The organism is Rhodanobacter sp. Root561 (genome assembly GCF_001427365.1).
Classification (GTDB): Bacteria; Pseudomonadota; Gammaproteobacteria; order Xanthomonadales; family Rhodanobacteraceae; genus Rhodanobacter.
This window is the reverse complement of the sequence record NZ_LMGH01000014.1, coordinates 1-56,226: the sequence shown is the minus strand read 5'-3', so window position 1 is coordinate 56,226 and position 56,226 is coordinate 1. Positions and strand designations below refer to the sequence as shown.

The following is a 56,226-nucleotide window of genomic DNA, read 5'->3' as shown; positions in this document are numbered from 1 at the left end:
TGATGTAGTCGGTCAGCTTCAGGTAGTAGCCCGACAGCGCGAAGTAGCCGCCACCGGCGCTGCGGCACAGGTCCGAGTTCTTCGCGTCACCGGCCTTGCATTCATAGCCGCCTTCGTTCGAGAAGTAGTGCTCGTAGCTGACGTTGTAGTTGTCGGCCATGGTCGGCTTGAGCTTGGCATTGCCGCCGGAAGCGCTGAAGTAGGACAGGTTCGGGTCGGTGTTGGTCAGGCGAGTGAAATTGCCGCTCACCCCGAGGCTGGCGTTCATCTGGTCCATGCGCGGGCGGGCCAGGGTACGGGCGGCGCTGACACGCAGGTCATCACTGTCGCTGAAGCCGAAGATCAGGTTCGCGCTGGGCAGGACCTTGGTGTAGCTGGTGTTGCCCACCACCGGGATCAGCGTGATCGCGTTGCCGGTGATCGCGCTGCCCGGCGCCACGCGCTCGCCTTCCGCACGCTGCGAGGTGTGCTGCGCCTGCACGCCGAAGTTGCCACGCAGGCTGACGCCGCCCATGTAGGTGTCGAGGTTGAACTGGAAGTAAGGGGTCAGCGTCTTCTCGCGCACCTTCCAGTTCGGCGGCATCGACAGCGACGAGCCGAAGGTGGGCACGCTGACCAGGGTGCCGTCGCGGATCAGGTCGAACGGGTTGTAGCAGGTCTGCGAACCCACGCCCATCCACGCCAGCGGGCTGCAGCTGCTGCCGCTGAATGGCGCGGTCTCGACCGCGGATCCGCCGCTGATCGTGCCGCCGCCCAGGGTCAGGAAGCTCTGGTCGATGTTGTAGGTCTTGTCGCGGGTGCTGTGCGCCACGCCGAACTCCATGCTGGAGAACGGGCCGCTGGAGAAGCTGCGCTCCACCGCCAGGTGCAGGTTGGCCAGGTAGTCCACCGTGTGCGGCGCGTTGATGAAGCCGGCCTGCACCACGTCGTTGCCGCCGCCCCAGCCCTGCGGGTCGGTCAGCACCATGCCGCTGCCGTAATCCAGCGAGGGGTTGACGTAGAACAAGCCGTTGTTGCGCTCGATGAAGCCGAGGCTGTCGCGGGCGCCGTTGTTCGCGCCGAAGTCGGTGCCGGAATAGCTTTCGAGGTTGATGTCGCGGCGGGTGGCGCGCGAGTAGTTCGCGTCGAGGTCGGCCGTCCAGTCCTCGTTGATGGTGAACTTGTTGTCCCAGTTGAAGTTGTAGACCCGGGCGCTGGTGCTGTTGTAGTCGTTGCGGATGACCGCCTTGACGCCGTCGTAGGTGCCGCTCTGGATGAAGCCGTTCTGCACGTTGCCATTCGGCTGCAGCGTGGCGTTGCCCCAGAACAGCGGGAACTCCATGCCCTTGGCCTGCTGCACTTCCTTGAAGTTGTCGTAGGTGACGTCGACGGTGCCGGTGTAGTGCTCGTTCGGCTGCCACTGCACGGTGGCCAGCACGCCGCGGCGCTTCATCGTGTCGGAGATGCCGTAGTTCTTCGAGCCGCCGATCACGGCATTGCCGTTGGCGTCGGTGGGATAGCCCCACGGCGCCTGGTGCTGGATCTGCGCCGGATTGGATTCGAGATCCACACCGAGGGTGACGCCGAGGGTGTGGTCGGCGAACTGGTGCACCCACACGCCGTTGAGGTTGTAGCCCCGGTCACTGACGCCGGGACCGTCGGCCTGCTGCGACATGCCGTCCCAGATGTAGTGGGCGTTCACCGCCGCTTCGGGGCCGCTCTTTTCCAGCGGGCGGATGGTGTGCATGTCCACCGTGCCGGTGAGGCCCTGGCCGATCAGGTTGGCCTGCGGGGTCAGGTGCACGACCACGTTGTCGAACCAGCTCGACGGGTACTGGTCGAACTGCACGTCGCGGTTGTTGGAGGTGGAAACCTGCTGGCCGCCGTTGATCAGCGCGGTGGAGAAGTCCGGGCCCAGGCCGTGGATGGTCAGCACCTGCGGACGACCGCTGACGGTCTGCACGGCCAGGCCGGGCAGGCGACCGAGCGTGTCGGCGATGCTGACGCCGGGCAGCTTGCCGATCTGTTCGGCCGACACGGCCTCGACGATGCTGCTGGCGTTGCGCTTCAGCGCGGTGGAGTTCTCGATGCTGCTGATGAAGCCGTTGACCTCGACGGACTGCAGCTTCTGCGTCTTGCGCTTGGCGTCGGCCTTGTTCTGGTCGCTGTTGTTGTCGGCCGATGGCGCCTGTGTCTGATCTTGCGTGCTCTGCGGTTGATCGGACCGCGACGCGGAGCCCGCGTAAGCCGTGGCGCTTGCGCCAAGGCACACCGATGCGATCGCCAGCGCCAGCAACTTGTGTTTCAGAACCATGTAATCCCCTCCCGCAATGTGTCGCCGTCGATCTCGGTTGTTGGAGTCCCCGCGCTTCCGTCGGCGACGACCGTCGGCAGGTGCGCTACCGAGGTTTTCGGCGGCGTGGTCGCATAGTAGGCCGACGATTCTGCGGTGAAGCATTTTCTGCATACGTATTCATGGGGGGCGGGAAACCCGGCATGTTGCAATGCGGTGCCGCGTGCCCGGAGCGTGGGTGACGACGGGACGAACCCGGATGCCGCTTGGGCTTGGCCCGTCGCGACCGGATGGCGGACAACGCCGTCGCGCGCATCGCATGTCGCAACTGCAGCAAGAATGAATACGTATGCAGACCCGTGCCGGTTGCAGCGGTGCCGCCGCTAAGCTGATCGCATCCGAAGACGGGTGGCCGAACGCTCCCGCCTCATGTCCCAGGGACACGTCCAAATGACCGATGCACCATGGTGGCGCGGCGCCGTCACCTATCAGATTTACCCGCGCAGTTTCCTGGACACCGATGGCGACGGCGTGGGCGATCTGCCGGGCATCATCGCGCGTCTCGACTACGTGGCCAGCCTTGGCGTGGACGCGATCTGGGTGGCGCCGTTCTTCAAGTCGCCGATGGCCGACTTCGGCTACGACATCGCCGACTATCGCGACGTCGATCCGCTGTTCGGCACGCTGGCCGACTTCGATGCGCTGCTGGAAAAGGCGCACGGGCTGGGCCTGAAGGTGATGATCGACCAGGTGCTCAGCCACACCTCGGCCGAGCACGCGTGGTTCCGCGAGAGCCGGCAAAGCCGCGACAACCCGAAGGCCGACTGGTACGTGTGGGCCGACGCGAAGGACGACGGCAGTGCGCCGAACAACTGGCTGTCGCTGTTCGGCGGTTCGGCGTGGCAGTGGGAGCCGCGCCGCGGCCAGTATTACCTGCACAACTTCCTGACCTCGCAGCCGGACCTGAATTTCCACCACGCGGAAGTGCGCGCGGCGATCCTGGACAGCGTGCGCTTCTGGCTGGACAAGGGCGTCGACGGCTTCCGCCTGGATGCGATCAACTTCTGCTTCCACGACCGCCAGCTGCGCGACAACCCGCCCAAGCCCAAGGACAAGCGCGTGGGCCGCGGCTTCAGCCCGGACAACCCGTACGCGTTCCAGTACCACTACTTCAACAACACGCAGCCGGAAAACCTGGCCTTCCTGGGCGAGCTGCGCGCGCTGGTGGACGGCTATCCGGGCGCCACCACGCTGGGCGAAATCTCCTCGGAGGATTCGCTGGCGACGATGGCCGAATACACCCGTCCCGGCCGGCTGCACATGGGCTACAGCTTCGAGCTGCTCACCGACGACTTCAGCGCCGCGCACATCCGCGGCACGGTGCAGACGCTGGAAGCGCAGATGACCGAAGGCTGGCCATGCTGGGCGATCTCCAACCACGATGTCGAACGCGTGCTGACGCGCTGGGGCAAGGGGCGGTCATCCGCGTCCCTGGCCAACCTGCTCACCGCGATGGTCTGCTCGCTGCGCGGCTCGGTCTGCGTCTACCAGGGCGAGGAGCTGGGCCTGACCGAGGCGGAGCTGCCGTTCGAGGCGCTACAGGACCCTTACGGCATCGCGTTCTGGCCACAGTTCAAGGGTCGTGACGGTTGCCGCACGCCGATGCCGTGGAGCGATGCCGCGGCGCATGCGGGCTTCAGCCACGGCACGCCGTGGTTGCCGGTGCCGGACGAACATCGCGAACTGGCGGTGAGCCGCCAGGACGGTGATCCGCATTCGGTGTTGAACGGTTTCCGCACCTTCATGCACTGGCGCCAGGCGCGACCGGCGATGCGCTGGGGCGACATCGCCTTCATCGATACCGTCGAACCGGTGCTGGCCTTCACCCGCCACTGGGCCGAACGAACCGTGCTGGTGGTGTTCAACCTCGGCGACGCGCCGGTCGGCATCGATCTTCCCGGGGAGCTTGCGCGACTGCGTCCGCTGGAAGGGCACGGCCTGTTGTCGGGCAGCCTCGAAGGAAGCCGCCTGCAGCTTCCCGGCTACGGCGCATGGTTTGCCGGCGTGGCGTGATGGTGTTGCTGCGGCTTTTGCGTTGACCCCACCCCAGCCCTCCCCTGCAAAGCAGGGGAGGGAACACTGTGCTATTTCCGCTCGGCGCTGCTGGCGTCGCGGATGCTGCGGAATTCGGAGTCCTTGCTCCAGTCCGGCCACTGGTCGGAATTGGCCAGGTCGCTGCCCACGTCGTGGAGCACCTGCAGGTCGCGCGCCATGCCGGTGAACGACCAGTCCGCTTCCCATTGGTCGGCGGGCTGGTGGTAGCGCTTGGCGGTGTACTCGTCCTCGGCGGCCTTGCCGGCTGCCAGGCCGCCATCGATCCAGTCATTGCCCGAGCCGAACGAGACCGCCGGCACGCCGCGCTTGGCGAACGAGAAGTGATCGGACCGGAAGAAGTAGCCCGCCTCGGGTTTCGGGTCGGCGGTGTAGCTCATGTCGTGCTTCTTCGCCTCGGCGATCAGGTCGTCGAGCAGGCCCAGCTTCGCGCTGCCGGAGATGGTGAAGTTGCGCGCGGGGCCGTGCGGATCGAGTGCGTCCATGTTGAGCACGCCGACCGTGGTGGCCAGCGGGTAGAGCGGATTGGCCGCGTAATACTCGGAGCCGAGCAGGCCCTTTTCCTCGGCGGTGACGTTGAGGAACACCACCGTGCGTTCGGGCCGAGGCCCTTGGGCGAAGGCGCGCCCCATCTCGATCAGCGCCGCGGTGCCGGTGGCGTTGTCGACGGCGCCGTTGTAGATGCGGTCGCCGCTGGCGTCCGGCGCGCCGACGCCGAGATGATCCCAGTGCGCGCTGTAGATCACCGTCTGGTCCGGGCGCTTGCTGCCTTCCACGCGGCCGACGATGTTGTGCGAGGTGATCACCTGCGAATCGACTTTGAAGTGGGCCGAGAGACTTTCGTCCTTCAGGGTGACCGGCTTGAAGTCGCGCGTCTGCGCCTGCTTCTTCAGCGCATCGAAATCCAGCCCGGCGTGACTGAACATCCGCACGGCCAGATCGCGCTGAATCCAGCCTTCCAGTTCCGGGTGCACGGCGGCGGGCTTGTCGCGCACGATGTCGAACATCGCGTTGGTGTTGGAGTTCTTCACCGTGGCCCAGCCGTACGAAGCAGGCGCGGTCTCGTGGATCACCAGCAGGCCGAGCGCGCCCTGCCGCGCGGCTTCCTCGAACTTGTAGGTCCAGCGGCCGTAGTAGGTCATCGCCTTGCCGCCGAAGTCGCCGTGGCCGGTCTCGAAATCCGGATCGTTGATCAGCACCACGGCGATCTTGCCGTGCAGGTCGACGCCCTTGAAATCATCCCAGTGGCGCTCCGGCGCCTTCACGCCGTAGCCGACGAACACCAGCGGCGCGTTGCGGATCGCCACCTCGGTCGAACCGTTCATCGGGGCGCGGATCGCGATCTGCTCGCCCTGGGTCAGCTTTTCATGCTGGTCGCCAAGCGCCAGCCGCAACACCGGCGTGCCGACGATCGCGCTGCGTCGCAAAGGCACTGCCTGGGTCCAGCCGCGTTTGCCGTCCTTGAGGTCGCCGCCCGGTTGCAGGCCGGCGGCCTTCATCTGCGCCACCACGTAGTCGATGGTCTTGGTCTCGGCCGGCGTGGCCGGCCCGCGGCCTTCGAATGCATCCGAGGAAAGCGTCTTCACCGCGGCCGAAAGCCGCTCGGTGCTGAAGCCGGGCTGGTCGGTGGCCTGGGCGGTCGAGAACGCGGCCATGATCACGGCGCTGAGGAGTAGTCGCTTCACGGGCTTCACCTGTCGTAAGGGCAGAGTGCTCCGATACTAGTCAGCAACTTCCTGCGGGTCTACGCCGGCGGCGGTGCGGACTCAGGCCTTGCGGCTGCGCCGCGGTTTCGCCTGCGCGGCGGCGATCAGTTCCTGCAGGTAGGCGATGCCTTCCTCCTCCGGAAAGAACGCCACCACGTCGGCCACGGTCAGTTCGTGCCGTTTGCGCAGGGCCAGGAATTCCTCGCGGGCCATCGCCATCCGCTGGGCGGCCAGCGCCTTCTTGCCGAGCGGTTTCCCGCCGGGCGGTTTGGCGGCCTGCTGCTTCTCCACCTTCTGTTCAAGCCTGGCGAGCTCTTCCTGGAACTGGCGGAAATCGTATTTCTGGGAAGTCATGAACTTGGAAACGTCGTCATTGGGTGGGGCGATTTTCGCACGTCCGCTTCCCCTGGCGCCCGCGAGCCGCCTTCGGCGAGCCGGCAGCCGGCGCAGCATGACGACGAGGTCGCCCTGGCGACTCAGGCGGCGGCGTGCCTACGGCGGCGATCGAGAATGGTGTTGAGGGCGTGGTCCTGTGAATCCCGCGCGGCGCTGTAAGCTTCGGAGAACAGGGTGGAAAAGCGCTGCGCAGCGGCCGCCGGCGGCCTCTCCGCGGCTGCCTGCGCCACCGCATGAGGCGGGGCCGGCGGCGCTTGTGGCGGCTGGTCGCCTCGACCGGCCAGGGATTCGCGGCAGTTGGCGTAACGACGCCGCAGCCGTTCGGCCAGGAACTGCTGGGTACGACCCGGGGCGGGGTTTTCGCTGGATTCATCCATGGCGACTTTCTCGAAAGCGGGGCAACGGAACTGCCACACAGGCAAAGCACCATTTATGCCAATTCGAGAATCTGTGATGCAATTCACGGTTTGCACGTGAGCTTTTGCGCTAGATCGCCTGATCCGCAAGGGAAATCGAGCGGCCACGATGCACCCGGGCCACGCTTCACGCAAGCGGATACCGGCGCCGCAACGACCAGGCGAAGATTCGCAGCGCGTCACGGAGTGACCCAAATGGGTTGGACGAGTGTCGCCGTCACCGTCGCGCGGGGTGGCGAAGCGGAGGCGCGCGTTTCCGGCACGCAAACAAAAGCCGCAACGAGTGCGGCTTCTGCAAGGAACTGACAAATGTGGTGGCCGGGGACGGAATCGAACCGCCGACACGGGGATTTTCAACGGTTGACACGACTAAACAAATGGCGCCAGACCGCGACGTGATTGGCTTGGCATAAGGGTTGCTGAGGCACCCTCCGGCACCAGGCGGCACAGAAAGGCACGGTTTGCCGCTTACCAAACGCTACCCAAAGATTTTTCGTAATTGATCCCGTCGAACGTTCGTCGAGCAGGGGATGAAAAATGAGGGGCGGCGGAAGGGGTTTCGACCTAGCGCTTTTGGACCCACATGTCGGGTGCCGCCGATGACCGCCAACAGGCCAGTCCCGCAGTCCTAGGGGATCGTATCTCCGGGTTTCCAGGTGCTGTCTGGACGCGCCACATGCCATAAGACGAACACCGCCGGCACCTATCACCTGGCCGGTTCGGCAGAGGACATCGACGCGCTCAAGGGCTACGCCATCGGGCGGCTGGACGTGCAACGCGTTGGATGTTACGCGGGACTTGATGGCATGGGCTAAGGAAGCACAGTCCGCGATGGCAATGGCGATGGCGGTGGCGGTGCCGACGCATGCGCCAAGCCGTGCGCCGTCAATCGGTCACGGTCTTGGCATGTGATCACGCGGCGCTGCGTGACGCCCTCACTTTTTCGGATCGGAGGGTGCCGGAGCTGGCGCTGGCGCCGGTGCCGGTGCGGGAACAGCCGCCATGCTTGCACTCGGCATACCCTTAGCCACCGTGGCCGAAACGACCGGCTGCATGAGAGCCGACGCCATGCCTTCTAACCCTAGCCCAGGCGTACCCGTGATCTGCTGCATGTTTGCCGACGGCGTGGCCTCCTTAAAGGTCGAAGGATTGCCCGGCGACGTGGTCTTGTTATCGGCCATGGTTGATGTCCCTGAATGTGGAGTTGCGCGACGATGGATCGGGCAAGCGCGACACTAACCGAGTGCGGTTATTTGGTCTGCTTGGAAGGCGTAGGGGTGGGTAGGGGTGCAGGTTGTTGTGCTGCCGATGACGACGGAACAGCCGCCATGCTTGCGCTCGGCGTGCCCTTAGTCAGAGGGACTGCTTGGATCTTTTGCATCAACGCGGATGGCATCGCATCTGTCGCGTGTGCGGTTGTGCTCGTGGTCTTTTTATCAGACATCGCGGAGTGCTCCTGAACATTGGTCCAGACAAAGGCGGTTGTGAAAATGACGCCGATGAAGAAGGCGGCGCCAGCGAAAAGGTTGAGCCAGGAGAGAGATTTTTCCGCCCAGTCTTTCTTGTTGTGGGAGGTTTCTATCTTGTCGATGTAATACTCGCGGGCGAACTCAACGCGTTTCCGGTTGGCCGTCTGCCCAATATGGAAGGACGCAAGCATCATCAGCAACGAGAGCGCCAAAAATACCCATGACGCTTTGAGGGTCCAGATGGAATGGGCCGATGCGAGTGGGACAACATCCTTGATAAAGGTCAGCGACAGAGCCAGCGCCCCCGTGGAATACGTCAGGATCGTATTGTCGTATTTGTCGGAGTTAGCCCTTTCACGGGTGAGTTGTTCGGCCGCATATGCGTCGAACATCTGCTGTCGCAGCGCCTTATCGTCAGGCTGGTCGGTGTCGTCGGTCATGGGTTCCCCTTGTCTCCGCTATCAATGCACCTTGGGATGAGGGTGAAGCATTTCAAGAGGCAGAGGTAGTTCCGGCGGCAACAGGCTCCGTTCGCACCTGTTACATGCCGCTGTAACCCGCGTTACGGGGTCGGCGGATTGTCCGGCAAGCCGGCAGGGTGCGCAGAGCTTCGGCCTATTGCCGTTTCAACAATTCGAGGCGATCGGACAGCTAGTCGATAGTCAAAACAAGCGCTGGCGTTTCAGAAAGGCCGGCAGTTTCGGAAATAGGGGGGCGGATCCCCTTTGACGACTTCGAATGGCGACATAGGGGGGAGTTTAAGGAGATTCAATCACTCGACCCATCCCATTTCAGGAGAACCCATGAAACCCACCTACCCCCCTTCGCGGCGCCTCAATCCACCCCACGCAACCCCTGACCAGGCCAGCCATGGGGACCCTGCGGCGCACCACCCAATAAAGTTGAGGTTGTCAGAGCAGCTGGATGAAGCAGGGAGTCGTCAGGTGAACTTGGTGGCTGCCGCAGTCACAAGAGACGCAGACTTTGGGAAAGTGGACGGCACACCGGGTCCGCAAACGGGCTCTCCATTTTCAAGTCGTTTGGCGACCACGGCATTGAGGGCCAGGATGCTTTCCAGAACGTTCGACTTACGCTCAATAGGGCCACGTCGATCACTCCTGGTGCTCCCGCTCGTCATGTGAGCGGAGGGTGGTAGGAGGTGGTTCAAAATTCGACGAAAATCACACCGCGAAGTGGCTCAGTTTTGGATGGAACTCAACACTTGGTGATAACTGGGTTTTTTTGTGTGGGGTTATCGCAGTTCGTCCATAAACTTCCGGATTTCACCATCACCAAAGCGCTGATCGTCGTAATCGCGGTCCATTTTCCAGGCTTGCATCCGGCGACCCAGTTCTTTCAGGGCGTCGTCAAGCTGCTCTTGCACCTTGAAACACTCATCCGCGCCGATCTTCAAGTTGTGACTCAAGGTTTCTGCTCTGTCCAAATCGGCTTTTAGGGCGTAGCGGCAGATCATTAAGTCAATGGTTCGTTCCGGATCGGGGGATTGTTCGAAACGGATCAAATCGGCTTGAATCTGTTTAGCTCCCTGCCGAACGGGCGCCAGGTATTTTTCGATGGCGTCCAGCGCTGCCTCCGAGGACGCTGCCGCAAAGGTGGCCCCGCTGGTTGCGTCGAAACCATGGTTTGGGTCGAAGTCGATGCGAACGTCACCACCGTTGGTGACCGGGTAGGCCTTGTTCGTGATGCGATGAAGCAGGGTGGAACTCGTCTTGAGATCCACCAGAGCCACAAACACCGGCAACTCCTGCGCCTTCCAGTAGTCCACTTGGTCTTTGCTCACATACACCGAGGTTTTGCTGTTAGCCAGGCTGGTTGTCTTGATCTGTATAGCCACAAATCGACCAGTGCTGGTGCGATCAGCGTCCAGGATTTCCACCTGGGCGTCTATGCCAATGTCAATATCGAACAAACGACAAGGCCAGCCCAAAACACTGGCGATTTGGTAGGCAAAAAAGAACTCGCCCGCATTGCCAATAGACGTATTGACTGGATACTTCATTGAAGATGGCCTTCATTGAGGTGGTAAGGAGCACGGTCAGGGTGTGGGCTTACGGATGAATGGTGGGGTTCGCCTGTCAGCCAAACATGAAGACGCGCACTGGCCCCCGATTGGGACTACAAGGCGCGCTAGATCAACGGCCTGCCGTTCAGTTCGCAACTGGCAGCGTAATCATCTCGGATAAATCTTTACCGCCGCCTCGGCCAGCGACTTGCCGCGTTCGGCAATGGCTTCTTCGCCCCAGGAACCTTGACCAATTAACTTCACATTGAGACTCAGGTTGGTGTTGGCGATCAGGAGCTGCTTCTTCACCAGGAAGGCTTTGTGCTGGGCTTCCCGGTTCACGCTCAAGTTGAGCAGTGTCAGGTTTCCCAGGGTCGGCACAGCCTTAACGCGCTTACGGATCGCCATCTGGCGATCATTGAGCGGCGCACCACTCACTTCCAGCAGGTAGGCGGGATAGGCTTCGCTGGCGGTGGCTTTCACGCCACCCGGCAAAGGCCAGTGCTCATACCACGACTGCGGCAGGATGTGGTCGATGTCCAGGTCCTTGGAGAGGTCGGGGATTTGTGGCTCCTCACTTTTTGGTGTCCGCAATACCGCTTCCAGTTCGGTGAGCAGCGTGCGACAGCGTGACGCGTCAAACCGGCCGGGGTAGATCGGACCATTGACGAGCGCGTTCGTAAACTCAGCATCGTCGGGCCAGCGGGAAACGTCGGAAGTCTGGCCCCCCATCAACTTCACTAGGGCTGTATTGGACAGGTCGCCACTGGACAACTGGCGCAAGGTCGATGCGAACCAATTGTTGTAGTTTTTGGTGGTCAAGCCGCACGCTGTCCGACGCACGATGTAGGAAACTAGCGTGTTGAACATTGCCGATTTCTCGGACGCCAGAATGTCTGCCGTGGAAATTTTCAATGCCAGCGGATGGGTGGTCGTGGTGTCGTAGGCCAGCAAGCGACGACCAAAGCGAGCCACGGGCAAGTCACCCTTGCCGGCAATCAGTTCCAAGTAGTGTTTGCCGTAGGTATCCAGCATGTCCAGTTGCTGGGTGGCCGTTAGCGATTTGGCGTATTCCTTGAAGTCCACATACAACCGGGCCAGGTCGCCTTCTTGACCGGTTTCGGCGCGAATGGCCGAATAGATCAGCCATTCCAAGCGTGGTCGTGTCAATCGCCCACGCCGCTCGCCGATCTTCCACACGGTCTGCTCAAACTGCTTCCACTTGGACTCGTAGAGCGCAGCCGGGTCTTCGTCCTTCATATCCACCCGCATGAAGAGGTGGTTGCGGATCAGGTCGGTGGCATGGAGTTCGGCACCGCGCCCGTTCAAGGTCTCGAAAATCACTTGGGCGTCGTCACCCTTCTCCAACTGGATCAAGACGACTTTGAGGTCTTTCAGCACCGCCATGACCAAGGTTTCCAACGACGCATTGCCGCCATTCTTCTGAGTCCAGGCTTTCGCCCACTCGGCGAAATTCCACACCGCTTCCAACGCACCAGGATGATTGATGCCGATTTTCCTGAAGTGGCCGGCCTGGGTGAAGTGATCGGGGTAATGCTGTTTCAATTGCGCCAGCGAGTCAGTTTGCATGACTGACACAAACGGCTTCTGATCGCTGAAGGTCGGCCAGACCTTGAATATTTCCACCGCCGGCAACGCCATTGTGTCCGGGTTCGGGTTGTCCAGCACGCTCGACAAGAAGGAGTCTATTTCTCCCGCGCCCAGTTCGCGCGCCGCCAGCCGCAAACCGGCCAGCACATATTGAAGTGTGGTCAGGCGTTGTTGGCCGTCGATGATGTGGAGCGTGTCCACGCCTTTCAAGGAAGCGCGATCCTGGGGCTCCACGACGATGGCGCCGAGGAAGTGAGGTGCAGGGGTCGCACCCGTCAAGCGTTCTTCGGCCTTGTCCTTGATATCGTCCCAGAGCAGTTCCCATTGCCCTTTGAGCGTCCAGACATACGCGCGTTGGTAGAACGGCACTTTGTATTGCCGACGATCCTGAAAGACCTGTTGAATCGTCCAAGTATCTGACTTCATCCTTGTCCCCCAATAGCATCCTCGATGATGCCGTAGAGCATGCTAGTCATGATTCGGTTCCCAAGGAAAGCCGGATAGCCGTGGGGGTCAGCACTTCCACGGTCATCGTGTCGTCTTGCTTCATGGTTTCCTGCACCCATTGACGCACCGGTGCGTCGGTCGTCCTAGATGTGGAAGCCTCCACAGCGTCCAGACTTCCCAGATACGGACGGCGCGCAAAAGACGTGGCCAGCAGCCCGTCAGGGTAGGATGATGAAGGGCGTCATGGTTTTCTGGCGGCAATCAGAAAGTGGCTGTCTAGATCCATCATCGACATGTGCTTGCGTCAAATTGATGACGAACACCATTCGTCGAGCAGGGGATTTGCCGTCCCGAATCCCAGGTGCTCTGGGCGCTTACCAAACGCTACCCAAAACAAAATAGGCCACTCCGGAGGATGGCCTAAGTCGTTGTTTTACATGGTGGCCGGGGACGGAATCGAACCGCCGACACGGGGATTTTCAATCCCCTGCTCTACCAACTGAGCTACCCGGCCGGGAACCTGGCGATCAAGCAGAACCGGCAAGGTCGCTGTTGATGCGTGGAGCCGCGCATTAGACCGAAAGCGCGGCGTTTCGTCAAGACTCAGTGGGCGGCGGGCTGAAGCCGGCGGCCTGGTCGACGTCGCCGCCGAACAGGAATTTCTCCATCTGTTCGCCGAGGTACTTGCGCGATTTCGGATCGAGGGGATTGAGCCGGTACTCGTTGATCAGGGTGGTCTGGTGGACCAGCCATTGTTGCCAGGCGGGCTTGGAAATCTCGGTGTAGATGCGCTGGCCGAGCGGGCCGGGCCAGGGGGCGAAGTCGAGCCCTTCGGCGTCGATGTGGAGTTTGCTGCAGTGGATGGTGCGGCTCATGGGGTCATTCCTGTTGCGGCCCTCGGGGGCTGGCGGATCAGTTGGTGCGCAAGCTTGCGGCATGCGTTCGGCCGGCGTCGCTGATCTGCAGCAAGAGACTGCGTACCGGCGCGGGCAGGCCAAGCGCATCGAGTTCGTCGACGCCGCACCAGCGCCAGTGCGGATTATCGGCGACGCCGCGTGCGGCTGTCGCGCGATCGAACAACAGCGGCTCGATCGCCAGCCGATAGTGGCTGAAGACGTGGGTGAACGGGGCGAGCGCCTGCGCGTCATCGATGTGCGCGTGTTGCCGCGCCACTCGCCAGGCTTCGTTCGGGTCGCTCGCCTCGGGCAGGCTCCACAGGCCCGACCACACGCCTTGCGGGCCCCGTCGTTCCAGCAACACGCGATGGCTTGCGTCGCGCAGGATCAGCATCACGGTGGCGCGGGTCGGGATCGATCGGGCCGGCTTGCGGCCAGGCAGGGCGGCGGTGAGATCGTCGCGGTGCGCGATGCAATCCGTGGCCAGCGGGCAGGCATCGCAGCGCGGGCGCGCACGGGTGCAGACCGTCGCGCCGAGATCCATGATCGCCTGGGTGTAGTCGGCGACGCGGGTGCCCGGGGTGTGTGCTTCGGCGTGTTGCCACAGCTGCTTTTCCACCGCGCTTTCGCCTGGGTGGCCGTGGATGCCGTGGTAGCGCGCCAGCACGCGCTTGACGTTGCCGTCGAGGATGGGAAAGCGCAGGCCGTGCGCCTGCGCCAGGATCGCCCCGGCGGTGGAGCGGCCGATGCCGGGCAGCGCGTTCAGTGCGTCGAAGTCGCGCGGCAGTTCGCCGCCGTGCCGTTCGACGCAGAGTTGCGCAGCGCGGTGCAGGAAGCGCGCGCGGCGGTAGTAGCCGAGTCCCGACCACAAGGCCAGTACGGTGTCTTCATGGGCGGCAGCCAGTGCTTCCAGCGTGGGCAGCGCGCCGACGAAACGATCGAAGTAGCCGACCACGGTGGCGACCTGGGTCTGCTGCAGCATCACTTCGGACAACCACACGCGGTAAGCGTCGCGCTGGCCGTTGTCGAGCGCCTGCTGCCACGGCAGGTCCTTGCGGCCGTGCCGGTCGAACCAGCGCAGCAACCGGTTCGCGAATGAAGCGCTCATGGTTTCTTGCCGGCTGCCGGTTTCTTGCCGGCCGCCGGTTTCGAGGCGGGTGCCGCCACCGTGCCGGCCGCTGCGGGTGCATCGATGCCGGCCTGGACGGTGAGGCCTTCGATGCTGATGCCGGCCATCTCCAGGCTGGCGATTTCGGCGTGGCCGCTGCCCGGCGGCACGCTCAATTGCGGCCCCCGGGGATCGCCAAGCCCGTTCCACCAGCGCGCCAACGCCAGCGGCGGCAGCTTCAGATCCGCATGATTGGCAGGGCCGTCCAGCTTCAGCGCCAGCAGCAGCGGGTTGCTCTGGTCGGCGGGCGTCAGTCGCAGCGAGATGTCGTACTGGCCGGCGTTGGCCTGCTCGAGCTTGCCGCTGAGGCTGGCCTCGGCATCGGCGGCGCCATGCCAGTACGCATTGCCGGTGAGGGCGAGTTTCGCCGTGCTGCCCTGGGTCAGGTGCAGGGTGATGTCCTGCAGTTGCAGCGCATTGCCTTCGATGCGCGGGGTCGCCGACAGGCGCAGTTGCACCGGCGTGCCCGCCGCCGTGACGGCCGAAAGCGCCAGCGGAAATGGCTGGCCGGTCACCAGGCTGCCCGCCTGCAGCGAGACGCTGCCCAGCAGTACTTCATTGCCGCGCACCACGCTGCCGTGGCTGATGCTGACGCCGGTATCGATGCGCGGGATGTTGGGTGGCGCGCCTTCGGGTTTGGCGGGCAGCGCGGCCAGCCAGTCCTGCAGCGCATCCAGATCGACCCGTGGCGAATCGATCTCCAGCTGCGAAATCACCGTGGGGCCGCCGAACAGGGTGTGCCATGGCAGGGCAAGCTGGCCGTGTGCAGCCAGCAGGATCGGCGCGGTGGCGCCGGCCGCATTCAGGGTGATGCCATCGAGCTGCAGGGCCGGGCGCGGAAACAGGGTCGGGCTGGCGGGGCTGGCCAGGCTCAGTTCCAGTCCGGCCGCGCGCGCCTGGGTCTGCAGCATCCGGGTGAAGCGTTCCGGCTGAAGCAACAGGTAGACGGCGATCACCGCGGCCAGCACCAGTGCCAGCGCCAAGCCGCCAAGCACCAGCAGGGTCAATCGCAGTCGGCGCGACATCCGCTCAGCCCCGTCGTCGCGGTTCAGTCATGCGTCGGCACCTCGCCGAGGCTGGCCGGAAGCAGGCCATCGACGAAGGCCTCCGCATCGAAACTGCGCAGGTCGGTAGCGGTTTCACCGAGGCCCACGTAGCGGATCGGCAGGCCGAACTCGCGCGCCAGGGCGAACACCACGCCGCCCTTGGCGGTGCCGTCGAGCTTGGTCACGACCAGGCCGGTGACGCCGACGATCTGGCGGAACTGGCGCACCTGGTTGACGGCGTTCTGTCCGGTGGTGCCGTCGATCACCATCAGCACCTCGTGCGGCGCATCGGCATCGAGCTTCTTCAGCACGCGGGCGATCTTGCCCAGTTCATCCATCAGGCCGCCCTGGGTGTGCAGGCGGCCGGCGGTGTCGGCGACCAGCACGTCGGCGCCGCGCGAACGCGCCGCCTGCAAGGCATCGAAGATCACGCTGGCCGAATCGGCATCCTGGCCCTGCGAGATCACCGGCACCTGGTTGCGTTCGCCCCAGGTCTTCAGCTGCTCGACCGCGGCGGCGCGGAAGGTGTCGCCGGCGGCCAGCATCACCGCGCGGCCCTCGTCGCGCCAGCGGCGGGCCAGCTTGCCGATGGTGGTGGTCTTGCCGGCGCCGTTGATGCCCACCACCAGCACCACGAACGGTTTGCGATGTGCCACGTCCAGCGGCTGCTCGACCGGCTTGAGCAGGGCGACCAGCGACTGGCGCAGGGCGGCCAGCAGCGCGGGGGAGTCGGCGAACTCGCGCTTGTGCATGCGCTTGCGCAGGTTCTCGACCAGGTCGGTGCTGGCCTCGATGCCGACGTCGGCGGTGATCAGGGTGGTTTCCAGCTCGTCCAGCAGGTCGTCGTCGAGCTTCGGATGGCGCACGAACAGCGAACCCAGGCTACGCGAGAACACGCTGCCGGCCAGGCGTTCGCGCCAGCTGCGCCTGGCCGGTGCGGCGGCGGGCTCATCGGCGGCGGGTGCCGGGACCTGGAAATGTTCGTGGTCGGTGGCGTTGTCGGCGGGCGAGGGTGTCTCGGCCAGCGCCTCGCGCAGGACGGGGGCGTCGCTGGCCTGCGCGACAGCGTCGACCGGCGTGATGGTGGCCGGCGCTTCCGCGTCCTTGTCGGCGGGCTTTTTCTTCCAGAACTTGAGCATTGCGGGCGTGATTCAAAGACAATGGGCGGCATGCTAACACTCCAACCTGTACTGGCCGCTGAGGGGCGGCGCGCCATCGTGGCAAGCGCATGAACGGGCCACGCAAGGCCGGCCCGGGACGGGTGCGCATCATCGGCGGCAGCCTGCGCAATTCGCGGCTGGAGGTGCCGGACGTGCCGGGGTTGCGACCCACCGCCGAGCGGGTGCGCGAGACCCTGTTCAACTGGCTGGCGCCGGTCATCGAAGGCATGGACTGCCTGGATTTGTGCGCGGGCACCGGCGCGCTGGGGATCGAGGCGCTTTCGCGGGGCGCCGCGTCGGTGCAGTTCGTCGAACGCGATGCCCGCGCGGCACAGGCGCTGCGGGCGAACCTGGTGCGGTTGAAGGCGGACCAGGCTCCGGTGAACGTCACCGACGCCGGCAGCTTCCTGCAGCAGGCCGGCCGGGCCCACGACCTGGTGTTCCTCGACCCGCCGTTCGCGCTGGACCTGTGGACGGCGCTGGCCGGGCAACTGGAGCGGGGCGGCTGGCTGGCCGCGCGGGCGTGGATCTACGTGGAATCACCCCGTGCCGTGGTGCCCGACCTGCCGCCGACCTGGCAACTGCACCGCGAAGGCCATGCCGGCGAGGTGCGTTTTGCGCTCTATCGGCTTGCGCTTCCGTTAAGCTAGTGCTCACAACCACTGCCACTTTCCCTCTCGTGAGCAAATCCATCGGCAATCCCCGCCTGGCCGTGTATCCGGGCACCTTCGATCCGATCACCAACGGTCATACCGATCTGGTGGCCCGTGCCGCGGCGCTGTTCGATCGCGTGGTGGTCGCGGTGGCCGACAGCTCCAGCAAGGGGCCGGCCTTCAGCATCGGCGAACGGATCACCCTGGCGCGGATGGCGCTGGCTGACTTGCCCAACGTGGAAGTGCGCGGGTTCGATTGCCTGCTGGCCACCTTCGTGGAGCAGATTGGCGCCGGCGTGATCATCCGCGGCCTGCGCGCGGTGTCGGATTTCGAATACGAATTCCAGCTGGCCAGCATGAACCGGCACCTGATTCCCCAGGCCGAGACGTTGTTCCTGACGCCGGCCGAGCAATACAGTTTCATTTCCTCCTCGCTGGTACGCGAAATCGGCCGCCTCGGCGGGGACATTTCCGGTTTCGTGCATCCGGCGGTACAACAGGCCATGCGGCAGCGCTGGCAGAAGAGCCGCGCCGGCTCCAACAAGCAACCCGAAACAGAAGGTGATAACCATGCGTAAGTTCGCTCTCATTGCTGCCCTCGCGCTGACCGCCAGCCTGGCCCTGAGCGCCTGCGGCAAGCACGAAGAAGCCCAGCAGGCCGACCAGCAGTCCAGCCAGCAGGCAACCAAGCCGACCGATCCGAACGACACCAAGGCGTGGAATGCCTACCTCGGCCAGATCGTGCAGAACAACATGCAGGGCATGAAGGCCGATCGTCCGTACCCGTATCTGGTCCCGGCCGGTGATACGGAAGACGACGTCGCCCGTCGTGGCCGCCAGTTGTCGAACGTGCAGGACACCGTCGCTCGCGGCGTGCTGCCGGGCAACATGCTGGTGTTCGCCGGCCCGGATTCGGCCAAGACCGCCGACCTGGTGATCGCGGCATTCAAGGATGCCAAGCCCGGTTCGTTCAAGGACGTGATCGTGCTGTTCATTGGTGACACCGCCGACCAGCAGCGCGTCGACGACGTGCTGAAGCCGACCGGCGCCACGGTCCGTTTCGTCGCGATGTAAGCACGACCGCCGCGCCGGTTTTCGGCGCGGCGGGATGAACCGTCGCCCCGCGACCTGCGCGGGCGCCGGGTGACTGCCCGCCGTGATTGCACCGGCGGCCCGGACGCTTTCCACGGCGTCGCAACCCGGCCTGTAATATCCAGCCATGTCCCTGAAAATTCTCGACACCTGCGTCAATTGCGACGTCTGCGAGCCGGCTTGCCCGAACAAGGCGATTTCGCTGGGCGAAGAGTTCTACGTGATCGATCCGGCATTGTGCACCGAGTGCGTGGGCCATCACGATGAACCGCAGTGCGTGGTGGTGTGTCCGGTCGAATGCATCATCAGCGACCCGGATCACGTCGAATCACCGCAGCAACTCGAACTGAAGTACCGGCACCTGATGGCCAGGGAGTCCGCGGCATGAGCCTGGCGATGAACTGGCGGGCGGCGGCGCTGGGCCTGCTGCTGGTCGCAGGCGGCGCGCTCGCTGCCGACGGCGCACCGGCAAAGGCCGCGAGCGGCCACGCCTCGACCCGGGCCCCGGGACACGCGGCGATCGCCAGCGCGAATTTCCACGCCACCGAGGCGGGCCTCGAAGTGCTGGCCATGGGCGGCAATGCGTTCGACGCCGCCGTGGCGGTGGCGGCCACGCTGTCGATCGTGGAACCGGAAAGCTCCGGCATCGGCGGCGGCTTCATGGCGGTGCTGCACCGGGCCAGCGATGGCCACAACGTTTTCATCGACGCGCGCGAAACCGCGCCGGCGGCGGTGGATGCGCAGGACTACCTCAACCCCGACGGCAGCCCCAATCGCGACACCGCGCTGAAGGGGCCGCTGTCGGCCGGCATCCCGGGCGAGCCGGCCGGACTGGTGCTGATCGCGAAGCGTTATGGACGGCTGCCGCTGAAGCAGTCGCTGGCGCCGGCCATCCGCATCGCGCGCGAGGGTTTCGAGCCGGACGAGCGCCTGCGCGAAGCCATCGCCGGCATGCAGAAGGACCTGCAGCGCTGGCCCGCGTCCACCGCGAAATACCTGCCGGGCGGCAAGCCGCCGGCAGCGGGCGTGATCTGGAAGGACCCGGACCAGGCGCGCACGCTGGAGCTGATCGCCAGTCACGGCGACCAGGGTTTCTATCACGGCGAGACGGCGCAGAAACTGGTCGCCGCGGTGCGTGCGGCCGGCGGCAACTGGACCCTGGCTGACCTGGCCAGCTACCGGGCGAAGGAGCGCACGCCGATCACGGTCGACTACCGCGGCTACCGGATCGTCACCGCGCCGCCGCCCTCGTCCGGTGGCGTGGCGATCGCCGAGATCCTCAACATCCTGTCCGGTTACGACCTGACGAAGATGGACGCCGCCACGCGCACGCACTACGTCATCGAGGCGATGCGCCGTGCGTTCCGCGACCACAACGATTACCTGGGCGACCCGGATTTCGTGAAGATGCCGCTGGACATGCTGCTGTCGCCGTTCTACGCCGACGGCCTGCGCCAGAGCATCCTGCCGGACAGGGCCACGCCATCGTCGATGCTGCCACGCGCCGAGGCGGTCGAGCCGGGCATGCACACCACCCATTTCTCGATCATCGACGCCGACGGCAACATGGCGGCGGTGACCTCCACGGTGAACTACACGATGGGTTCGAGCTTCGTCGCCGAAGGCACCGGCGTGCTGCTCAACGACGAGATGGACGACTTCGCGCTGGTGCCGAACAAGCCGAACGTCTACGGCCTGCTGGGCAGCAAGGCGAATGCGCCGGTCGGCGGCAAGCGCATGCTGTCGTCGATGTCGCCCAGCATCGTGATCGGCGCCGACCGCACCGCGGTGATCGGCTCGCCGGGCGGCTCGACCATCATCACCCAAGTGCTCGAGGGCATCCTGCACTTCATCGACGGCGAGAGCGCACGGCAGATCGCCGCGCACAAGCGCTTCCATCACCAGTACCTGCCGGACGTGGTGAATGTCGAGGCGGGCGTGTTCGATGCCGCGGCCAGCGATGCGCTGACGAAGATGGGCTACACGCTGAAGTCCCGCGAACCCTGGGGTTTCATGAACGTGGTGACCTGGGACCGCAAGACGAACCAGCTCGACGCCGCCAGCGATCCGCGCCGGCCGTCGGGGCTGGGCAAGGTGCAGTGAAACGACATGCAGCGCTGCCGGATTCGCTACTTTCCCCGAATGCTGCATGATGCGGTCATGGCCGCGGGCATTTTGCCGCCGGGCACGATCGGAGCAGGTTGATGGATTTGCGCAAGGGGATTTCGCTGCGTGCGCTGGCGTTGAACGTCGTCGGCGCGTTGCTGGTGTTCGCGGGCATCGGACTGATGGCGACCACGGCGCGTGGCCTGCAGGATTACCGGGTCGCCGCCAGCGCACATGGCGGCGAGGTGATCGACCTGGGCGAGAACGCGCGGCCGGAAGCCGGTCAGCACGGCACCATGGCCCGCCTGGTCGGCACGCCGCGGGTGGTCGAGGCGCCGCATGATCCGGACTTCAACCTGCGGGTGAGCACGCCGGTGCTGGTGCGTCACGTGGAGATGTTCCAGTGGCGCGAGATCCGGGTGGGCGACAGCGTGCACTACGAGCTGGACTGGGTCGATCACCTGCTCGACGCCGGTCACTTCGTCGAGCCGAAGGGGCACGCGAATCCGGTCGGCTTCCCGATCGATGGCAAGCAGTTCGATGCGGGGCTGGTGCAACTGGGCGGATTCAAGCTGGACCCGGTGCTGCTGCATGCGATGCCCGGCATCGTCCAGGTGACACCCGACGCCACCGTGCTGCCGGAAAATCTCGCGGCCAGCTTCTCGCGGTACCAGAACTACCTGGTCACCAGCGCGCACCCCGGCGATCCGCGGCTTGGCGATGTGCGGGTGAGCTGGAACGAGGTGCCGCTGCAGCAGCTGACCGTGGTCGGGCGCATCGATGGCGACCGGCTGGAGGCGGCCGCCGACGCGGCCGACGGCAAGGGGTACGTGGTGCAGCTGGGCGACGTGCCGGTGCTGGACATCTTTCCAGACCTGCCGGTGCCGCCAGAGTTCATCTGGACTTGGCGGATCCTTTCCGTGCTGCTGGCGTCGCTGGGTGCATTCGCGCTGTTGTCGGCCCATCGCGAGCAGCGCGATCCGCTGCTGGCGCTGAGCCTGGGCGTGCTGGTGGTCGGCGTGGTGGCCGCCGTGCTCTGGCTGGGCGATACGCAGGCGATGGGCGGCTGGCTGGCGGTGTCGCTGGTGGGCCTGGGCGTTGCGGTCTGGCGTTTGCGCGGGCCGCTGTTGGGGTCGGGGCGCGACTGAAGGTTGCCGCTCAGGCGCCGGCGGCCCCGGGCCGCCCGCCGTGTTCGATGAACCACAGCCCCGCGAACAGCTTGGGATCGATGGAATAGCCTTCCGCGGCGCGGGCAAACAGCCACGCGCCAGCTTCGCTGCGCGGTACCTCGTGCACCACGATGTTCTCGCTTTCGTCGCCGCCACCGGGGCCGACCCTGTGCAGATCCCAGGCGCGGGCGAACGCGATCATCTCGGTGCTCATGCCCGAGGACGACGGCCCCTGGTGGATGAATTCCACGCGTTCGCAGCGATAGCCGGTTTCTTCCTCCAGCTCGCGCTGCGCTGCCAGCAGGATGTCCTCGTCGTCCTGGCCGGGCAGGTCGCCGACCAGGCCCGCCGGCATCTCGATGGTGTTCTGCAGGATCGACACGCGGTACTGCTCGACGAACAGCACCTTGTCCTCGGGCGTCACGGCCAGGATGATCACCGCGCCGCCGGGATTGTTGCGCTCGGCATACTCCCAGCGGCCGCGCTTGCGCAGGCTCAGCCAGCGTCCCTCGTAGAGGGTTTCCACCGGCGCGCTGGCGTCGGCGGGGATGCGGTCGGTGGAGTGGGTCATCAGTCGCGGCGCCATGCTGGAAGCTTGCGTCATGTTGGCGGTTCGGCGCCGGATCGACAACAGCCTGCCGGTTCGCGACCGGCCGCTACAGCCAGCGTGCGCGTTTCAGCCCCACGTAGATGCCGCCCACGATGCAGCCCATCAGCACGATCATCGCCGGGTACGCCCACGGGCGGCTGAGTTCGGGCATGTGGGTGAAGTTCATGCCGTACCAGCTGGTGAGCAGGGTCGGTGCGGCCAGCATCGCGGCCCAGCCGGCGAGCTTCTTCATCACCTCGTTCTGGCGCAGGCTGACCAGCGACAGGTTGACGTTGATCGCCGCGGTGAGCATTTCGCGCATCGCGCTGATCGCCTCGTTTACGCGGAAGGCGTGGTCGTAGACGTCGCGGAAATAGGCGCGCAGTTCCTCGGGGATCAGGTTCGGATACAGCCGGATCAGCTGTTGCACGATGTCCTGCAGCGGCGCCACCGCCAGCCGCAGCGTCATCAGGTCGCGCTGCATGTCGTACAGGCGGCGGATCGTGCTGCTCTTGAAGGTCTCGCCGAAGATGTCGTGCTCCAGCTGCTGCACCTCTTCGCGGAAGTCGCGCACGATCGGCAGCAGGTTGTCGACGATGAAGTCGAGCACGCCGTAGAGTCCGTAGCTGGGGCCGTTGGCCAGCAGCTCGGGGGTGTGTTCGCAGGTGCGCCGGGCCGGCGCATACGACAGCGAGGCCCCGTGGCGCACGGTGACCAGGTAACGCGGGCCGAAGAAGATGTGCGTTTCGCCGAACGCCAGCTGGCCATCGATCAGCTGGGCGGTCTGCACCACCAGGAACAGCGAGTCGCCATAGGCCTCGATCTTGGTGCGCTGGTGCGCGGCATGGGCGTCTTCGATGGCCAGGTCGTGCAGGCCGAATTCGTCCTGGATCTTCAGCAGCAGGGCTTCGTCCGGTTCGTGCAGGCCGACCCAGACGAAGGTGTCCGGTTCGGCCAGTACATCGCTGATCGCATCCAGCGTGACGTCGCCGATGCGGCTGCCGTCCTGGCGATAGGCGATGCAGTTCACCACCATGGGCTGGTCGGTGCGCGCCACGGAGTCTGCTGGAGGCGAAGTCGGGTTCATGCCGTGCATGATGCCCCCCGTCCGCGGGTGGGGCAACGCGGATCAGCGGCGGTGGCGCAGGCTCCAGGCCAGGGCGAGCCAGGCCGGCAGCGCAAACAGCAGCCACGGCTGGTTCTGCTGCACGGTGCCGGGCAGCAGGTGCAGCAGCACCGCGACCATGCAGGCCAGCAACTGGATCGCGATCACGCCATCGATGAAACGCGAGGCCGCCAGGCCGCGGCGCGCGCGCCACAGCGTCGGCAGCAGCAGGAAGGCCAGCGGATTGAACAGCAGCAGGTTGGCGTTGGCCCAGGCCGAGTGATGGCTGGTCAGCGTCCACAGCGCCAGCAGCACGATGCCGACCAGGCCCGCGGCAACGAGGTAGATCGTGCCGAGCAGGGCGTAGCCGGTGGGCCAGTGGCGACGGCCCAGCACGAGCAGCGCCGCCAGCAACAGCCCGGCCAGCGCCAGGGGCAGGCGCAGGTCGGGCGGCACGGTCGGTGGCACTTCGAGCCGGTTTGCCGAAACCAGTTGCTCGCCGATCACCAGCGGACGCAGGCCGCCGTGGCCGTCGTCCACCTTCACCTCGCGCAGTTGCGACTGCAGCACTTCGGGCAGGAAGCTTTCCCGCCACGCATCGAGCGGCTGGTCGGCATACGGCCCCAGGCCCAGGTCCAGCACCAGCATCAGCCATGGCTGGCCGCTCATCAGGCGATCGGTCTGCTGGCGGTAGGTCATGCCGCCGGCGCGCGATTTCATCTGCGTGGCCACGATGCCGCCCAGCGCCTGGTTCAGCGCATCGCGCACGCGGGTGGTGCAGTTGTCCGCGTAGTAGTCGTAGTTGTAGCCCGCGTTCTCCGGGCGCAGGTTCCACAACAGGAAGTCGCGCAGCGCAGCGGCCTGGTTCGCGTCGAGCGCCAGCGGCTGGCGAGTGATCGAGCGGCCGGCCTCGACGTAATAGCTTTCGTCGAGGCTGGTCGGCGCCGCATCCATCAGGTAGTGCATGCGGCCGCGGGCGAAGTTGACGAAGAAGTTGGCCTCGTTGAAGTCGAACACGCCGTAGTTGAAGCTGACCGCTTCGCCGGAGACCGTGTCGCGCACCTCGATGGCATCGTGGCCGAAGCGCTCCCAGTAGGTTTCACCCGGGCCATAGGTGATCAGCGACACTTCGAGGTTCGCTCCCGGCGCGTTGGCCACGCTGGCCTGCGCCGGCGCGATGGCCAGCCACAGGGCGAGGAGCAGGAACGCGAGACCGGTTTGTCGCATGGGTTCAACCTTGTCGTGGTGCTGCGGAAACGGCGGGCCCGGTGATCCGGCCCCGCGCAGCGGGCGTGATGGAGTCTACTGGCGCACCACGCGGAAGCCCTGCACCCGTCGATCGTCGGCCTCGGTAACGTGGAACAGGTAGTCGCCGATGCTGACTTCCTCGCCGACCTCGGGCAGGTGGCCGAACTCGGAGGTGACCATGCCGCCCACGGTGTCGTACTCCTCGTCGGAGAAGTCGGCGCCGGTCTGTTCGTTGAAATCCTCGATCGGTGTCAAGGCGCTGACCAGCCAGTCACCGCCGGGCTGCTCGTGCATCAGCTCCGGTTCTTCCTCGTCGTCGTGCTCGTCGTCGATCTCGCCGACGATCTGCTCGAGCACGTCCTCGATGGTGACCAGGCCGGCGACGCCGCCGTATTCGTTGACCACCAGCGCCATGTGGTTGCGGCTCAGGCGGAATTCTTCCAGCAACACGTTCAGCCGCATCGACTCGGGGATCAGCACGGCCGGGCGCAGGATCGCGCGGATGTCGAAGTGTTCGGCGGCGCCGAAATACTTCAACAGGTCCTTGGCCAGCAGGATGCCGAGGATTTCGTCCTTGTCCTCGCCGTGCACCGGGAAACGCGAGTGGCCGGATTCGACCACGGCGGCGAGGATGTCGGGCAGCGGTGACTCGGCCGCCAGCATCACGATCTGCGCGCGCGGCACCATCACGTCGTCAACGCTGAGTTCGGTGACCTTGATCGCACCCTCGACCATGGTGAGGGTGTTCACGGACAGCAGTCCGTTGGTCTGGGCGGAGCGCAATTCCTCGATCAGTTCGTCGCGGTTGCGTGGCTCGCCGGAAAACATGTGGCCCAGTCGATCCCACCAGGTTCGGTGGGCCGGGCCGCTGGTACTGCCGGGGTCGTCGCTCATCACTCGTTGGGATTCTGCCCGAAAACGGGCGGAAGCCCGATTCTAGCGGAAAAATCGCGATGGTTCAGGGCACTGTTGCTCCTCCCCCTGTGTGCAGGAGGAGGTTGGCGACCGGAGGGAGTCCTTCAGGTGAGGGGGTTGCTCAGGGGGGCGGGGAAGATCAAGAGCGGACCCCACCCCGGCCCTCCCCTGCTTTGCAGGGGAGGGAGCAAGCAGGTCAGGCGTAGGGGTCGGCGATGCCGAGGCCGGCCAGGATGCGGGTTTCCAGCGCTTCCATCGCCTCGGCTTCGGCATCCACGAGGTGGTCGTAGCCGAGCAGGTGCAGCACACCGTGGACGGTGAGATGGGCCCAGTGGTCGCGCGGTGCCTTGCCCTGTTCGGCGGCCTCGCGCAGCACCACCGGCGCACAGATCGCCAGGTCGCCGATCAGGGGCAAGGTCACGCCCGGCGGCAGTTCGGCGGGGAACGACAGCACGTTGGTGGCGTAGTCCTTGCCGCGGTAATCGCGATTGAGCGCGCGGCCCTCGTCGGCGTCGACGATGCGGATCGCCAGCTCGACGCTCTTGCGACGTCTGGCGCCACGCAGCGCCGCCTCCACCCAGCGACGGAAACTGGCCGAGGCGGGCAGGCCGGCGCGCGGTACGGCGTAGCCGACGGCGAGGGTCACCGGCGCGCTCATTCGCCGCCCTCGTCCTTCTGCTCGAACGCCTCGTACGCCCGCACGATCTTCGCCACCAGCGGATGGCGCACCACGTCGCGCGAGGTGAAGAAGGTGAAGCTGATGCCGTTCACGCCCCGCAGCACCTCGATGGCCTGGCGCAGGCCCGAGCGCGTGCTGCGCGGCAGGTCGACCTGGGTGACGTCGCCGGTGATCACCGCCACCGTGCCGAAGCCGATGCGCGTCAGGAACATCTTCATCTGCTCGACCGTGGTGTTCTGCGCCTCGTCGAGGATCACGTAGGAATCGTTCAAGGTGCGGCCGCGCATGTAGGCCAGCGGCGCGATCTCGATCACGTTGCGTTCGATCAGCTTGGCCACCTTCTCGAAGCCGAGCATCTCGTACAGCGCGTCATACAGCGGGCGCAGGTAGGGATCGACCTTCTGCGACAGATCGCCGGGCAGGAAGCCCAGCTTCTCGCCGGCCTCGACCGCCGGGCGCACCAGGATCAGCCGCTGTACCCGGTTCGCCTCCAGCGCTTCGACCGCGCTGGCCACGGCGAGATAGGTCTTGCCGGTGCCGGCCGGGCCCACGCCGAAGTTGATGTCGTGGCTGGCGATCGCGTGCAGGTAGCGCGCCTGGTTCGGGCCGCGGCCCTTGATCACGCCACGCTTGACCTTGATCACCACTTCCTGCGCTTCCCCGGCGTCCGCTTCGGCGATCGCATCGACGCCGGATTCGGCCAGGTGCAGGTTGATCTTCGCGCCGGTCAGCGCCTCGTCCTCGGTGCCGGCATACAGCGCACGCAGCACTTTCTCGGTGGCCCTGGCCGGGTCGTCCGCGCCGATCACCTGAAAGATGCTGCCGCGGTGGTTGATCTCCACGCCGAGGCGCAGTTCGATCTGGCGCAGGTGCTCGTCGAACGGCCCGCACAGGTTGGCGAGGCGGGCGTTGTCTTCGGGGTCGAGGGTGAAGTCGCGCTGGTTGAGTTCGCTCATAGGGGCGCGAGAGTAGCGCGCCGCTGCCGGAAGGGCCATTGCCGAAAGCCCGCATGACAGGCAATTTGCAAATAATTAAATGATGAATTAATTTGCGTGCATGGCCACTTCGAACAAGCGCGCAAAAGCGGGTCGCCGTGCCGGACGACCCAGCGGTGACGATCAGGACCTGCGCCGGCGCCTGCTGGATGCGGCGATCGCGCAGTTCGCGCGCACCGGGATCGCCGCCACCTCGCTGCGGGCGATCGCCACCGAGGCCGGCGTCACACCGGCGATGCTGCATTACTACTTCGGCGACAAGGCGCGACTGCAGCAGGCGCTGATCGACGAGCGTCTGCTGCCGGCGCTGGCGCCGCTGCGCACGCAACTTGAACATGCCGGGGACGATCCTGCCGCACTGATCGAGGGTTTCGTGCGCGGCACCGGCGAACTGGTCGTGCACCATCCGTGGCTGCCGCCGCTGTGGGTGCGCGAGGTGCTGTGCGAAGGCGGTGCGCTGCGCGAAGTGCTGTTCACCCAGGGCGTACCGGGCGTGCCGCAGTTGCTGGCGCAACGCTTCGCGGCGGCGCAGGCGAATGGACGGCTGAATGCGGCGCTGGACCCGCGCCTGCTGGTCGTCTCGCTGGTCGGACTCACCCTGTTCCCCGCCGCGGGTGCGCCGATCTGGCGACGCGCGTTCGGCGCCGAAGAGCTGGGAGCCGAGGTCATGCTCAGGCACACACTGGCCTTGCTCGGACACGGTATTGGTACGGCAGAACCGGGAGAAACCGCATGAAGATCGCAGCCGTGATTTGCCGCTCGCTGGCGGCCTTGCTGCTCGTCATCACCGCCGCTTGCGGGAAACAGGCGCCGCAGGCGCTGGGCACGCTCGAATTCGACCGCATCACGCTGCCGGCACCAGCCGCCGAACGCATCGTGGCGGTCGACGTGCGCGAGGGCGAGCAGGTCAAGACGGGCCAGCCGCTGCTGCAACTGGACCCCGCGCATACCCGCACCCAGCTCGCGGCCGCCGAGGCCCAGCTGCAGCAGCAGCGCGAGGTACTGGTCGAACTCCAGACCGGACCGCGCAGCGAGGACATCGCCAAGGCGCGGGCGAACCTGGCGGCGGCGCAGGCCCAGGCGCGCGAAGCCCGCGCGTACTACAACCGCCTGCTTCCGCTGAAGGGCCAGAACTACGTGGCCGCGGCCGACCTGGATCGCGCCCGCGCCGCGGCCGGCAACGCCGACGGCCAGGTGGCCGCCGCACGCGCGGCGCTGGACGAACTGCTGCACGGCACGCGCCCCGAGCAGCTCGCGCAGGCGCAGGCCGCGGTGGCGGCGGCGCAGGCGCAAGTCGATGCGCAGCAGGTGCTGCTGGGCAAGCTGGCCATCGTGGCGCCGCTCGCCGGGCGAATCGACAGCCTGCCGTACAAGCTGGGCGACCAGGCGCCGGTGGGTGCGCCGGTGGCGCTCCTGCTGGCCGGCGATGCGCCGTATGCGCGCATCTACGTGCCGGTGCAGCAGCGTGCCGGCGTGCACGTCGGCGACGCGATCCGGGTCTTCGTGAGCGGCCGCGAACAGCCGTATGCCGGCAAGGTGCGGATGATCCGCAGCGAGCCGGACTTCACCCCGTACTACGCGCTGATCGGCGACGACGCAGCACGGCTGAGCTATCTGGCTGAAGTGACGCTGGGTGCGGATGCGGCCCAGCTCCCCGCCGGTCTGCCGGTGCGCGTCGAGTTCCACGAGTCCGCGAAATGACCACCGATGCCGACAGCGTGGCGATCCGTGCGCGTGGCCTGACCAGGCGCTTCGGCAAGCTGGTGGCGGTCGATCACGTCGACCTCGAAGTGCCGGCGAAGCGTGTCTATGGCTTCCTCGGCCCGAACGGTTCAGGCAAGTCGACCACGATCCGCATGCTATGCGGCCTCCTGAAGCCGACCGACGGCGAGATCGAGGTGCTCGGCCTGAAGATCCCCGCGCAGGCCGACGAGCTGCGTCCGCACATCGGCTACATGACGCAGAAGTTCTCGTTGTTCGAGGACCTCAGTGTGCGCGAGAACCTGGAATTCCTGGCCGCGATCCAGGGCGTGCCGAAGGCGAAGACGAAAGCCCGCATCGACGAGCTGATCGAGCAATACCACTTCGGCGATCGCCAGCAGCAGCTCGCCGGCAGCATGAGCGGTGGCCAGAAGCAGCGCCTCGCGCTGGCCTGCGCGGTGATCCACGAGCCGGAGTTGCTGTTCCTGGACGAGCCGACCAGCGCGGTCGATCCCGAATCGCGCCGCGACTTCTGGGAAAAGTTGTTCGAGCTGGCCGACATCGGTACTACCTTGCTGGTGTCCACACATCTAATGGACGAGGCCGAGCGCTGCCATCGGCTGGCGATCCTCGATCGCGGTGTGCTGGTCGCCGACGGCACGCCGGGCGAACTCAACGCCGAGCTGGATGGACGCACCTTCGTTGTCGACACGGCCGACCCGCGGGCAGCCCAGCGCGCGCTGGTCGACGTGCCGGGCGTGCTCGGCGTGGCCCAGGTCGGCAACACCTTGCGCGTGCTGATTGCCGAAGACGCCGGCGACGCGACGCAGCGCATGGACGAGGCACTGGCGGCCGCCGGGTCGAAGGCCGAGGTGGCGCCGGCGCTGCCCAACCTCGAAGACGTGTTCGTCGCCGCGACGCGCAGGGGCGATGCGGACGAGGAGCGCGCCGCATGAACTGGCGCCGGCTGTGGGCGATCGTGATCAAGGAGCTGCGCCAGATGCGCCGCGACCGCGTCACGCTGGCGATGATCGTGGGCATCCCGGTGATCCAGCTGGTGCTGTTCGGCTACGCGATCAACACCAACCTGCGCGGGCTGGCCACCGGCATCGCCGACCAGGCCAACACCGCCGGCTCGCGGGCACTGGTGATGGACATGCTGGCGACTGGCGTGGTCGCACCGGTCGCGAAAGCGGACACGCCGCAGGAATTGATGGCGATGATCCGGGGCGGCGACATCAGCATAGGCATCGTGGTGCCGCCGGATTTCGAGCGCCGCCGCATCGACGGCCGCGAGCTGGCGCAAGTGCTGGTCGACGGCAGCGACACGGCGGTGCAGGGCGCCGCCGCGCAGCTGGCGCAGGTGCCGATCGACAGTGCCGTGCCGGATACGCGTGCGCCGATGACCAGCACGCCGGCGGGCGGGCGAATCAGCGTGGTCGCCTTCTACAACCCGCAGCGCCGCTCCGCGGTCAACATCGTGCCCGGCCTGATCGGCGTGATCCTGACCATGACCATGGTGCTGTTCACCGCCATCGCGATCGTGCGCGAACGCGAGCGCGGCAACATGGAGCTGCTGATCGCCACGCCGCTGACCCGTTCCGAACTGATGGTCGGCAAGGTGCTGCCTTACGTGGCGATCGGCCTGGTGCAGACCAGCGTGGTGCTGGCGCTGGGCATGTGGCTGTTCGACGTGCCGATCCGCGGGAGCCTGCTCGACGTGTACCTGGCATCGAGCCTGCTGATCCTTGCCAACCTTACCTTGGGCCTGCTGATCTCCACTCGCGCGCAGTCGCAGTTTCAGGCGATGCAGATGATGATCTTCGTGTTCCTGCCGTCGATCCTGCTGTCCGGCTTCATGTTTCCGTTCGCCGGCATGCCGAAGCTGGTGCAGTGGATCGCCGAGCTGCTGCCGCTGACCCATTTTCTGCGCCTGATCCGGGGCGTGATGTTGCGCGGCGCCGGGTTGTGGGAGATGTGGGGCGACGTGCTCGCGCTGGCGACGTTCACGCTGGTGATGATGGCCTTGGCGATCCTGCGTTTCCGCAAGCGGCTGGATTGAGCCACTCCGTCGCCCGCTGGCTACAGGGTTCGATGCATCACGTAGAGATCGGTGGGGCCGAGCTGCGCGTGACGGAAGGCGCCGGGCACCTGGCCGACGATGCTGAAGCCGTGGCGCTGCCACAGCCGCACGGCGGTGGTGTTGCTGGCCACCACGGCATTGAACTGCATCGCGCTGAAGCCGGCCCGGCGCGCCTGTTCCAGCGAGTGCTCGCACAAAGCCGACGCCACGCCCTGGCCGCGCGCTTGCGGCGCCACCATGTAGCTGCCGTTGGCCACGTGGTCGCCAGGACCCATCTGGTTGGGCGCCAGCCGGTAACAGCCCAGTGCCTGGCCGTCGCGTTCGGCCACGAAACAGCGTGCCGGCGGCGTGGTCCACATGGAGCGGGCCTGTTCGAGGGTGATGTCGCGCGGATAGGTGTAGGTATCGCCGTCGGCAGCGATCGTCTGGAAGAACGGCCACACGCGGACGAACTCGTCCGCGCCGATTTCCCGGATCACCAGCTCGCTCATGACGCCAGTGCGGCGACTTCGTCGGCCAGCTTCACCCGCCCGCGCAGCGAATTGCTCATCGCCTCGGTGATCTCCACGTCGACGAACTGGCCGATCAGGCGCGGATGGCCGGGGAAGTTGACGAAGCGCATGTTCTCGGTGCGGCCGGTCAGTTCGCTGGCGTCGCGGGTGCTGGGCTTTTCGACCAGCACGCGCTGCACGCTGCCGACCATCGCCTGGCTGATCGCTTTCGCATTCGCGTTGATCGCGGCCTGCAGACGGGACAGGCGCTCATGCTTTTCACTGGCCGGCGTGTCGTCGGCGAGGTTTGCCGCCGGCGTGCCCGGACGAGAGGAGAAGATGAAGGAGAAGCTCTGGTCGAAGCCGATGTCGTCGATCAGCTTCATGGTCTTCTCGAAATCCTCGGCAGTCTCGCCAGGGAAGCCCACGATGAAATCCGACGACACGCAGATGTCCGGCCGCACCGCGCGCAGCTTGCGGATCTTCTGCTTGAACTCCAGCGCGGTGTAGCCGCGCTTCATCGCGGAAAGGATGCGGTCGGAGCCGGCCTGCACCGGCAGGTGCAGGTAGTTGGCCAGCTGCGGCACGTTGGCGTAGGCCTCGATCAGCGAGTCGGAGAACTCCAGCGGATGCGAGGTGGTGAAGCGGATGCGGCCGATGCCGTCGATCTGGGCGATCGCGTGGATCAGTACCGCCAGGTCGGCGATGCCGCCATCGAAGGTGGCACCGCGATACGCGTTGACGTTCTGGCCGAGCAGGTTCACTTCGCGCACGCCCTGGGCGGCGAGCTTGGCCACCTCGACGATCACGTCGTCGAATGGACGGCTGAGTTCCTCGCCGCGGGTGTACGGCACCACGCAGTAGCTGCAGTATTTCGAGCAGCCTTCCATGATCGAGACGAAGGCAGTCGGGCCTTCGGCGCGCGGCTCGGGCAGGCGGTCGAACTTCTCGATCTCGGGGAAGCTGATGTCGACCTGCGGCTTGCCGCTGGCGCGTTGCTGTTCGATCAGCTGGGGCAGGCGGTGCAGGGTCTGCGGGCCGAACACCAGGTCGACGTACGGCGCGCGCTTGACGATGGCGTCGCCCTCCTGGCTCGCCACGCAGCCACCGACGCCGATCAGCACCGGCTTGCCGTCCTTCTTGTGCTGCTTCCAGCGGCCAAGCTGGCTGAACACCTTTTCCTGCGCCTTCTCGCGGATCGAGCAGGTGTTGATCAGGATCACGTCCGCCTCGGATTCGTCCTGGGTCAGCTCCATGCCGTGCGACGCCTTCAGCACGTCGGCCATCTTGGCCGAGTCGTACTCGTTCATCTGGCAACCGTGGGTCTTGATGAAGAGTTTTGGAGGCGTCGGGTTGCCGCTCATGACTGGGGATACCGTGGTTCGTGAGGCACGAGGTGCCGTCGTGTGAGCCGTGCAGTTTACCCGCGCGGGCGCCCGCCTGCCAGTAATTCGCCATGCCGGATCAAGCACTTGCGGCTTGTCGGCCGGCAGCTCGGTGCCGCTGTCCGCGGTTCCGGCCACGCGTCGGCCAGCGGCCGGAACGCCGCATGGCGCACGAAATCGCCGTCGCGGACTTGGCGCTGGCGACGCATGGCGGCACACTGCGCCCATGTTCGACGTCGCAGGTCATGGGGGAAGCGTCGGTCGACTGCTCCGGGGCTTCCCATTACGCACGATCCTTTGCGGGGTCGCGCTGGCCTGCGGCCTGCTGTGGTGGCCGTCAGCCCGGGCCGGCGTGCTGTATCAATGCACCGGCGCCAACGGCGAGACGGTGTACAGCAGCAGCAAGGTCGGCTATCACGGTTGCCGCGCGATCAGCAGCTACGCTGCGCCCGCGTTCCGGCGCAAGCCGGCACCGCGGCCGCGGGTGTCGCTGACCGGGGTGTCCTCCGTGGTGACTACCTCGGCCCGCAAGCTGGTGGACGGCAGCGTGGAAGCCGCCGCGCTGACCGACGTGCAGGGAACGGTCGAAACCAGCGCGACGCCGATCGGCCCCGCGCCGGCCGGCAAGGTGTCCCTGGCTTCCGTGCAGGGCTCGGTGGCCACCGCAGCGACCGCGATCGGAAGCCCGGCCGCCGCCATGGCCGGCCAGTGGAATTATCGCGAGTCACCGGCTCCCGTCGCCGCGCCGAAGGCGGCCGGGCAAGCCGACAAGGTGCTGCGCGGTGCGGTCTACCGCATCGTGCGGGCGGATGGCAGCGTGGAATACACCAACCTGCCCCAGGTCGCTGGCACGCGTGGCCGCGCCGTCACCATGCTGTTCACCTATATTGCCACCTGCGCCGCATGCAATCTGCATTCGACGGTGCGCTGGGGCAGCGTGGCGCTCAACCTGACCGCGTATGCGGACACGATTCGCGCCGCCAGCGTGGAGTATGGGGTCGACGAAGCGTTCCTGCGCGCGATCATCCATGCGGAGAGCGCGTTCAATCCACGCGCATTGTCCATCGCGGGCGCGCAGGGACTGATGCAGCTGATGCCCGGTACGGCCGGTGACATGGGCGTGCTGGACGCGTTCGACAGCGATCAGAACATCCGTGGCGGTGCGCGCTATCTCAGCCTGCTGCTGCGTGACTTCAACGGCGACGAGCGACTGGCCGCCGCGGCCTACAACGCCGGCCCCGGTGCCGTGCAGCGCTACAACGGCGTGCCGCCGTATGCGGAGACCCAGGTCTACGTGGAGCGGGTGGGCACCTTGCGCAAGCGCTACGGCGCGGCGATCCACCAGCCACTGGCTGCGCGAGGGCCGGGCTCCGCGCCCTGAGCCGGAAGGTCCTCGCCGGATGCCGTCAATCGCCGGACAGCGCGTTCGTGCCCATCGCGGGTCGTTGCGCCACGGTGGCCTCGACGTGGAACGGGCTGCCGTTGCGCAAGCCCGAGATCTCGACCTTGCTGCCCGGTTTGAGCGCCGCCTCGGAGCGGCGCAGGCTGGCCGGATCGAGGATGTCATCGCTGCCGATGCGCAGCAGGATGTCGCGCGGCTTGATGCCGGCCACGGCAGCCGGACTGCCCGGATAGACGTTGGTGACCAGGGCGCCGCGGGCTGCCGCCGGCAAGCCGCTGTTGGCCGCGACCGGCACGAAGGCATAGTCGGCACCGAGCCAGCCGCGCACCACGTGGCCGGTGGCGATGATCTGGTCCAGCACCTTCTTGGCGGTGGTGACCGGTATCGCGAAGCCGATGCCTTCGGCGCCGGCGGCCTTGCCGATCAGCAAGGTGTTGATGCCGACCAGCTGGCCCTCGGCGTTGACCAGGGCGCCGCCGGAATTGCCCAGGTTGATCGCCGCGTCGGTCTGGATGAAATCCTCGGCGCTGGAGCTGTTCAACTGGCGGCCGATCGCACTGACGATGCCCATCGTCACGGTCTGGTTGAGCCCGAGCGGGTTGCCGATCGCCAGCACCACGTCGCCCGGCCGCGGGTCTTCGCTGGCGATCGGGATCACCGGCGGATTGCTGGCGTCGATCTTCAGCACGGCCAGATCGGATTCCTCGTCGGCGCCGACCAGGCGGGCCTGGGCGATGCGGCCGTCATACAGCAGCACCTGGATGTCGGCCGCATGGGCGATCACGTGATTGTTGGTCAGCACGTAACCCTGGGCGTTGACGATCACCCCCGAGCCCAGCGTCTGTTCCCGATGCTGGTAGGTCGTCGGCTGGCCACCGAACAACTGCTGCAGCACCGGGTTGTCGTACATCCGCACGGCCTGCTCGGTGACGATCTTGTTGGCGTAGATGTTGACCACCGAGGGCGCTGCGGCGGCCACCGCGTCGGCGTAGGAGACGGGCCCGTTGCCGACCCGGGGCTGGCTGGTCGCCGGTGCGTGCGCCGGTTCGGTCAGCCCGAAGCGCGCACGCAGCCGTTCGCCGCTGCCCGGCCAGAACAGGCCGACCACGAAGGCCATGGCCAGGCCGAGAATGGCGAAGCGGGCAATGAACAGGAGCGTGCCGGCGGCATGTTTCATGTCGGAGGATGGGTCCCGGCGATCGTGGCGAGTGGTGTGGCGGCTGGACTTCGCCGTGATGCCGTTTATTGTACGGGGCAGGGCCTGACGCTACACTAACGCGATTTTTGCAGGCACCAAAACGCCTGTGTCTCAATGGCAAGCAATGTAATCCGGAGAGCCTGATGGCGAACGAAGTCGTCGATCATGGCCGCCGCCGTTTCCTGACAGCAACCACTGCGGTGGTTGGTGGTATCGGAATCGTGTCGGCGGCTGTGCCCTTCATCAAGTCGTGGGAACCCAGCGCGCGTGCCAAGGCCGCTGGCGCTCCGGTTACCCAATCGTTGGCCAAGATCGAGGCGGGGCAATTGCTGACCGTATCGTGGCGCAGCCTGCCGGTGTTCGTGCTCAACCGCACGAAGGCCCAGCTGGCGACCCTGCCGATGGTTGACTCGCGTCTGGTCGACCCCAAGTCCGACGGCGCTTCCGCCGACCAGCAGCCGAAGTACGCGCAGAACGAAGGACGCTCGATCAAGCCGGAATGGCTGGTCATGATCGGCATCTGCACGCATCTGGGCTGCGTCCCGGACTTCGTGCCGGAGATCAAGCCCGAGCCGTTCGATCCGGAATGGAAGGGCGGTTTCTACTGCCCCTGCCACAAGTCGCGCTATGACCTGGCCGGTCGCGTGTTCCAGGGCGTTCCGGCGCCGAAGAACCTGCCGGTGCCGCCGTATCACTTCATCGATGACAGCACCATCCAGATTGGCGTGGATCCGAAGGAGGCTGGCTAATGGCCAACGTATTCACGAGAGTCGGTGACTGGGTCAACGAACGCGCACCCGGCATGGCGCCGATGTACCGCGCGCACATGACCGAGTACTACGCGCCGAACAACTTCAACCTCTGGTACTACTTCGGTTCGCTCGCCCTGCTGGTGCTGATCAACCAGATCGTCACCGGCATCTTCCTCACCATGAACTACAACCCGAGTGCGGCGGGAGCCTTCAACTCGGTCGAGTACATCATGCGTGACGTGGAGTGGGGCTGGCTGATCCGCTACATGCACTCCACCGGCGCCTCGCTGTTCTTCGTGGTGGTGTTCCTGCACATGTTCCGCGGCATCATGTACGGCTCGTACAAGAAGCCGCGCGAGCTGGTGTGGCTGCTCGGCATGCTGATCTTCCTGGTGCTGATGGCGGAAGCCTTCATGGGCTACGTGCTGCCGTGGGGCAACATGTCGTTCTGGGGCGCCAAGGTGATCATCTCGCTGTTCGGCACCATCCCCTACATCGGCAACACGCTGGTGGAATGGATCATGGGCGACTTCCTGCCCGCCGACGCCACCTTGAACCGCTTCTTCGCCCTGCACGTGATCGCGCTGCCGATCGTGCTGCTGCTGCTGGTGGTGCTGCACATCGCGGCCCTGCATGAAGTGGGTTCGAACAACCCCGATGGCGTGGAGATCAAGAAGGGTCCCAAGGGCAACCGCTGGGATGCGCTGAAACCGGCAGACGGCATCCCGTTCCACCCGTATTACACGGTGAAGGATCTGGTTGGCGTGGGCTTCTTCCTGCTGATCGCCGCCTTCATCATCTTCTTCGCGCCGACCTTCGGCGGCTGGTTCCTCGAGCACGACAACTTCATCCCGGCGAACAACCTGGCGACGCCGTCGCACATCAAGCCGGTGTGGTACTTCACCCCGTTCTACGCGATCGTGCGCATGATCCCGTCCTTCCTCGGCTCCGCCGTGTGGGGCGTGCTGGCGATGTTCGGCGCCATCGCGGTGCTGTTCGCGCTGCCCTGGTTCGACCGCGGCAAGGTCAAGTCGATCCGCTACCGCGGCACCGGCTTCAAGGTGGCACTGGGCCTGTTCGTGGTGTCGTTCATCGCGCTGGGTGCGGTCGGCGCGGGCATCACCGCCGAAGTGATCCCGGTCTGGTTCGGCGATGTCGACGTGACGTTCTGGGAAAACCTGTTCGGTCGCCTGATGACGCTGATCTACTTCGGCTTCTTCGCATTCCTTTGGGTCTATACACACTTCGGCTGGGAAAAGACCAAGCCGGTTCCGGAACGGGTGACGACGCATGACTAAGCGGCAGCTGCTAATGAAGCGATACATCTTCCCGGTGGCGTTGGCGTTCAGTCTGATCGTCGGCAGTGCCTCGGTGCAGGCGTCGGAAGAGGGCGGCCTGCCGCCCGCCGGCACCAACGTGCAGGACCAGGCTTCGCTGCAGCGCGGTGCCAAGCTGTTCTTCAACTACTGCGTCGGCTGCCACTCGCTCAAGTACATGCGTTACGAGCGGATCGCCAGCGACCTGGGGTTGACCGAAGCCGAAGTGATGGAAAACCTCAATTTCACCGGCGCCAAGTTCGGTGAACCCGTGGTTTCCCACATGCCGGCGGACATGGCGGCCAAGTGGTTCGGCAAGGCACCGCCGGATCTTTCGCTGGAAGTGCGCGCCAAGGGCCCGGACTGGGTCAACGCGTACCTCAACTCGTTCTACCTGGACCCGAGCCGTCCGGTCGGCTGGAACAACACGGTATTCCCGAACGCGTCGATGCCGTTCCCGCTGTGGGAATTGCAGGGCCTGCAGACGGCGGTGATGACCGAGGCCAAGCCGGGTGAAGACGCCAGGGTCGAGAAGCTGGTGCTGTCGCAGCCGGGCAAGCTGACGCCGGCCCAGTTCCAGCAGGCCAGTCGCGACCTGACCACGTTCCTGGAATATGCCTCCGAGCCGGCGGCGCTGGAGCGTCACCATTACGGCATCTGGGTGCTGCTGTTCCTGGCGTTCTTCACCTTGCTGGCAGCCATGCTGAAGAAGGAATACTGGAAGGACGTTCACTGAAGCCCGATGGCATCAACCGACTGCGGCGGCCACGAGCCGCCGCAGTCGTCTCACCGATGGGGAATTGCGCATGGTCCCAAGCGCTCGCTCGCGTACCGTATTGACGCTCTACACCACCGCCGATGACGTGCAATGTCATCGCGCCCGGCTGGTTCTTGCCGCCAAGGGGGTCAGCTACGAACGCGTCCTGGTTGATCCGGCACGTCCTCCCGAGGACCTGATCGACCTCAATCCCTACGCCAGCACGCCGACCCTGGTCGATCGCGACCTGACCCTGTTCGATACCTCGGTGGTCTGCGAGTACCTCGACGAACGCTACCCGCACCCCCCGCTGATGCCGATCGATCCGCAGTCGCGGGCGCGGCTGCGCGTGGCGGCCGTGCGCATCGAGAAGGACTGGCTGGTCGAGGTCGACATCATCCGTGCCGGTGGCCGGCCGGCGGACGCGGCCCGCAAGCGCCTGCGCGAGCATCTGCTGGCTTCCGTGCCGCTGTTCAAGGCGGCGAAGTTCTTCCTCAATCCCGAAATGAGCCTGGCCGATTGCCTGGTGGCGCCGGTCATCTGGCGACTGCCGTGGCTGGGCGTGGATCTGGGCAGGGAAGGCAAGCCGCTGATCGATTACGGCGAGCGGTTGTTTCACAGTCAGGGTTTTGCGCGCAGCATGACCGATCAGGAAAAGGCGATGCGGCAGGACCATGAGCAAGAATGAAGTAGTGCCAATGACGTCCAATCGGCCGTATCTGCTGCGGGCGATCTACGACTGGATCAGCGACAACGAACTGACCCCCTACATCCTGGTGGATGCGACGTTTGCCGGCGTGCGGGTGCCGCCGCAGGTGATCAAGAACGGCCAGGTCGTGCTGAACCTGGCGATGCGGGCGGTGGCGAACCTCGACCTGGGCAATGACTGGATCAGCTTCCAGGCGCGTTTCTCCGGTGTCAGCCAGTCGATCCAGATCCCGGTGCTGGCCGTGCTGGCGCTGTACGCGCAGGAGAACGGCCAGGGCATGATGTTCCCCGCCGACGAGGAGGGTGGCGACCCGCCGCCGTCCGCGCCCGAGCCGGACGACAGCACGCCGGGCACCGGCGGCGCGGAGGATGCGGGTTCCAAGCCGAAGCGCAGCGCACCGCATCTGCGGGTGGTGAAGTAGCGCGGAGGATTCGTGGCCCCGCGCCGTTGGGGCGTGAGGCAGGCGGGCCGGCGTGACCGCCGGTCAGTGCAGGCGGTCGATCTTGCGTGGACGCAGCGGCACCACGTTGTCGGTCCGGTTGGCCGGGACCTCGTGGGGCAGCAGCTCGATCACCGGGAGGCTGAGGCCGCTGAGGCTGTTTCCCAGCATCCACAGTCGGCACGGTTCGCGATCGTGGCCATCGATGCTCACCTCGAAACCGTAGCAGCGTTCGACCCGCAGCAGGCCATCGACCCGGCGCAGCCGCAGGGCGCGCAGCCCGACCGTTTCATCAAGCAGTTGCAGGCCGTGTTGCTCGCACTGGCGCCGGGCCTCCAGCACCGCCCGCTCGCGGGCAGTGCTGAGCTTAAGCCACGCGGCCACGATGGCGACAAGGCCAAGCAGCAGCAGGAGGTTGAAGACGTCGCTCATGCCTTCAGTGTGTGGGTGCCGCCGACCCAGTGCAAGCCGCCGGAGCCGATGGCCCCGGCCGGCGCTCCGGTCAGTCCAGTTGCAGGCGCAGCGACAGGTCGACGGCTTGCACGTGCTTGGTCAGCGCGCCGACCGAGATGAAGTCCACGCCGGTGCGGGCGTATTCGGCGATCGTCCCCAGGTCGACGTTGCCGGAGACCTCCAGCGCCACCCGGCCGGCGGTACGGCTCACCGCTTCATGCATGTCCGCCAGCGTGAAGTTGTCCAGCATGATGCGGTCCACGCCGGCCTCGAGGGCCAGTTCCAGCTCGTCGAGATTCTCCACCTCGATCTCCAGCAGCAGGCTGGAGTGCGAGCGGCGCGCCGCCGCGACGGCGGCGGCAATGCTGCCGGCGGCGATGATGTGGTTTTCCTTGATCAGGATCGCGTCGTACAGCCCGATGCGATGGTTGTGGCCACCGCCGCACCGCACCGCGTATTTCTGGGCGATCCGCAGGCCCGGGATGGTCTTGCGGGTATCGAGCACCCGCGTGCCGGTGCCGGCCACCGCTGCCACGTAGCTTGCGGTGAGGGTGGCGGTGGCGGAAAGCAGCTGCAGGAAGTTCAGCGCCGAACGTTCGGCGGTGACCAGCGAGCGGGCATGGCCGGAAAGCCGGCAGATCACCGTGCCCGGCGCCACGCGCTCACCATCACGGACCTGCCAGTCGATCCGCACTGCGGGGTCCATGCGGCGGAAACAGGCGTCGAACCAGGCCGTGCCGGCGATCACGGCATCGTCGCGGCAGGTCAGGACCGCATGGGCCTGGGCATCGACGGGAAGAAGGTCCGCCGTCGCGTCGCCTGCACCGAGATCCTCGGCGAGGGCACGTTCGATATCCAGGGCAATCTGATCGGCGGCAGGTGGCGTGAGCGGCGACGGCTGGGTCATTCGGTGGTGGTATCTGCGGGGGCCGGATGGTCGGGCTGGCTGAGCTTGCCCACGATCGCGCTCATCGCCCGGTCGAACAGCGCGTTCGCGGCGAGCACGCGGGCGTGGCCATCGGTCATCAGCCCGGTCAGCTCCTGAGGCGAGTAGTCGGCCACTTTCAGGCCACGCCGGTTGACGAACAGGTAGCGGCCGCTCATCGGGCTGATCCAGGACAGCTTGGCGCGGGTCATGGCCTCGTCGGGCAGGCAGAACTCCAGCCAGGTGCCGGGTTGCAGCGCCAGCACCTGATGCCATTCCGGGCTGTCCAGCGGAACCTCGGCGACCTCTTCCTCCAGTTCGTCCTGCTGCGCATTGCGGCTTTCGACGATCGGCTGGATGTTGTCGGGGATCGCCAGCATCGCAGCATCTTCCTCGACGGTGACGACCTCGGCCGGACCGAGCGCTTCGCCCAGTTGCTGACGGTAGTACGTGTGCAACTGCGCCAGCAGGCGCTCCACGTCCTGTTCCTGGAACGCCACGTTGGCCAGGCCCTGCCGCAACGCCCGCTCGATGCCCGGAAGCATCTGGCGCAGCACCTGCTGGCTCTGGACATCGTGTGGCGTGCGCGTGCTGGCGATGAATTCGTCGATGAAGCGCAGGGCGCTCTTGAAGGCGGGCGAATCCTCGCCCTCGCGCAACAGGGTGAGCACCAGGTGGTTGGCCCAGGCCCGCGCCAGCACGCCGTGCACCAGCGGCGGCAACTTGTTCTCGCCGATGCGGTCGAGGATCTCGCGGGCGGCGCGGCGGCGCGCCTGCTCGAGCTTTTCGCGGCCGCGGGTGGACTCGGCCACGCGCTGCTCGGCCAGTTCGGAACGCCGCTTGTTGGCATCCTGGAACTGCTGCAGATCGACCAGCAGGCGGTCGAAGATGCCCATGTCATCGTCGAAATCGTGCAGCAGCTGGTCGACGATCCATTTCACCTTGTCGTGCAGGCGCTGGTCGCGGTCGGATTCCTGCGACCAGCCCTTGGCCTGCTCGGCCAGGCAATCGAGCAGCCGCCGCGCAGGATGCTGGCGATGGGCGAACAGCTTGCGGTCGAGGATCGCCGCCTTGAGATAGGGGATCTGCAGGCGCGCCAGCATCACCTGCATCGCGGCAGGCAGGTTGCGGTCTTCCAGGATGAATTCGAACAGCATGCCGACCAGGTCGATGGTGTCTTCATCGATGGTGGCGACGTGGCTGGGCTTCTCGCCACGCAGGGCGCCGAGCTGGGTCAGCAACTGGCCCTTCAGCTGCAGCACCTCGCGGCTCAGTTCCGCGGCATCATCCGGCTGCGCATGCGGCAGTGGACCGGCGGTCGCGATCTGGCTCTGCAGCACGCTCAATGCACCGAGCAACTCGTTGGCCGACGGCAGCGGGCCGCTGGGCAGGCTCGCCGCGCCCAGGCCGACGCCGGCGTGCGGGCGCCGCGCGCTGAACAGGGCATGCAGGGTCTGCAGCAGGTCGCTCGGAATATCGCCGGCCTCGTCGGCGCCACCGCTGGCGGAATCCGCGCCTCCGGCCAGCGCGCTCGACGCCCCCGACTTGGCGCCGCCGCGGGTGATCTCGTGGCGCAGTTGCGGCAACACGCCGGCGCGCACCAGCTCGGTGTTGATGTCCTGGTAAAGCTCTTCGAGGCAGGACAGCACGTAGCGATCGAACAGCTTGTAGATGATCAGCTTGACGCGCATGTCGGCGCTGAGTTCGTGCAGGGCCTGCCGGAAGGCTTGCGCCAGCACGGCCGGCCCCACCGGATTGCCTGCATCGTCCACCTTGTGGCCGCCGCAGATGACCGACAGCCGCTGGTTGACCGAGAACAGGTCGCGCGAAAGCCGCGATTCGTTCTTGCCGATCATGCTGGTGATTGCCAGCGATTCTTCCAGTTCGTTGTCCGCCACCAGCGAAAGTTCTACGCCACCGAGCGGCGACGGCACGTTCATCGATTCCGTCTTGGGCGGATGGGCCAGCTCGGCGATGTTGCGGCTTACCGCGCCGAGGAAGCTGCGCTCCACCGCGGGCCGGCGCTTGCGCACCTCGCGCATGCCGTCGAAATAGTGCATCTGGGTGGCATTGTTCTCGGCCTTTTCGGCCAGGTCGAACAAGGCGTCGTCGACGTGCTCGAACGCATTGCCGGTCCACTGCTGCAAGTGCTTGCCGGCGATGTTCCGCACCGCACTCAGCAATTCGCCCACGCGTTCACTGGCCGGATCCATGCGCTGGCTCAGGCTGACGACTCGGGACGTATCGGTGGCTTCATTCATCGCCAAACCCCTGGAACATGGCGTGCGGCAGGACCCACAATGGATCGCGCAGGTGCTGACGATAAGCGAAATGACGCCCCCGTGTCATGCGCGGTCCGGCGTTTCAGGCCGGTGCTGCGGCCTCAGGCCGCAGGGAAATCGGCCAGTTGCAGCGTGCCGATGCCTTCTTCGGGCAGCATGACCGGAATGCCGTCCTCGACCCGGTAGATCACCTTGCCGTCCGTGGTGATCAGGCCTTCGCTGACCCGCTGGCCCACCGCCACGCCGGCTACGGTGTCGACCTTGCCGCTGCCGATGCCCTCGTTCAGTGCCTCGAGTTCACGCTTGCTCAGGGGACGCAACGGAGTTTTGCTGACCGGGCAGCACAGAATGTCTAGCAGGCGCTTGTCCATGGTTCGCTTGGGTGTGCCGGGGTGGAGAAAGCCCGTACAATAGCCGTTTTTGGGCATTCCGGCCATGACAGGAACAAGCATGCAGCCGCGCGTCGGCGTCGTGATGGGCTCGCGCTCGGACTGGGAAACCATGCAGCACGCGGTCGACGTGCTGACCGAACTGGGCGTTGCCCATGAGGTCAGGGTGGTCTCCGCGCACCGCACGCCGGACCTGTTGTTCAGCTACGCGGAACAGGCGGCGGCCCGCGGCATCCAGGTGGTGGTCGCCGGCGCCGGTGGCGCCGCCCATCTGCCGGGCATGCTGGCGGCCAAGACCCGCCTGCCGGTATTCGGCGTGCCGGTGCAGTCGAAGGCACTCAATGGCATGGATTCCCTGCTGTCGATCGCCCAGATGCCGGCCGGCATCCCGGTTGGAACGCTGGCCATCGGTCGCGCCGGCGCGGTGAACGCGGGTCTGCTGGCGGCGGCGGTGCTGGCGCTGCACGATCCCGACCTGGCGACGGCGCTGGAGAACTGGCGGCAGCGCCAGACCCAGGCCGTGCTGGAACAGCCGGACCCGCGCCAATGAGCGAACGGCAGCAGCCTGTGCTGGGCGTACTCGGTGGTGGCCAGCTGGCGCGCATGCTGGCGCTGGCGGCGGCGCCGCTGGGAGTGAAGTCGCTGGTGGTGGACAGCGCGGCCGATGCCTGCGCAGGCCAGGTCGCGCCGCTGGTGGTGGCCGACTGGACCGACTACGCGGCGCTGGAGAAGTTTGCCGCGCAGGTGGATGTGGTGACCTTCGATTTCGAGAACGTGCCCGCCGAGACCGCGCACTGGCTGGCCGAGCGCGTGGCGGTGTTTCCCGCGCCGCAGGCGCTGGCAATGGCGCAGGATCGACTGGCGGAGAAAACCCTGTTCCGCGAATGCGGTTTGCCCACGCCCGATTTCATGACGGTGGACACCCGTGAGCAGCTGGACCAGGCCCTGGCCCGGGTCGGCGCGCCGGCCATCCTGAAAACGCGGCGGCTCGGCTATGACGGCAAGGGCCAGTTCCGCTTGCGTGAGGCAGCCGATGCCGACGCGGCCTGGGCGGCGCTCGGCGCACAGGCACCGGCCCATGGACTGATCCTCGAGGCCTTTGTGCCGTTCGAGCGCGAGCTGTCGGTGCTTGCCGTGCGCGGCCGCGACGGTGACTTCCGCACCTGGCCGCTGACCCGCAACTGGCATGTCGACGGCGTGCTGTCGATGAGCCTGGCGCCGGCGCCGGACATCGACGTGCTGCAGGGGCGCGCCACCGAACTGGCCCGCATCCTGGCCGAACGGCTGGGTTATGTGGGGGTGTTCGCGCTGGAGCTGTTCGTCAGGAATGGCGAGTTGCTCGGCAACGAAATGGCGCCGCGGGTGCACAACTCCGGGCACTGGACGATCGAGGGTGCCCGCACCAGCCAGTTCGAGAACCATGTGCGGGCCGTGCTCGGCATGCCGCTGGGTGATACCGGTGCGCGCGGCGTGTCGGCGATGTTCAACTGGATCGGTGAGTTGCCCGAGCCGGTCGGCGTGCTGGGGACCCTCGACGCGCATTGGCACGATTACGGCAAGCAGGCACGACCCGGACGCAAGGTGGGACACGCCACCGTATGCGCCGACGAGGCGGCCGTGCTGGCCGCGCGGCTGGCGGACATGGCGGACACGATGGGACGTCAGGCGCAGGCGCGTCCGGCCATCGAGGCGTTGTCCTAGGGCCGCAGTCCGAAACCCGGCGACCTGGACGGCCTGGCCGAACGCCCACGCCGGCCAGGCATGTCATTCGCCTTCTTCCCGATATTCCCGCGGCCCGACGGCATGTCGGATTGCCGGCCCGAGCGACGTGCGCCGCGCATCGTCGGGTCATTCATCATTCCAGGAACTCCCATGTCCCTTTCGCTCGCCCAGGCGAAGAGCAACACGCTGTCCGGTCTCACCGTGGCCTTCGCGCTGGTGCCCGAGGTGATCGCCTTTGCGGTGATCGCCCACGTCAATCCGCTGACGGGCTTGTATGCGGCCTTCATGATGTGCCTGATCACTGCAGTGCTGGGTGGCCGGCCCGGAATGATTTCCGGAGCCACCGGTGCGATCGCGGTGGTGGTCGTGGCGCTGGTGGTGCAGCACGGCGTGCAATATCTGTTTGCCGCCGTGGTGCTGATGGGCCTGCTGCAGTTGCTGTTCGGTGCGCTGCGGCTGGGCAAGTTCATCCGCATGGTGCCGCACCCGGTGATGCTGGGCTTCGTCAACGGCCTGGCGATCGTGATCTTCCTGGCCCAGATGCCGCACTTCCAGCAGCATGGCCAGTGGATTGCGGGTCACACCCTGTGGGTGATGCTCGGCCTGGTCGCGCTGGCGATCGTGATCATCTACCTGCTGCCGCGGCTGACCCGGGCAGTGCCTTCGGCGCTGGTGGCGATCCTGGCGGTTGCGGTGCTGACCAATGCCTTCGGCATCGAAACCCGCACGGTGGGCGATCTCGCGTCGATCAGGGGCGGCTTGCCCAGCTTTCACCTTCCCGATGTGCCATGGAATGCCGACACGCTGCGCATCGTGTTTCCGTACGCGCTGATCATGGCCATGGTCGGGCTGATCGAGTCGCTGCTGACCCTGAACCTGATCGACGAGATGACCGATACCCGCGGCAAGCCGAACCGCGAATGCCTGGCGCAGGGCGCGGCGAACGTGGTGACCGGCCTGTTCGGCGGCATGGGCGGCTGCGCCATGATCGGGCAGAGCATGATCAACGTCGGTGCCGGCGCGACGCATCGCCTGTCCGGCATCGTCGCCGGGCTGGGCCTGCTCAGCTTCATCCTGTTCGGCTCGGCGCTGATCGAGCGGATTCCCCTGGCGGCCCTGATCGGGGTGATGTTCGTGGTGTCGGCGAAGACCTTCGCCTGGGGCAGCGTGCGCGTGCTGGGCAAGGTGCCGCGCGCGGATGCGCTGGTGATCGTGGCGGTCACCGTGGTGACCATCTTCACCGACCTGGCGCTGGCGGTGCTGCTGGGCGTGGTGATCTCGGCGCTGGTATTCGCCTGGCAGCACGCGAGCCAGATCGAGGTGGACACGCACACCGATGCGCAAGGCCGCCGCATCTACGAGCTGAAGGGCACGCTTTTCTTCGCCTCGACCCGCAATTTCCAGAACCTGTTCAATCCCAAAGATGACCCGCAGCAGGTGATCGTGGAATTCGGCCGGGCCAGGGTGATGGATCACTCCGCCATCGAGGCCATCGATACGCTGGCCGAGCGCTATCAGAAGCTCGGCAAACGACTGCAGCTGCGCCACCTGAGTCCGGATTGCGCCGAGCTGCTGTTGAAGGCGGGCGGCATGATCGAATCGAACGCCGCCGAAGACCCGCACTATCACCTGGCGGATGATCGGCTCGGTTGATCGAGGTTTCGCGCAGGCATGAAAAAAGCGGAGCCGCTGGCGGCCCCGCTTCCCGTTTTCAGATGGCCGGACTTCAGGCGAGGTTCTTTGCCGCGAAGTCCCAGTTCACCAGGTTCCAGAACGCTTCCAGATACTTCGGGCGGGCGTTGCGGTAGTCGATGTAATAGGCGTGTTCCCATACGTCGGCGGTGAACAGCGGCTTGTCGGTGCCGGTGATCGGCGTGGCCGCGTTCGAGGTGTTGACGATGCCCAGCGAACCGTCCTGTCGCTGCACCAGCCAGGTCCAGCCGGAGCCGAAGTTGCCGGCGGCGGACTTGCTGAATTCTTCCTTGAACTTGTCGACCGGGCCGAACGCCTTGTTGATCGCGTCGGCCAGCTTGCCGCCGGGTTCGCCGCCGCCTTTCGGGCTCATCGAATTCCAGTAGAAGGTGTGGTTCCAGATCTGGGCGGCATTGTTGAACACGCCACCGGACGACTTGCGGATGATGTCCTCGAGCGGTGCGTCGGCAAACTCGGTGCCTTCGATCAGCTTGTTGAGGTTGGTCACGTAGGCCTGGTGGTGCTTGCCGTAGTGGAAGTCCAGCGTTTCAGCGGAAATGTGCGGCTCCAGCGCGTTCTTTTCGTACGGAAGCGGGGGAAGTTCGATCGCCATGTTGAGGCTCCTTGACGTTGGCTGGGAAAAAGGTCGGCGCAGCGGACGGCAGCCGACGGCTGGCTGATACAATAGCGCTCTGCCTGCATTGTAAAGATGAATCACCGAACTATGGACATCAACGAGCAAATCAGGGCGATGCTGGCCGCGCATCCCATCGTGCTTTTCATGAAAGGCACGCCGGAGTTTCCGATGTGCGGCTTTTCGTGTCGCGCCGCGAAGGCGTTGACCGAAGCCGGCGCGGTGTTCCAGGCCGTGAACGTGTTGGCCGATCCGCGCATCCGCGCCGCGTTGCCGCACTTTTCCAACTGGCCCACGTTTCCGCAGTTGTTCATCCAGGGCGAGCTGATCGGTGGTTGCGACATCATCGAGGAGCTGAAGGCTGCCGGCGAGCTGTCGCGCATGGCCAGCGACGTTGCCGGAGTCGCGCTTTGAGCATGCTGCCTTTTTCTCGCCTGCCCGATGACTGGCAGCCCGCCAGCGATATCCTGGCCGGCCGCGTGGTGCTGGTCACCGGCGCCTACGGTGGCCTCGGCGGGGCGGTGTCGCGGGCCGCGGCGCGTGCGGGCGCCACCGTCGTCATCACCGGCAAGCGCAAGCGCCAGCTCGAGCAACTCTACGACGCGATGCTCGCCGAAGGCCTGGCCGAGCCGGTGATCCACCCGCTGGACATGGAAGTGGCCACGCCGAAGGACTATGCCGCGCTGGCCGAAGGGCTGGAGCGCGACTTCGGTCGCCTCGACGGCATCGTGCACGCCGCCGTGAGTTTCGGCGGCCTCACGCCGATCACCATGCACAAGCCGGACGCCTGGCTGCGCGCGATGCATGTCAACGTCAACGCACCGTTCGCGCTGACCCAGGCCTGCCTGCCGCTGCTGACCCAGGCCGATGACAGTGCCGTGGTGTTCGTGCTGGACGACCCCGAGTTGCTGCAGCGCGCGCACTGGGGCGCTTACGGCGCATCGAAGGCGGCGCTGGAGCGTTTCGCGGCGATCCTCCACGAGGAAACCGACACCGGTCCGCTGCGGGTGCATGCCCTGTTGCCGGCGCCGATGCGCACGGCGCTGCGGCAGCTGGCTTACTTCGGCGAAGACCTGCTGCAGCGACCGTTGCCGGATGCCACCGCCGCCGCGGCGATCCACCTGCTGGGCGCGCGGGGCGCCCCGGCGCGCGGCACGATACTGGACCTGCGGGCCGGCTGATTGGCAGCAGGTCCACCGAAAGGGCGCCACACCGGCGTCGATCAAACATGGAGTCGAGATGGAAGCGCAGATGACCACCTTGTCCGCGGGCATCCTGCTGTTCCTGATCATGGACCCGCTGGGCAATATCCCGCTGTTCCTCAGCCTGCTGAAGGACGTGCCGCCCAAGCGCCGCCGCCACGTGATGGTGCGCGAGCTGCTGATCGCGCTGGGCGTGTTGCTGGCGTTCCTGTTCGGCGGCCAGTACATCCTGCACCTGCTGCAACTCAGGCAGGAGTCGATCAGCATCGCCGGCGGCATCGTGCTGTTCCTGATCGGCATCCGCATGGTGTTCCCGCCCGCTGATGGCGGCGGCATCTTCGGCAAGTCCGGTGGCGGCGAGCCGTTCATCGTACCGATGGCGATACCCGGCGTGGCCGGCCCCTCGGCGATGGCGGCGCTGCTGCTGCTGACCAACACCCAGCCCGGTCGCACTGCAGACTGGGTGCTGGCCCTGCTGCTGGCATGGCTTGCCACCGCGCTGATCCTGCTCAGCTCGACCTACCTGTTTCGCTGGCTCGGCGAGAGCGTGCTGACGGCGCTGGAGCGCGTGATGGGCATGCTGCTGATCGCGCTTTCGGTGCAGATGTTCATGGCCGGCGTGGCCTCGTTCCTGCACGCGAGCACCTGAGCTTTCGCCCCTGCCGCAAGTTGTTTCGGCGCGGCAACGCGGTCGCGAGGATTTCGCGAAATCGACATCCGGCTGGTGTGCGCCAAACCGCGGCAAACATTCTCCGTTCGGTATAGGCGCGTCCCTGGATAAGGTGTCGCACGACGGCCATGGCGATCCCGGGAAGGCTCGCCATGTGACTGATTTGGAAAGCTTCGTGCTCGCGTTCGGGGGAGGGGTTCGCCGCGCCGGGGTGACGTGTAAACGTTACAAAAATGTCATACAATGTCGTTACAATCATTTAACAAAGCCGCGGACGGGTTGGTCCAGCGTGCTGGAGTTCTTGCGGTTCGTGCTGCTTTTGGAACCGCGCAAATCAATTGGGGTTGCAGATCGTGTCGATGTTGCCTGGCCTGCGCCGGGCGGAGCCACGCTTTTGACCTTCAAACCTGAGTTTCCTTTTCGTTGCGAGCCTGAGGGTCGATCAAGAATGAATAACCGAATTCGCACCAAACTCCTTCCGTTTGCCATTGCCTCGTTGCTGGCAGCGTCGGTGCCTGCCATGGCGCAGGACACCTCTTCTTCGATCAGCGGCCGCGTGCTCGATGCCAGCGGCCAGCCGGTCGCCGGCGCCACCGTGCAGATCGTGCATGAGCCCTCAGGCACCACCAAGATCACCACCACCGGTCCGGATGGCCGTTACTCCTCGCAGGGTCTGCGCGTGGGCGGTCCGTTCGACGTGACCGTCTCCAAGGCCGGCATGGCGCAGGCGGAACAGGACAACGTCTATCTGCAGCTGGCTCAGGAAACCCCGGTCAATCTGACGATGGGCGGCGCCAGTGAGCAGGCAGCCACCAACCTCGGCGGCGTCACCGTTTCGGCCAACTCGCTGGCCCAGACTTTTTCGGCTGACAACAAGGGCATCTCTACCAACGTGTCGAGCCGCGAAATCGAAGCGACCCCGACGCCGGACCGCTCGATCCAGAACATCGTGCGCCTCGATCCGCGCATCGTGGTCACCGACCGCGCCGCCGGTTCGTTCTCGGCCATCGGCCAGAACAGCCGCTACAACAACATCACCGTCGATTCGGTCAGCGCCAACGATCCGTTCGGCCTGAATGCGAACGGCCTGCCGACCCTGTCCACGCCGATTTCGCAGGACACGATCGAGGAATACAACATCTCCACCGCGAACTATGACGTGGCGACCCGCCGCGGCGTGGGCGCCGTGGTCAATGCGGTGACCAAGAGCGGCACCAACGATTTCCACGGCTCGGTCTACTACGTATTCCAGAACCAGAACATGATCGGCAAGAACGAGGCCGACGCCAAGTTCAATGGCTTCGATCGCCAGTGGACCGGCGGCGCCACCGTCGGTGGCCCGATCATCAAGGACAAGCTGTTCTTCTTCATCTCGGCCGAGAAGAGCAAGCAGATCGGTTCGGGCAGCCCCTACGGTGCGGAAGGCAGCGGCGCCAGCGTCATCGTGGACGGGCTCACCCCGGACATGATCCAGCAGGTGCGCGACATTGCCGCCAGCAAGTACGGCATCACCGACATCGGTTCCGCGGGCGGTGGCAACACCGACCTGGAAGACAAGCGCTACCTGGGCAAGATCGACTGGAACATCAGCGACAGCCATCGTGCCAGCTTCACCTTCAGCCAGACCAAGGAAAGCAAGCCGACCATCGGCGGCAGCAGCAGCAAGCTGGTGCTGTCCAGCGGCTGGTACAACTCCGATACCAAGAACACCAGCTACGCGCTGCATTTCTACGACGACTGGTCCGATTCGTTCTCGACCGACACCACCATCTCGTACGCGAAGTTCCACAAGGGCAGCAATCCAGTGGCGGGCGGCGCCCTGCCGGACATCACCATCTATCCGGTCGGTTTCAGCGACGGCGCGCAGGTGGAATTCGGCACCAACTATTCGTACCAGGCCAACATCCTGGACGTGAAGACGCTGAACGCCGCCTGGGCGGGCACGTACTACGCGGGTGACCACACCATCAAGGGCGGCTTCGACTACGAGCGCGACACGACCTACAACCTGTTCCTGCAGAACTATTTCGGCAGCTACACGTTCGAGGACGGCAACGGCCTGAGCGGTCTTGAGAACTTCGCGAATGGCGACTATTACCAGTACCGCTACAGCCGCCCGGCCGATGGCCTGAGCCTGAATGACGTTGCCGCCAACTTTGAGCTCAAGCAGTGGGGCGTGTTCCTGCAGGACACCTGGCAGGTCACCAACAACCTGTCGGTCCAGTACGGCATCCGCGTCGACATCCCGCTGATGAGCGACAAGCCGATCTACAACCCGCTGTTCGCTGCGGCGCCGGGCACCAATCCGGTGACCGGTGCTGCCACCGGCGGCTTTGGTCGTACCAACCAGACCACGATCAACGGCAACCGCGTGGTGCAGCCGCGCCTGTCGTTCAACTACAACTTCGACACCGAGCGTCTGACCCAGTTGCGTGGTGGCGCGGGCCTGTTCATCTCCAACCCGCCAGGCGTGTGGATCGGCAACATCTTCTCCAACTCGGGTGCGACGCAGACCCAGTTCAACTGTGGCCCGACGCAGAGGGCTCCCTGCAACACGAATCTGCCCGCGTTCAGCCCCGATGCGCACAACCAGAACGACGGCGTGGTCGGTTCGGGTCAGCAGACGGTCAACACCGTCTCGCCGGGCTTCCGCCTGCCGAGCGTGTGGAAGTTCAGCGTGGGCATGGACAAGGAGCTGCCGTGGTGGGGCCTGGTCGCCACGGCCGACTACCAGCACATCAAGGTGCGTGACGCGATCTACTATCAGAACATGAACATCGGTGCTCCCACCGGTGTGCTGCCGGATGGTCGCTTCACCTACTACAAGAACCCGACCAAGGATCCGCGTTCGTCGGGTCAGCAGTCGCGTTACCTCGCCAATGGCGCCTTCTCCGACGGCACCATCAACCTGGCCAACAGCAGCCGCGGCAGTGCGGACAGCCTGGCGCTGTCGTTGAAGAAGCCGTTCTCGACCGACTGGTCGGGCATGGTGGGCTTCACCTGGAGCCGCGCCACGGAAGTGAACCCGGGTACCAGCAGCGTCGCCCGTTCGAACTACGTCAACAACTACGTGTTCAACCCGAACGAGGACAAGGCGAGCCCGTCGAACTACTCGATCCCGCGTCGCGTGATCGCCGGCCTGAACTGGCAGCATCGCTTCTTCGGCGATTACGCCACCAGCGCCAGCGTGTTCTATGACGGCCACAATGCCTCGCCGTACAGCTGGACCTTTGGCAACGATGCCAATGGTGACGGCTTCAGCAACGACCTGGTCTTCATCCCGAACCCGGGCCAGGTGTCGTTCCGCACCGGTACCGATCCGGCGCTGATCCAGCAGTTCTACGACTACATCAAGGGGAACGACTACCTGAAGGATCATCAGGGCGGCCCCGCCGGCCGCAATGGCGATCACGCAGGCTGGCTCAACCAGATCGACCTGAGCTTCAGTCAGGAAATTCCTGGCCTGTTCAAGGGCAACAAGGGCAAGATCAAGCTCGACGTCTACAACTTCACCAACCTGCTGAACAAGCACTGGGGTATCGAGAAGCGCGCCAACTTCCCGGGCTACCGCAACCTGGCTGACTTCTACGGCGTGGATGCCGACGGCAAGTACATCTACGACATCTCCGGCTCCAAGTACCTCCACGATGGCAGCTACAGCCCGGAGCAGGTGCCGACCTCGACCTTCCCGAGCGATCTGGCTCAGCGTTGGGCGGTGCAGCTGACGGTGAAGTACACGTTCTGATCCGTTCCCGGGTTTGAAACGCAACCGGCGCCCGCGAGGGCGCCGGTTTTTTTATGCTTGACCATATCGTGGTTCACGCAGGAAGCTAACAGGTCGGGCGCGATGGAGCGGCCATGGAGAAGCAATCGAATGAATGACACCTACAAGGGTGCGCCAGCCAGAACCGGCGTCGTGAGCGCCCGCATTTCGCCGATCGGTGGCCTGGACGTGCTCTCGCGCCATGAAGTGGCGCGCCTGCGCGGTGCCAGCGGCTCCGGTCTGCACGCACTGCTGCGGCGCTGTGCGCTGGCGGTGCTGACCTCCGGCAACATCAGCGACGACCCGCGGGCGATCCTCGAGCAGTACCCCGATTTCGACATCCAGGTGCTGCAGCAGGATCGCGGCATGAAGATCGAGCTGACCAACGCGCCGGCGCAGGCCTTCGTGGACGGCCAGATCATCCGCGGCATCAACGAATTGCTGGTCGCGGTGGTGCGTGACATCGTCTACGTGTCGACCCAACTGGAGCAGGTCGGCTTCGACCTGGACGAATCCGCGGGGCTGACCCAGGGCGTGTTCGAGATCCTGCGCAACGCGCGCATCCTGAAGCCGCAGGTGGATCCGAACCTGGTGGTGTGCTGGGGTGGCCACTCGATCTCGCGCGAGGAATACGACTACACCAAGCTGGTCGGTTACCAGCTCGGCCTGCGCGGGCTGGACATCTGCACCGGCTGCGGCCCGGGCGCGATGAAGGGGCCGATGAAGGGCGCCACGATCTCGCACGCGAAGCAGCGCCGCCGGCACAACCGCTACATCGGGATCACCGAGCCGGGCATCATCGCGGCCGAATCGCCGAACCCGATCGTCAACCACCTGGTGATCATGCCGGACATCGAGAAGCGGCTGGAGGCCTTCGTGCGCCTCGGGCACGGCATCATCGTGTTCCCCGGCGGCGTCGGCACGGCCGAGGAAATCCTGTACCTGCTGGGCATCCTGCTGCACCCGGACAACGCCGGCACGCCGTTCCCGCTGATCTTCACCGGCCCACGCCAGTCGGCCGCCTATTTCGAGCAGATCGACCGTTTCCTGCGACTGAGCCTGGGCGACGAGGTGGCGCAGCACTACCAGATCATCGTGGACGATCCGCAGGCCGTGGCGCGCACCATGATCAAGGGCCTGGACAAGGTGCGTCACAACCGGCTCGACACCAAGGATGCGTTCTTCTTCAACTGGGCGCTGCAGATTCCGCTGGAATTCCAGCAACCGTTCCGGCCCACCCACGAGGCGATGCGCGCGCTGCAGATCCGGCATGGCCGGCCGTTGCACGAGCTCGCCGCGGACCTGCGCCGCGCGTTTTCCGGCATCGTCGCGGGCAACGTGAAGGAGGAGGGCGTGCAGGCGATCGAGAAGAACGGGCCGTTCGACATCGACGGCGATGCGGACATCATGCGTGCGCTGGACAAGCTGTTGCAGGCCTTCGTGGCACAGCACCGCATGAAGCTTCCCGGCGGCAGCGCGTACGAGCCGTGCTACCGGGTGCTCGGTGCCTGAAGAAAAAGTGGCAGGAATCGCCGGTGATGTCTTGACAGCCAGCGGCCTGCTCAGCAAACTACGCAGCTCACGCCCGAATAGCTCAGCTGGTTAGAGCACTTGACTGTTAATCAGGGGGTCGTTGGTTCGAGTCCAACTTCGGGCGCCAAATGCAAACAGGGGTCGGCAGTGATGCCGGCCCCTGTTCTTTTTGCGGAACGCAAACCGGCGCGCCGCCGGGGCAGTGCGACGACATGACCGGGGGGCCGGGCCGCAGAGGCGGCCGGCATTGCGTATCATCGCGGGGTATCCGCAGCGCGCCGGTGGCGGTATGCCGACATCAGCGCGCCTGGTCCGATTCGCGCGATTTGCAAGGTCTCCCATGCGCCGCAACAACCCGGCAGGCCGCCTGCCCGAGCCACCGAATCCGATTGCCGACGACGGCGACGAAACCCATTTCTGTCGCACCTGCGCGTTTTCCGGCGCCTGCATTGCCGAAGGCTATGGCAAGCCCGAGCTGCTGGAACTCCATTGCCTGGTCGAGCACGTCGGGCCGTTTCATGCCGGCGAGCACGTCTTCCGCACCGGCGATCCGTTCCGCTCCATCTTTGCGGTGCGCGCCGGTACGGTGAAGACCAGCATGGTCGACGCCGAGGGCCACGAGCAGGTGCTGGGCTTCTACCTGCCGGGTGAGGTGATCGGCCTCAATGCGATCTATCCGGACCACTTCCCCTGCGATGCGGTGGCGCTGGACACCGCCTACTTCTGCCGCTTCTCGTTCCCCGCGATGAGCGCGCTGGCCACGCGCATGCCGGCGGTGCAGCAGCGGCTGTTCAGCCTGATCAGCAAGGAGCTGGGCATGGCCACCCTGCTGGCCGGCGATCACAACGCCGACGCGCGCATGGCGGCGTTCCTCACCGATCTTGCGCGGCGTTACGAGGAGCGGGGCTTCTCCGGCACGCGCTTCCACCTGAGCATGTCGCGCGGCGACATCGCCAACTATCTGCGCCTGGCCGCGGAAACCGTGAGTCGCGTGCTCAGCCGTTTCCGCCAGCAGGAACTGATCGAACTGGAAGGTCGCGAGCTGGTGTTGCGTGATCCCGAGCGCCTGCAACAGCTCGGCAGGAACCTGCTTCCGCGCTGAGCGATTTTCGGTGCCTGTGGCGGCTTGACGCACACGCAGTTTTCCATCGGCAAAGATGACTTGCGTCAAGCGCGGTTCGTGACCTCTCCCTACGATTTCATCCAGAAACCACAGGGAGAAACCCATGTCACGTTCGTTGTTACTCGTTCTTGCCGCGGCGGGTGCGTTGACGCTGGCCGGCTGTTCGGGCAAGTCGTCTTCGGTGTCGCCGGTGGGGGAGGTGGCCGCCAGCCCGGCCGCGATCGCCGCCACCCACGGCGACTTCGGCCCGCCCCAGGGCGAGCCGATCCACGCGGTGCTGACCAGCCCGCCGCACGTGCCGCCACCGCTGAAGCGCAACTACCCGGCGAAGG

Annotated in this window: 51 protein-coding genes, 2 tRNA genes and 1 pseudogene (1 of these 54 only partly in view); 28 read left to right on the top strand and 26 right to left on the bottom strand. The window is 65.7% G+C overall.

The window, feature by feature from the left end; translation table 11 throughout:
• Positions 1-2,293 carry the 5' portion of a TonB-dependent receptor gene (locus ASD55_RS14295; RefSeq protein WP_056767085.1) on the bottom strand. The gene continues 608 nt to the left of window position 1, outside the view, so 2,293 of the gene's 2,901 nt are visible here — the first part of the coding sequence; the start codon lies at positions 2,291-2,293; its stop codon lies beyond the left edge, outside the window.
• Positions 2,294-2,722: 429 nt separating this feature from the next.
• Here ASD55_RS14295 and ASD55_RS14290 point away from each other — a divergent pair, with 429 nt between their 5' ends.
• Positions 2,723-4,345, top strand: a complete 1,623-nt coding sequence (locus ASD55_RS14290) for an alpha-glucosidase family protein (protein ID WP_056767084.1) — start codon at positions 2,723-2,725, stop codon at positions 4,343-4,345.
• Positions 4,346-4,416: 71 nt separating this feature from the next.
• On the opposite strand, the gene ASD55_RS14285 is transcribed toward ASD55_RS14290, so the two are convergent.
• The 11 genes from ASD55_RS14285 to ftsY all read right to left on the bottom strand — a co-directional run bounded on the left by ASD55_RS14285 (position 4,417) and on the right by ftsY (position 16,701).
• Positions 4,417-6,069: a M28 family metallopeptidase gene (locus ASD55_RS14285; RefSeq protein ID WP_056767369.1), complete on the bottom strand. Its 1,653-nt coding sequence runs from the start codon at positions 6,067-6,069 to the stop codon at positions 4,417-4,419.
• A gap of 81 nt (positions 6,070-6,150) precedes the next feature.
• Positions 6,151-6,444, bottom strand: a complete 294-nt coding sequence (locus ASD55_RS14280) for a 2-hydroxyacyl-CoA dehydratase (protein ID WP_056767082.1) — start codon at positions 6,442-6,444, stop codon at positions 6,151-6,153.
• Positions 6,445-6,566: 122 nt separating this feature from the next.
• The gene (locus ASD55_RS14275; RefSeq protein ID WP_056767080.1) at positions 6,567-6,863 is read right to left on the bottom strand and encodes a hypothetical protein; all 297 of its coding nucleotides are present in this window, start codon (positions 6,861-6,863) and stop codon (positions 6,567-6,569) included.
• A 1,288-nt stretch (positions 6,864-8,151) separates the two neighbouring features.
• Positions 8,152-8,811, bottom strand: a complete 660-nt coding sequence (locus tag ASD55_RS14270; protein WP_056767078.1) for a hypothetical protein — start codon at positions 8,809-8,811, stop codon at positions 8,152-8,154.
• Positions 8,812-9,623: 812 nt separating this feature from the next.
• Entirely contained in the window at positions 9,624-10,391 is a 768-nt protein-coding gene (locus ASD55_RS14265; protein WP_056767075.1) for a DUF4365 domain-containing protein, read from the bottom strand.
• A gap of 171 nt (positions 10,392-10,562) precedes the next feature.
• The gene (locus ASD55_RS14260) at positions 10,563-12,431 is read right to left on the bottom strand and encodes a DUF262 domain-containing protein (protein ID WP_056767073.1); all 1,869 of its coding nucleotides are present in this window, start codon (positions 12,429-12,431) and stop codon (positions 10,563-10,565) included.
• Positions 12,432-12,890: 459 nt separating this feature from the next.
• Positions 12,891-12,966: transfer RNA gene (locus ASD55_RS14255), tRNA-Phe, on the bottom strand.
• Positions 12,967-13,048: 82 nt separating this feature from the next.
• Entirely contained in the window at positions 13,049-13,327 is a 279-nt protein-coding gene (locus tag ASD55_RS14250; protein ID WP_056767070.1) for an oxidative damage protection protein, read from the bottom strand.
• Between the two features lie 37 nt (positions 13,328-13,364).
• Positions 13,365-14,456 (bottom strand): A/G-specific adenine glycosylase, encoded by a 1,092-nt coding sequence (gene mutY, locus ASD55_RS14245; protein ID WP_056767068.1) that lies wholly within the window; start codon positions 14,454-14,456, stop codon positions 13,365-13,367.
• The gene (locus ASD55_RS14240) at positions 14,453-15,541 is read right to left on the bottom strand and encodes an AsmA family protein (RefSeq protein WP_056767066.1); all 1,089 of its coding nucleotides are present in this window, start codon (positions 15,539-15,541) and stop codon (positions 14,453-14,455) included. The genes mutY and ASD55_RS14240 overlap by 4 nt, the downstream gene beginning before the upstream one ends.
• 23 nt (positions 15,542-15,564) lie before the next feature.
• Entirely contained in the window at positions 15,565-16,701 is a 1,137-nt protein-coding gene (gene ftsY / locus ASD55_RS14235; protein WP_056767064.1) for a signal recognition particle-docking protein FtsY, read from the bottom strand.
• A gap of 89 nt (positions 16,702-16,790) precedes the next feature.
• Here ftsY and rsmD point away from each other — a divergent pair, with 89 nt between their 5' ends.
• The 6 genes from rsmD (at position 16,791) to ASD55_RS14205 (ending at position 21,721) form a co-directional block, all read left to right on the top strand.
• A complete protein-coding gene (gene rsmD, locus ASD55_RS14230; protein WP_056767062.1) occupies positions 16,791-17,372 on the top strand; it encodes a 16S rRNA (guanine(966)-N(2))-methyltransferase RsmD in 582 nt (193 codons plus the stop codon).
• Positions 17,373-17,401: 29 nt separating this feature from the next.
• Complete coding sequence (gene coaD / locus ASD55_RS14225; protein ID WP_007807937.1) at positions 17,402-17,953, top strand: pantetheine-phosphate adenylyltransferase; 552 nt, start codon at positions 17,402-17,404, stop codon at positions 17,951-17,953.
• Entirely contained in the window at positions 17,946-18,449 is a 504-nt protein-coding gene (locus ASD55_RS14220) for a hypothetical protein (protein WP_056717328.1), read from the top strand. Before coaD ends, ASD55_RS14220 begins: the two co-directional genes overlap by 8 nt.
• Positions 18,450-18,594: 145 nt before the next feature.
• Entirely contained in the window at positions 18,595-18,855 is a 261-nt protein-coding gene (locus tag ASD55_RS14215; protein ID WP_007807941.1) for a YfhL family 4Fe-4S dicluster ferredoxin, read from the top strand.
• Positions 18,852-20,570: a gamma-glutamyltransferase gene (ggt, locus tag ASD55_RS14210; RefSeq protein WP_056767060.1), complete on the top strand. Its 1,719-nt coding sequence runs from the start codon at positions 18,852-18,854 to the stop codon at positions 20,568-20,570. The genes ASD55_RS14215 and ggt overlap by 4 nt, the downstream gene beginning before the upstream one ends.
• A 101-nt stretch (positions 20,571-20,671) precedes the next feature.
• Positions 20,672-21,721 carry a TMEM43 family protein gene (locus ASD55_RS14205; RefSeq protein WP_056767058.1) on the top strand — a complete coding sequence of 350 codons (1,050 nt, stop codon included), beginning with the start codon at positions 20,672-20,674 and terminating at the stop codon, positions 21,719-21,721.
• A 10-nt stretch (positions 21,722-21,731) separates the two neighbouring features.
• Here the strand turns inward: ASD55_RS14205 and ASD55_RS14200 are convergent, their stop codons facing one another.
• The 6 genes from ASD55_RS14200 to ASD55_RS14175 form a co-directional block, all read right to left on the bottom strand.
• Positions 21,732-22,346, bottom strand: coding sequence for an NUDIX hydrolase (locus tag ASD55_RS14200; protein ID WP_157599018.1), 615 nt, complete (start codon positions 22,344-22,346; stop codon positions 21,732-21,734).
• A 52-nt stretch (positions 22,347-22,398) separates the two neighbouring features.
• Positions 22,399-23,427 (bottom strand): magnesium and cobalt transport protein CorA, encoded by a 1,029-nt coding sequence (locus ASD55_RS14195; RefSeq protein ID WP_082542796.1) that lies wholly within the window; start codon positions 23,425-23,427, stop codon positions 22,399-22,401.
• Positions 23,428-23,460: 33 nt separating this feature from the next.
• Complete coding sequence (locus ASD55_RS14190) at positions 23,461-24,663, bottom strand: DUF4105 domain-containing protein (RefSeq protein WP_056767056.1); 1,203 nt, start codon at positions 24,661-24,663, stop codon at positions 23,461-23,463.
• A gap of 75 nt (positions 24,664-24,738) precedes the next feature.
• Positions 24,739-25,578, bottom strand: coding sequence for a transporter associated domain-containing protein (locus tag ASD55_RS14185; RefSeq protein ID WP_056717322.1), 840 nt, complete (start codon positions 25,576-25,578; stop codon positions 24,739-24,741).
• Between the two features lie 217 nt (positions 25,579-25,795).
• A complete protein-coding gene (gene ybeY / locus ASD55_RS14180) occupies positions 25,796-26,257 on the bottom strand; it encodes an rRNA maturation RNase YbeY (protein WP_056767054.1) in 462 nt (153 codons plus the stop codon).
• Complete coding sequence (locus tag ASD55_RS14175; protein ID WP_056767052.1) at positions 26,254-27,234, bottom strand: PhoH family protein; 981 nt, start codon at positions 27,232-27,234, stop codon at positions 26,254-26,256. Before ASD55_RS14175 ends, ybeY begins: the two co-directional genes overlap by 4 nt.
• Before the next feature lie 100 nt (positions 27,235-27,334).
• Here ASD55_RS14175 and ASD55_RS14170 point away from each other — a divergent pair, with 100 nt between their 5' ends.
• From ASD55_RS14170 to ASD55_RS14155, 4 genes are read left to right on the top strand one after another with little or no spacing between them, the layout of a single operon-like run.
• Positions 27,335-28,009: a TetR/AcrR family transcriptional regulator gene (locus ASD55_RS14170; protein WP_056717319.1), complete on the top strand. Its 675-nt coding sequence runs from the start codon at positions 27,335-27,337 to the stop codon at positions 28,007-28,009.
• Complete coding sequence (locus ASD55_RS14165) at positions 28,006-28,974, top strand: HlyD family efflux transporter periplasmic adaptor subunit (RefSeq protein WP_056767049.1); 969 nt, start codon at positions 28,006-28,008, stop codon at positions 28,972-28,974. Before ASD55_RS14170 ends, ASD55_RS14165 begins: the two co-directional genes overlap by 4 nt.
• Positions 28,971-29,930 carry an ABC transporter ATP-binding protein gene (locus tag ASD55_RS14160; RefSeq protein ID WP_056767048.1) on the top strand — a complete coding sequence of 320 codons (960 nt, stop codon included), beginning with the start codon at positions 28,971-28,973 and terminating at the stop codon, positions 29,928-29,930. The genes ASD55_RS14165 and ASD55_RS14160 overlap by 4 nt, the downstream gene beginning before the upstream one ends.
• A complete protein-coding gene (locus tag ASD55_RS14155) occupies positions 29,927-31,036 on the top strand; it encodes an ABC transporter permease (RefSeq protein ID WP_056767046.1) in 1,110 nt (369 codons plus the stop codon). Before ASD55_RS14160 ends, ASD55_RS14155 begins: the two co-directional genes overlap by 4 nt.
• Positions 31,037-31,056: 20 nt before the next feature.
• Here ASD55_RS14155 and ASD55_RS14150 read toward each other — a convergent pair whose 3' ends face one another.
• Positions 31,057-31,548, bottom strand: coding sequence for a GNAT family N-acetyltransferase (locus ASD55_RS14150; protein WP_056767043.1), 492 nt, complete (start codon positions 31,546-31,548; stop codon positions 31,057-31,059).
• Positions 31,545-32,912 (bottom strand): tRNA (N6-isopentenyl adenosine(37)-C2)-methylthiotransferase MiaB, encoded by a 1,368-nt coding sequence (gene miaB, locus ASD55_RS14145; RefSeq protein ID WP_056717314.1) that lies wholly within the window; start codon positions 32,910-32,912, stop codon positions 31,545-31,547. Before miaB ends, ASD55_RS14150 begins: the two co-directional genes overlap by 4 nt.
• A gap of 247 nt (positions 32,913-33,159) precedes the next feature.
• Between miaB and ASD55_RS14140 the strand changes: the two genes are divergently transcribed.
• Positions 33,160-34,314, top strand: a complete 1,155-nt coding sequence (locus ASD55_RS14140; protein WP_056767041.1) for a lytic transglycosylase domain-containing protein — start codon at positions 33,160-33,162, stop codon at positions 34,312-34,314.
• 25 nt (positions 34,315-34,339) lie between these two features.
• On the opposite strand, the gene ASD55_RS14135 is transcribed toward ASD55_RS14140, so the two are convergent.
• Positions 34,340-35,512, bottom strand: coding sequence for a trypsin-like peptidase domain-containing protein (locus ASD55_RS14135; protein ID WP_056767040.1), 1,173 nt, complete (start codon positions 35,510-35,512; stop codon positions 34,340-34,342).
• Positions 35,513-35,676: 164 nt separating this feature from the next.
• On the opposite strand from ASD55_RS14135, the gene petA reads away from it, so the two are divergent.
• The 5 genes from petA to ASD55_RS14110 all read left to right on the top strand — a co-directional run bounded on the left by petA (position 35,677) and on the right by ASD55_RS14110 (position 39,488).
• Positions 35,677-36,282, top strand: coding sequence for a ubiquinol-cytochrome c reductase iron-sulfur subunit (petA, locus tag ASD55_RS14130; protein ID WP_056767037.1), 606 nt, complete (start codon positions 35,677-35,679; stop codon positions 36,280-36,282).
• Positions 36,282-37,583: a cytochrome bc complex cytochrome b subunit gene (locus ASD55_RS14125; RefSeq protein WP_056717311.1), complete on the top strand. Its 1,302-nt coding sequence runs from the start codon at positions 36,282-36,284 to the stop codon at positions 37,581-37,583. Before petA ends, ASD55_RS14125 begins: the two co-directional genes overlap by 1 nt.
• A 13-nt stretch (positions 37,584-37,596) precedes the next feature.
• The gene (locus tag ASD55_RS14120) at positions 37,597-38,337 is read left to right on the top strand and encodes a cytochrome c1 (RefSeq protein WP_056717310.1); all 741 of its coding nucleotides are present in this window, start codon (positions 37,597-37,599) and stop codon (positions 38,335-38,337) included.
• A gap of 70 nt (positions 38,338-38,407) precedes the next feature.
• The gene (locus ASD55_RS14115; protein ID WP_007807971.1) at positions 38,408-39,046 is read left to right on the top strand and encodes a glutathione S-transferase N-terminal domain-containing protein; all 639 of its coding nucleotides are present in this window, start codon (positions 38,408-38,410) and stop codon (positions 39,044-39,046) included.
• On the top strand, positions 39,033-39,488 hold the full coding sequence (locus ASD55_RS14110) for a ClpXP protease specificity-enhancing factor (RefSeq protein WP_056717309.1): 456 nt from the start codon (positions 39,033-39,035) through the stop codon (positions 39,486-39,488). The genes ASD55_RS14115 and ASD55_RS14110 overlap by 14 nt, the downstream gene beginning before the upstream one ends.
• A gap of 63 nt (positions 39,489-39,551) precedes the next feature.
• On the opposite strand, the gene ASD55_RS14105 is transcribed toward ASD55_RS14110, so the two are convergent.
• The 4 genes from ASD55_RS14105 to ASD55_RS14090 form a co-directional block, all read right to left on the bottom strand.
• Positions 39,552-39,938 carry a DUF3301 domain-containing protein gene (locus ASD55_RS14105; protein ID WP_056717308.1) on the bottom strand — a complete coding sequence of 129 codons (387 nt, stop codon included), beginning with the start codon at positions 39,936-39,938 and terminating at the stop codon, positions 39,552-39,554.
• A 70-nt stretch (positions 39,939-40,008) separates the two neighbouring features.
• Positions 40,009-40,866, bottom strand: a complete 858-nt coding sequence (gene nadC / locus ASD55_RS14100; RefSeq protein ID WP_056767036.1) for a carboxylating nicotinate-nucleotide diphosphorylase — start codon at positions 40,864-40,866, stop codon at positions 40,009-40,011.
• A complete protein-coding gene (locus tag ASD55_RS14095) occupies positions 40,863-43,145 on the bottom strand; it encodes a DUF1631 domain-containing protein (protein WP_056767034.1) in 2,283 nt (760 codons plus the stop codon). Before ASD55_RS14095 ends, nadC begins: the two co-directional genes overlap by 4 nt.
• 122 nt (positions 43,146-43,267) lie before the next feature.
• Positions 43,268-43,537, bottom strand: a complete 270-nt coding sequence (locus tag ASD55_RS14090) for a Trm112 family protein (RefSeq protein ID WP_056717306.1) — start codon at positions 43,535-43,537, stop codon at positions 43,268-43,270.
• Between the two features lie 64 nt (positions 43,538-43,601).
• Here ASD55_RS14090 and purE point away from each other — a divergent pair, with 64 nt between their 5' ends.
• The 3 genes from purE (at position 43,602) to ASD55_RS14075 (ending at position 46,930) form a co-directional block, all read left to right on the top strand.
• Complete coding sequence (gene purE, locus ASD55_RS14085) at positions 43,602-44,105, top strand: 5-(carboxyamino)imidazole ribonucleotide mutase (RefSeq protein ID WP_056767032.1); 504 nt, start codon at positions 43,602-43,604, stop codon at positions 44,103-44,105.
• On the top strand, positions 44,102-45,256 hold the full coding sequence (locus ASD55_RS14080) for a 5-(carboxyamino)imidazole ribonucleotide synthase (protein WP_056767030.1): 1,155 nt from the start codon (positions 44,102-44,104) through the stop codon (positions 45,254-45,256). Before purE ends, ASD55_RS14080 begins: the two co-directional genes overlap by 4 nt.
• Positions 45,257-45,427: 171 nt before the next feature.
• Complete coding sequence (locus ASD55_RS14075) at positions 45,428-46,930, top strand: SulP family inorganic anion transporter (RefSeq protein WP_056767028.1); 1,503 nt, start codon at positions 45,428-45,430, stop codon at positions 46,928-46,930.
• Positions 46,931-47,003: 73 nt separating this feature from the next.
• Here ASD55_RS14075 and ASD55_RS14070 read toward each other — a convergent pair whose 3' ends face one another.
• On the bottom strand, positions 47,004-47,582 hold the full coding sequence (locus tag ASD55_RS14070; protein ID WP_056767026.1) for a Fe-Mn family superoxide dismutase: 579 nt from the start codon (positions 47,580-47,582) through the stop codon (positions 47,004-47,006).
• 111 nt (positions 47,583-47,693) lie between these two features.
• Here ASD55_RS14070 and grxD point away from each other — a divergent pair, with 111 nt between their 5' ends.
• From grxD to ASD55_RS14030, 8 genes and pseudogenes are all read left to right on the top strand, one after another.
• Complete coding sequence (gene grxD, locus ASD55_RS14065; RefSeq protein WP_056717302.1) at positions 47,694-48,017, top strand: Grx4 family monothiol glutaredoxin; 324 nt, start codon at positions 47,694-47,696, stop codon at positions 48,015-48,017.
• Positions 48,014-48,784, top strand: a complete 771-nt coding sequence (locus tag ASD55_RS14060; protein ID WP_082542794.1) for an SDR family NAD(P)-dependent oxidoreductase — start codon at positions 48,014-48,016, stop codon at positions 48,782-48,784. Before grxD ends, ASD55_RS14060 begins: the two co-directional genes overlap by 4 nt.
• 70 nt (positions 48,785-48,854) lie before the next feature.
• Positions 48,855-49,454 (top strand): YhgN family NAAT transporter, encoded by a 600-nt coding sequence (locus ASD55_RS14055; protein WP_056717347.1) that lies wholly within the window; start codon positions 48,855-48,857, stop codon positions 49,452-49,454.
• A gap of 469 nt (positions 49,455-49,923) precedes the next feature.
• Positions 49,924-53,220, top strand: a complete 3,297-nt coding sequence (locus tag ASD55_RS14050; protein ID WP_056767022.1) for a TonB-dependent receptor — start codon at positions 49,924-49,926, stop codon at positions 53,218-53,220.
• Positions 53,221-53,349: 129 nt separating this feature from the next.
• Complete coding sequence (gene ppnN, locus ASD55_RS14045) at positions 53,350-54,750, top strand: nucleotide 5'-monophosphate nucleosidase PpnN (RefSeq protein WP_056767020.1); 1,401 nt, start codon at positions 53,350-53,352, stop codon at positions 54,748-54,750.
• A 71-nt stretch (positions 54,751-54,821) separates the two neighbouring features.
• A tRNA-Asn gene (locus tag ASD55_RS14040) sits at positions 54,822-54,898 on the top strand.
• A gap of 213 nt (positions 54,899-55,111) precedes the next feature.
• A complete protein-coding gene (locus tag ASD55_RS14035; protein ID WP_007807994.1) occupies positions 55,112-55,873 on the top strand; it encodes a helix-turn-helix domain-containing protein in 762 nt (253 codons plus the stop codon).
• Positions 55,874-55,997: 124 nt separating this feature from the next.
• Positions 55,998-56,226: pseudogene (locus ASD55_RS14030) on the top strand (nitrite reductase, copper-containing); the annotation flags it as partial.

Bases quoted from the DNA above. Each gene is read 5' to 3' on its own strand.
- miaB (WP_056717314.1), bottom strand. From the start codon at position 32,912: ATGAGCGGCAACCCGACGCCTCCAAAACTCTTCATCAAGACCCACGGT.
- ASD55_RS14055 (WP_056717347.1), top strand. From the start codon at position 48,855: ATGACCACCTTGTCCGCGGGCATCCTGCTGTTCCTGATCATGGACCCG.
- ppnN (WP_056767020.1), top strand. From the start codon at position 53,350: ATGAATGACACCTACAAGGGTGCGCCAGCCAGAACCGGCGTCGTGAGC.
- ASD55_RS14035 (WP_007807994.1), top strand. From the start codon at position 55,112: ATGCGCCGCAACAACCCGGCAGGCCGCCTGCCCGAGCCACCGAATCCG.
- ASD55_RS14090 (WP_056717306.1), bottom strand. From the start codon at position 43,537: ATGGACAAGCGCCTGCTAGACATTCTGTGCTGCCCGGTCAGCAAAACT.
- ASD55_RS14050 (WP_056767022.1), top strand. From the start codon at position 49,924: ATGAATAACCGAATTCGCACCAAACTCCTTCCGTTTGCCATTGCCTCG.
- ASD55_RS14260 (WP_056767073.1), bottom strand. From the start codon at position 12,431: ATGAAGTCAGATACTTGGACGATTCAACAGGTCTTTCAGGATCGTCGG.
- ASD55_RS14075 (WP_056767028.1), top strand. From the start codon at position 45,428: ATGTCCCTTTCGCTCGCCCAGGCGAAGAGCAACACGCTGTCCGGTCTC.
- purE (WP_056767032.1), top strand. From the start codon at position 43,602: ATGACAGGAACAAGCATGCAGCCGCGCGTCGGCGTCGTGATGGGCTCG.
- ASD55_RS14135 (WP_056767040.1), bottom strand. From the start codon at position 35,512: ATGAAACATGCCGCCGGCACGCTCCTGTTCATTGCCCGCTTCGCCATT.
- ASD55_RS14105 (WP_056717308.1), bottom strand. From the start codon at position 39,938: ATGAGCGACGTCTTCAACCTCCTGCTGCTGCTTGGCCTTGTCGCCATC.
- ASD55_RS14205 (WP_056767058.1), top strand. From the start codon at position 20,672: ATGGATTTGCGCAAGGGGATTTCGCTGCGTGCGCTGGCGTTGAACGTC.
- petA (WP_056767037.1), top strand. From the start codon at position 35,677: ATGGCGAACGAAGTCGTCGATCATGGCCGCCGCCGTTTCCTGACAGCA.
- ASD55_RS14170 (WP_056717319.1), top strand. From the start codon at position 27,335: ATGGCCACTTCGAACAAGCGCGCAAAAGCGGGTCGCCGTGCCGGACGA.
- ASD55_RS14220 (WP_056717328.1), top strand. From the start codon at position 17,946: ATGCGTAAGTTCGCTCTCATTGCTGCCCTCGCGCTGACCGCCAGCCTG.
- nadC (WP_056767036.1), bottom strand. From the start codon at position 40,866: ATGACCCAGCCGTCGCCGCTCACGCCACCTGCCGCCGATCAGATTGCC.
- ybeY (WP_056767054.1), bottom strand. From the start codon at position 26,257: ATGAGCGCGCCGGTGACCCTCGCCGTCGGCTACGCCGTACCGCGCGCC.
- ASD55_RS14195 (WP_082542796.1), bottom strand. From the start codon at position 23,427: ATGCACGGCATGAACCCGACTTCGCCTCCAGCAGACTCCGTGGCGCGC.
- ASD55_RS14215 (WP_007807941.1), top strand. From the start codon at position 18,595: ATGTCCCTGAAAATTCTCGACACCTGCGTCAATTGCGACGTCTGCGAG.
- ASD55_RS14290 (WP_056767084.1), top strand. From the start codon at position 2,723: ATGACCGATGCACCATGGTGGCGCGGCGCCGTCACCTATCAGATTTAC.
- ASD55_RS14120 (WP_056717310.1), top strand. From the start codon at position 37,597: ATGAAGCGATACATCTTCCCGGTGGCGTTGGCGTTCAGTCTGATCGTC.
- ASD55_RS14175 (WP_056767052.1), bottom strand. From the start codon at position 27,234: ATGAGCGAACTCAACCAGCGCGACTTCACCCTCGACCCCGAAGACAAC.
- ASD55_RS14250 (WP_056767070.1), bottom strand. From the start codon at position 13,327: ATGAGCCGCACCATCCACTGCAGCAAACTCCACATCGACGCCGAAGGG.
- grxD (WP_056717302.1), top strand. From the start codon at position 47,694: ATGGACATCAACGAGCAAATCAGGGCGATGCTGGCCGCGCATCCCATC.
- ASD55_RS14240 (WP_056767066.1), bottom strand. From the start codon at position 15,541: ATGTCGCGCCGACTGCGATTGACCCTGCTGGTGCTTGGCGGCTTGGCG.
- rsmD (WP_056767062.1), top strand. From the start codon at position 16,791: ATGAACGGGCCACGCAAGGCCGGCCCGGGACGGGTGCGCATCATCGGC.
- ASD55_RS14280 (WP_056767082.1), bottom strand. From the start codon at position 6,444: ATGACTTCCCAGAAATACGATTTCCGCCAGTTCCAGGAAGAGCTCGCC.
- ASD55_RS14185 (WP_056717322.1), bottom strand. From the start codon at position 25,578: ATGAGCGACGACCCCGGCAGTACCAGCGGCCCGGCCCACCGAACCTGG.
- ASD55_RS14110 (WP_056717309.1), top strand. From the start codon at position 39,033: ATGAGCAAGAATGAAGTAGTGCCAATGACGTCCAATCGGCCGTATCTG.
- ASD55_RS14265 (WP_056767075.1), bottom strand. From the start codon at position 10,391: ATGAAGTATCCAGTCAATACGTCTATTGGCAATGCGGGCGAGTTCTTT.
- ASD55_RS14200 (WP_157599018.1), bottom strand. From the start codon at position 22,346: ATGACGCAAGCTTCCAGCATGGCGCCGCGACTGATGACCCACTCCACC.
- ftsY (WP_056767064.1), bottom strand. From the start codon at position 16,701: ATGCTCAAGTTCTGGAAGAAAAAGCCCGCCGACAAGGACGCGGAAGCG.
- ggt (WP_056767060.1), top strand. From the start codon at position 18,852: ATGAGCCTGGCGATGAACTGGCGGGCGGCGGCGCTGGGCCTGCTGCTG.
- ASD55_RS14190 (WP_056767056.1), bottom strand. From the start codon at position 24,663: ATGCGACAAACCGGTCTCGCGTTCCTGCTCCTCGCCCTGTGGCTGGCC.
- ASD55_RS14275 (WP_056767080.1), bottom strand. From the start codon at position 6,863: ATGGATGAATCCAGCGAAAACCCCGCCCCGGGTCGTACCCAGCAGTTC.
- ASD55_RS14070 (WP_056767026.1), bottom strand. From the start codon at position 47,582: ATGGCGATCGAACTTCCCCCGCTTCCGTACGAAAAGAACGCGCTGGAG.
- ASD55_RS14140 (WP_056767041.1), top strand. From the start codon at position 33,160: ATGTTCGACGTCGCAGGTCATGGGGGAAGCGTCGGTCGACTGCTCCGG.
- ASD55_RS14155 (WP_056767046.1), top strand. From the start codon at position 29,927: ATGAACTGGCGCCGGCTGTGGGCGATCGTGATCAAGGAGCTGCGCCAG.
- ASD55_RS14115 (WP_007807971.1), top strand. From the start codon at position 38,408: ATGGTCCCAAGCGCTCGCTCGCGTACCGTATTGACGCTCTACACCACC.
- ASD55_RS14080 (WP_056767030.1), top strand. From the start codon at position 44,102: ATGAGCGAACGGCAGCAGCCTGTGCTGGGCGTACTCGGTGGTGGCCAG.
- ASD55_RS14125 (WP_056717311.1), top strand. From the start codon at position 36,282: ATGGCCAACGTATTCACGAGAGTCGGTGACTGGGTCAACGAACGCGCA.
- ASD55_RS14150 (WP_056767043.1), bottom strand. From the start codon at position 31,548: ATGAGCGAGCTGGTGATCCGGGAAATCGGCGCGGACGAGTTCGTCCGC.
- ASD55_RS14095 (WP_056767034.1), bottom strand. From the start codon at position 43,145: ATGAATGAAGCCACCGATACGTCCCGAGTCGTCAGCCTGAGCCAGCGC.
- mutY (WP_056767068.1), bottom strand. From the start codon at position 14,456: ATGAGCGCTTCATTCGCGAACCGGTTGCTGCGCTGGTTCGACCGGCAC.
- ASD55_RS14270 (WP_056767078.1), bottom strand. From the start codon at position 8,811: ATGACCGACGACACCGACCAGCCTGACGATAAGGCGCTGCGACAGCAG.
- ASD55_RS14165 (WP_056767049.1), top strand. From the start codon at position 28,006: ATGAAGATCGCAGCCGTGATTTGCCGCTCGCTGGCGGCCTTGCTGCTC.
- ASD55_RS14160 (WP_056767048.1), top strand. From the start codon at position 28,971: ATGACCACCGATGCCGACAGCGTGGCGATCCGTGCGCGTGGCCTGACC.